Origin of the sequence: Paenibacillus pasadenensis, assembly GCF_002864175.1 — a bacterium.
GTDB lineage: Bacteria > Bacillota > Bacilli > Paenibacillales > Paenibacillaceae > Paenibacillus_O > Paenibacillus_O pasadenensis.
Genome location: NZ_NFEZ01000004.1, coordinates 3,288,859 through 3,346,529, shown reverse-complemented (window position 1 = coordinate 3,346,529; position 57,671 = coordinate 3,288,859). Strand labels below are relative to the sequence as shown.

The 57,671-nt window shown below is 63.8% G+C and carries 48 protein-coding genes (2 of these 48 only partly in view); all 48 read left to right on the top strand.

Annotation, left to right across the window (positions count from 1 at the left end; genetic code table 11):
* Positions 1-47, top strand: partial view of a DUF3397 domain-containing protein gene (locus tag B8V81_RS24085; protein ID WP_028597026.1) — the end only. Its footprint begins 346 nt before the window's first position; the window shows 47 of its 393 coding nt (coding positions 347-393); its start codon lies off the left edge, out of view; it ends in the stop codon at positions 45-47.
* 112 nt (positions 48-159) lie between these two features.
* Positions 160-1,809, top strand: coding sequence for a bacillithiol biosynthesis cysteine-adding enzyme BshC (gene bshC, locus B8V81_RS24080; RefSeq protein ID WP_101809358.1), 1,650 nt, complete (start codon positions 160-162; stop codon positions 1,807-1,809).
* A gap of 35 nt (positions 1,810-1,844) precedes the next feature.
* Positions 1,845-3,110 carry an adenosylhomocysteinase gene (locus B8V81_RS24075; protein WP_028597024.1) on the top strand — a complete coding sequence of 422 codons (1,266 nt, stop codon included), beginning with the start codon at positions 1,845-1,847 and terminating at the stop codon, positions 3,108-3,110.
* Between the two features lie 256 nt (positions 3,111-3,366).
* A complete protein-coding gene (mraZ, locus tag B8V81_RS24070) occupies positions 3,367-3,804 on the top strand; it encodes a division/cell wall cluster transcriptional repressor MraZ (RefSeq protein WP_028597023.1) in 438 nt (145 codons plus the stop codon).
* A gap of 75 nt (positions 3,805-3,879) precedes the next feature.
* On the top strand, positions 3,880-4,839 hold the full coding sequence (gene rsmH / locus B8V81_RS24065; protein ID WP_101809357.1) for a 16S rRNA (cytosine(1402)-N(4))-methyltransferase RsmH: 960 nt from the start codon (positions 3,880-3,882) through the stop codon (positions 4,837-4,839).
* 106 nt (positions 4,840-4,945) lie between these two features.
* Complete coding sequence (locus B8V81_RS24060) at positions 4,946-5,323, top strand: septum formation initiator family protein (RefSeq protein WP_164820119.1); 378 nt, start codon at positions 4,946-4,948, stop codon at positions 5,321-5,323.
* 45 nt (positions 5,324-5,368) lie between these two features.
* On the top strand, positions 5,369-7,627 hold the full coding sequence (locus B8V81_RS24055) for a penicillin-binding transpeptidase domain-containing protein (protein ID WP_244912809.1): 2,259 nt from the start codon (positions 5,369-5,371) through the stop codon (positions 7,625-7,627).
* A 144-nt stretch (positions 7,628-7,771) separates the two neighbouring features.
* Positions 7,772-9,727, top strand: a complete 1,956-nt coding sequence (locus B8V81_RS24050) for a stage V sporulation protein D (protein ID WP_028597020.1) — start codon at positions 7,772-7,774, stop codon at positions 9,725-9,727.
* Positions 9,728-9,752: 25 nt separating this feature from the next.
* Entirely contained in the window at positions 9,753-11,234 is a 1,482-nt protein-coding gene (locus B8V81_RS24045) for a UDP-N-acetylmuramoyl-L-alanyl-D-glutamate--2,6-diaminopimelate ligase (protein ID WP_028597019.1), read from the top strand.
* Entirely contained in the window at positions 11,231-12,781 is a 1,551-nt protein-coding gene (locus tag B8V81_RS24040; protein WP_101809355.1) for a UDP-N-acetylmuramoyl-tripeptide--D-alanyl-D-alanine ligase, read from the top strand. Before B8V81_RS24045 ends, B8V81_RS24040 begins: the two co-directional genes overlap by 4 nt.
* 18 nt (positions 12,782-12,799) lie before the next feature.
* On the top strand, positions 12,800-13,768 hold the full coding sequence (mraY, locus tag B8V81_RS24035; RefSeq protein WP_028597018.1) for a phospho-N-acetylmuramoyl-pentapeptide-transferase: 969 nt from the start codon (positions 12,800-12,802) through the stop codon (positions 13,766-13,768).
* 74 nt (positions 13,769-13,842) lie between these two features.
* On the top strand, positions 13,843-15,279 hold the full coding sequence (gene murD, locus B8V81_RS24030) for a UDP-N-acetylmuramoyl-L-alanine--D-glutamate ligase (RefSeq protein WP_101809354.1): 1,437 nt from the start codon (positions 13,843-13,845) through the stop codon (positions 15,277-15,279).
* A gap of 44 nt (positions 15,280-15,323) precedes the next feature.
* A complete protein-coding gene (gene spoVE / locus B8V81_RS24025; protein WP_101809353.1) occupies positions 15,324-16,421 on the top strand; it encodes a stage V sporulation protein E in 1,098 nt (365 codons plus the stop codon).
* A 427-nt stretch (positions 16,422-16,848) separates the two neighbouring features.
* On the top strand, positions 16,849-17,760 hold the full coding sequence (gene murB / locus B8V81_RS25435) for a UDP-N-acetylmuramate dehydrogenase (RefSeq protein ID WP_180968518.1): 912 nt from the start codon (positions 16,849-16,851) through the stop codon (positions 17,758-17,760).
* A 15-nt stretch (positions 17,761-17,775) separates the two neighbouring features.
* Positions 17,776-19,059 carry a UDP-N-acetylglucosamine 1-carboxyvinyltransferase gene (gene murA / locus B8V81_RS25430; RefSeq protein WP_180968517.1) on the top strand — a complete coding sequence of 428 codons (1,284 nt, stop codon included), beginning with the start codon at positions 17,776-17,778 and terminating at the stop codon, positions 19,057-19,059.
* A 98-nt stretch (positions 19,060-19,157) separates the two neighbouring features.
* Positions 19,158-19,922, top strand: a complete 765-nt coding sequence (locus B8V81_RS24015) for a cell division protein FtsQ/DivIB (RefSeq protein WP_028597013.1) — start codon at positions 19,158-19,160, stop codon at positions 19,920-19,922.
* 237 nt (positions 19,923-20,159) lie between these two features.
* Positions 20,160-21,401 carry a cell division protein FtsA gene (gene ftsA / locus B8V81_RS24010; protein ID WP_028597012.1) on the top strand — a complete coding sequence of 414 codons (1,242 nt, stop codon included), beginning with the start codon at positions 20,160-20,162 and terminating at the stop codon, positions 21,399-21,401.
* 14 nt (positions 21,402-21,415) lie between these two features.
* A complete protein-coding gene (gene ftsZ / locus B8V81_RS24005; RefSeq protein ID WP_028597011.1) occupies positions 21,416-22,534 on the top strand; it encodes a cell division protein FtsZ in 1,119 nt (372 codons plus the stop codon).
* Positions 22,535-22,736: 202 nt separating this feature from the next.
* A complete protein-coding gene (gene spoIIGA, locus B8V81_RS24000; RefSeq protein ID WP_101809352.1) occupies positions 22,737-23,663 on the top strand; it encodes a sigma-E processing peptidase SpoIIGA in 927 nt (308 codons plus the stop codon).
* 35 nt (positions 23,664-23,698) lie between these two features.
* A complete protein-coding gene (sigE, locus tag B8V81_RS23995) occupies positions 23,699-24,421 on the top strand; it encodes an RNA polymerase sporulation sigma factor SigE (RefSeq protein WP_028597009.1) in 723 nt (240 codons plus the stop codon).
* 200 nt (positions 24,422-24,621) lie between these two features.
* Positions 24,622-26,340, top strand: a complete 1,719-nt coding sequence (locus B8V81_RS23990; protein WP_101809351.1) for an ABC transporter ATP-binding protein — start codon at positions 24,622-24,624, stop codon at positions 26,338-26,340.
* 311 nt (positions 26,341-26,651) lie between these two features.
* Positions 26,652-28,118: an extracellular solute-binding protein gene (locus tag B8V81_RS23985; protein WP_101809350.1), complete on the top strand. Its 1,467-nt coding sequence runs from the start codon at positions 26,652-26,654 to the stop codon at positions 28,116-28,118.
* A gap of 181 nt (positions 28,119-28,299) precedes the next feature.
* Positions 28,300-31,302, top strand: a complete 3,003-nt coding sequence (locus tag B8V81_RS23980) for an extracellular solute-binding protein (protein ID WP_101809349.1) — start codon at positions 28,300-28,302, stop codon at positions 31,300-31,302.
* A complete protein-coding gene (locus B8V81_RS23975; RefSeq protein ID WP_101809348.1) occupies positions 31,299-32,246 on the top strand; it encodes a carbohydrate ABC transporter permease in 948 nt (315 codons plus the stop codon). The genes B8V81_RS23980 and B8V81_RS23975 overlap by 4 nt, the downstream gene beginning before the upstream one ends.
* Before the next feature lie 3 nt (positions 32,247-32,249).
* The gene (locus B8V81_RS23970; protein ID WP_101809347.1) at positions 32,250-33,113 is read left to right on the top strand and encodes a carbohydrate ABC transporter permease; all 864 of its coding nucleotides are present in this window, start codon (positions 32,250-32,252) and stop codon (positions 33,111-33,113) included.
* 13 nt (positions 33,114-33,126) lie between these two features.
* Positions 33,127-34,647 (top strand): hypothetical protein, encoded by a 1,521-nt coding sequence (locus B8V81_RS23965; RefSeq protein WP_101809346.1) that lies wholly within the window; start codon positions 33,127-33,129, stop codon positions 34,645-34,647.
* Entirely contained in the window at positions 34,644-35,258 is a 615-nt protein-coding gene (locus B8V81_RS23960; RefSeq protein WP_101809345.1) for a Yip1 family protein, read from the top strand. Before B8V81_RS23965 ends, B8V81_RS23960 begins: the two co-directional genes overlap by 4 nt.
* A 13-nt stretch (positions 35,259-35,271) precedes the next feature.
* Positions 35,272-37,716 (top strand): DUF5696 domain-containing protein, encoded by a 2,445-nt coding sequence (locus B8V81_RS23955; RefSeq protein WP_101809344.1) that lies wholly within the window; start codon positions 35,272-35,274, stop codon positions 37,714-37,716.
* Positions 37,713-38,588, top strand: a complete 876-nt coding sequence (locus B8V81_RS23950) for a carbohydrate ABC transporter permease (RefSeq protein ID WP_101809343.1) — start codon at positions 37,713-37,715, stop codon at positions 38,586-38,588. The genes B8V81_RS23955 and B8V81_RS23950 overlap by 4 nt, the downstream gene beginning before the upstream one ends.
* Before the next feature lie 3 nt (positions 38,589-38,591).
* Positions 38,592-39,587 (top strand): carbohydrate ABC transporter permease, encoded by a 996-nt coding sequence (locus tag B8V81_RS23945; RefSeq protein WP_101809342.1) that lies wholly within the window; start codon positions 38,592-38,594, stop codon positions 39,585-39,587.
* A 71-nt stretch (positions 39,588-39,658) separates the two neighbouring features.
* On the top strand, positions 39,659-41,485 hold the full coding sequence (locus tag B8V81_RS23940) for a cache domain-containing sensor histidine kinase (RefSeq protein ID WP_101809341.1): 1,827 nt from the start codon (positions 39,659-39,661) through the stop codon (positions 41,483-41,485).
* A complete protein-coding gene (locus B8V81_RS23935; protein WP_101809340.1) occupies positions 41,478-43,070 on the top strand; it encodes a response regulator transcription factor in 1,593 nt (530 codons plus the stop codon). The genes B8V81_RS23940 and B8V81_RS23935 overlap by 8 nt, the downstream gene beginning before the upstream one ends.
* Positions 43,067-44,422 (top strand): ABC transporter substrate-binding protein, encoded by a 1,356-nt coding sequence (locus B8V81_RS23930; protein WP_101809339.1) that lies wholly within the window; start codon positions 43,067-43,069, stop codon positions 44,420-44,422. Before B8V81_RS23935 ends, B8V81_RS23930 begins: the two co-directional genes overlap by 4 nt.
* Positions 44,419-45,390, top strand: a complete 972-nt coding sequence (locus B8V81_RS23925) for a D-2-hydroxyacid dehydrogenase family protein (protein WP_101809338.1) — start codon at positions 44,419-44,421, stop codon at positions 45,388-45,390. Before B8V81_RS23930 ends, B8V81_RS23925 begins: the two co-directional genes overlap by 4 nt.
* A gap of 216 nt (positions 45,391-45,606) precedes the next feature.
* Positions 45,607-46,029, top strand: coding sequence for a GntR family transcriptional regulator (locus B8V81_RS23920; protein WP_028597007.1), 423 nt, complete (start codon positions 45,607-45,609; stop codon positions 46,027-46,029).
* A complete protein-coding gene (locus B8V81_RS23915) occupies positions 46,026-46,715 on the top strand; it encodes an ABC transporter ATP-binding protein (RefSeq protein WP_028597006.1) in 690 nt (229 codons plus the stop codon). Before B8V81_RS23920 ends, B8V81_RS23915 begins: the two co-directional genes overlap by 4 nt.
* Positions 46,712-47,557: a hypothetical protein gene (locus B8V81_RS23910; RefSeq protein WP_101809337.1), complete on the top strand. Its 846-nt coding sequence runs from the start codon at positions 46,712-46,714 to the stop codon at positions 47,555-47,557. Before B8V81_RS23915 ends, B8V81_RS23910 begins: the two co-directional genes overlap by 4 nt.
* A gap of 9 nt (positions 47,558-47,566) precedes the next feature.
* Entirely contained in the window at positions 47,567-48,769 is a 1,203-nt protein-coding gene (locus tag B8V81_RS23905) for a hypothetical protein (protein WP_101809336.1), read from the top strand.
* A gap of 201 nt (positions 48,770-48,970) precedes the next feature.
* Positions 48,971-49,753, top strand: coding sequence for an RNA polymerase sporulation sigma factor SigG (gene sigG, locus B8V81_RS23900; protein WP_028597003.1), 783 nt, complete (start codon positions 48,971-48,973; stop codon positions 49,751-49,753).
* A 133-nt stretch (positions 49,754-49,886) separates the two neighbouring features.
* Complete coding sequence (locus B8V81_RS23895; protein ID WP_028597002.1) at positions 49,887-50,186, top strand: YlmC/YmxH family sporulation protein; 300 nt, start codon at positions 49,887-49,889, stop codon at positions 50,184-50,186.
* Positions 50,187-50,235: 49 nt separating this feature from the next.
* Positions 50,236-51,099 carry a peptidoglycan editing factor PgeF gene (gene pgeF / locus B8V81_RS23890; protein WP_101809335.1) on the top strand — a complete coding sequence of 288 codons (864 nt, stop codon included), beginning with the start codon at positions 50,236-50,238 and terminating at the stop codon, positions 51,097-51,099.
* A gap of 5 nt (positions 51,100-51,104) precedes the next feature.
* A complete protein-coding gene (locus B8V81_RS23885; protein WP_101809493.1) occupies positions 51,105-51,827 on the top strand; it encodes a YggS family pyridoxal phosphate-dependent enzyme in 723 nt (240 codons plus the stop codon).
* A complete protein-coding gene (locus tag B8V81_RS23880) occupies positions 51,824-52,267 on the top strand; it encodes a cell division protein SepF (protein WP_028596999.1) in 444 nt (147 codons plus the stop codon). The genes B8V81_RS23885 and B8V81_RS23880 overlap by 4 nt, the downstream gene beginning before the upstream one ends.
* A 13-nt stretch (positions 52,268-52,280) precedes the next feature.
* Positions 52,281-52,556: a YggT family protein gene (locus B8V81_RS23875; RefSeq protein WP_101809334.1), complete on the top strand. Its 276-nt coding sequence runs from the start codon at positions 52,281-52,283 to the stop codon at positions 52,554-52,556.
* A 1-nt stretch (position 52,557) separates the two neighbouring features.
* Complete coding sequence (locus B8V81_RS23870) at positions 52,558-53,340, top strand: YlmH family RNA-binding protein (RefSeq protein WP_101809333.1); 783 nt, start codon at positions 52,558-52,560, stop codon at positions 53,338-53,340.
* A 252-nt stretch (positions 53,341-53,592) separates the two neighbouring features.
* Positions 53,593-54,090, top strand: coding sequence for a DivIVA domain-containing protein (locus B8V81_RS23865; RefSeq protein WP_101809332.1), 498 nt, complete (start codon positions 53,593-53,595; stop codon positions 54,088-54,090).
* A gap of 219 nt (positions 54,091-54,309) precedes the next feature.
* Positions 54,310-55,509: an S-layer homology domain-containing protein gene (locus tag B8V81_RS23860; RefSeq protein ID WP_180968516.1), complete on the top strand. Its 1,200-nt coding sequence runs from the start codon at positions 54,310-54,312 to the stop codon at positions 55,507-55,509.
* Positions 55,506-57,671 carry the beginning of a CARDB domain-containing protein gene (locus tag B8V81_RS23855; protein ID WP_101809330.1) on the top strand. 3,987 nt of this gene lie beyond the right edge of the window, so 2,166 of the gene's 6,153 nt are visible here — the first part of the coding sequence; its start codon is at positions 55,506-55,508; the stop codon falls past the right edge of the window. Before B8V81_RS23860 ends, B8V81_RS23855 begins: the two co-directional genes overlap by 4 nt.

The following is a 57,671-nucleotide window of genomic DNA, read 5'->3' as shown; positions in this document are numbered from 1 at the left end:
TGGTGCTGATGGCGACCGGCATCACGCAGCATCTGCTGAGGCTGTAGCCCGGCCGGCGCCAATCTGTTATACTTTCAGTTACGGTTTTGACGGTCGTACCGTCATTGTGTACAATCGTAGCGAAAGAATGGTAGGATCTCGGGGAGGCCGATTCGGGTCATGGACATCGTTCGAATGGAGCTGCCTTTCGGGCAGCCCCTTGCAGATGCATACATACAGCGCCGCGACCCTGCGCTGGAAGCGCTGTTCGGCCATCATCCGGCCGACGGCTCCTCCTGGCGCAGGCGGCTCGATTATTTGAACGGCTCGGCCGATCGGCGCGCCGGCAGCCGCGAGCTGGCCGGCGCGCTGCGCGCGTTCCAGCAGCCGCTCGGCATCTCGGAGGCGGCCGAGCGGAATTTGGAGCGGCTCGCGGACGGCGCTCCCGTCGTCGTCGGAGGCCAGCAGGCCGTCCTATGGACCGGGCCGCTCATGATCCTTTATAAGGCGGTGACGATCCTGCAGGCCGCCGATGCCGCATCCAAGCGGCTCGGGGTGCCGGTCGTGCCGGTATTCTGGATCGCGGGCGAGGACCATGACTGGGACGAGGCTTGCCTCGCCTGCCTGCCCTCGCCGGTGGACGCGCCGGAACTCCGGCGGCTCTCCATGCCGCGTCCGCCCGGCCCAGCGACGTCGGTCAGCCGCACCCGGCTCGGCGGCTCCGACCTAGAGGCGGCGCTGACCGAGCTGGAAGCGGGGCTCGCCGACACGCCGTTCAAGCCGGAGCTGCTGCGCTCGCTCCGCGCCCGGGCGGCCGGCTGCGCGACGCTGACCGAGCTGTTCGCGGCGTTGCTGACGGACTGGCTCGGAGAGTCCGGCTTGCTGCTTGCCGACGCCGACCATCCGGCGCTTCGCCGGCTGGAAGGGCCGATGTTCCGGCGGCTGGCGGAATCGTCCGGCGAGCTTGCCGCAGCGTACGCCGCCTCGACCCGCCGGGTCGAGGCGCTCGGCTACAAGGCGCAGGCCGAGGCGGCGGAGGACGCCGCCAACCTGTTCTTGTTCGCGGAGGAGCCGCGCGCCGGCGAGCGGCTGCTGCTGCAGCGCGCCGGCGGACGCTTCCGCGACCGCCGCGGCCTCGTGTCGCTGAGCGAGGCCGAGCTGCTGGAGCTGGCCGAGGCGCATCCGGAGCGGCTGAGCAACAACGTGCTTACCCGTCCGCTCATGCAGGATTATTTGTTCCCCGTCCTTTCCACCGTGCTCGGACCGGGCGAGATCGCCTACTGGGCGCAGACGGCCGAAGCGTTCGGACGGCTCGGCATGCAGATGCCGATCGTCACGCCGCGCCTGAGCTTCACGCTGCTGGAGCCGCATGCCGTCAAGACGATGGCGCGGCATTCGCTGCAGCTGGAGCAGGTGCTCGCCGGTCTCGGCGGCGTCAAGGCGGAGCTGCTCGACCGGCAGGGAGCGGCGGATATCCGCGGCGGCTTCGAGCAGGCGCTGCAGGCGATGCGCGAGGCGTATCGGCCCGCGCTGGCGCTGGCTGCCGGACAGGAGCGCGGCCTGGAGGAGCTCGGCCGGACGAATTGGGAGCGGATCGCGCGAGAAATCGGCTACATGCAGGCCAAAACGCTGCAGGCGCTCGAAAGCCGCGAGCGGACGGAGCTGGACCGGCTGGCCGGGCTCGAGCTGTCGGCCGTGCCGGAAGGCCGTCCGCAGGAGCGGGTGCTGGCGGCGGTCTATTTCATGAACCGCTATGGAAGAGGCTGGCTGGACCGGCTGCTGGCGGAGCCGTACGAGCCCTGCGCCAAGCACGGCGTCATGCGGCTCTGATCGAGGGAAACCAACTGAAGAAAAGAGGCAGATCAATGAGCGTGAAAGCGAAGGAAACGAGCATCGTGGCCGATAGGAGCCTCGCTGCGGAAGGCAAGCTGAAAATCGACTGGGTGCAGGCGCATATGCCGGTGCTGAACCAGATCCGCGAGCAGTTCGAGAAGGAGCAGCCGTTCAAGGGACTGAAGGTGTCGATCTGCCTTCATCTGGAGGCGAAGACGGCCTATCTGGCCAAGGTCGTACAGGCCGGCGGAGCGGAAGTGACGATCACCGGCAGCAACCCGCTGTCCACGCAGGACGACGTGTGCGCGGCTCTCGTCGAGGACGGCATCACGGTGTTCGCCAAGTACAACCCGGATCCGCAGGAGTTCAAGCAGCTCATGGTGCGCGCGCTGGAGAGCAAGCCGGACCTCATCATCGACGACGGCGGCGACTTCGCGACGATCCTGCATGCCGAGCGCCCGGATCTGATGGAGAATCTGCGCGGCGGCGCGGAGGAGACGACGACCGGCATCATCAAGCTCAAGGCGCTGCAAAAGGAAGGCGCGCTCAAATTCCCGATGGTCGCCGTCAACGACGCCTACTGCAAGCATCTGTTCGACAACCGCTACGGCACCGGACAGTCGGCCTGGGACGGCCTCATCCGCACGACGAACCTGATCGTGACCGGCAAGACGGTCGTCGTCGTCGGCTACGGCTGGTGCGGCAAAGGGGTCGCGATGCGGGCCAAAGGACTCGGCGCGAACGTCATCGTCACCGAGGTCGACGCGATCAAGGCCGTCGAAGCCCATATGGACGGCTTCCAGGTGATGCCGATGGCCGAGGCCGCCAAGCACGGCGACATGTTCATCACCGTGACCGGCAACAAGTACGTCATCAACGGCGAGCACTATCCGCAGATGAAAAACGGCGCGATCCTCGCCAATGCGGGCCATTTCGACGTCGAGTTCAGCAAGCCGGATCTGGCCGCGCTCACCAAGGAGATCCGCACGGTGCGCAAAAACATCGAGGAATACCGGCTGCATGACGGCCGCTCGATCTACGTGCTCGCCGAAGGCCGTCTCGTCAATCTCGCGGCCGGCGACGGCCATCCGGCCGAGATCATGGACATGACGTTCGCGCTCCAGGCGGTCGCGCTCAAGTATGTCAACGACAGCTACAAGGAGCTCGGCCCGGGCGTCGTCAGCGTCCCGTATGAGCTCGACGAGCGCGTGGCGCGCACGAAGCTGGAGGCGCTCGGCATCCACATCGACGCGCTCACCGAAGAGCAGAAGCAGTACCTGGACAGCTGGTCGTCGTAAGAGGAACCTGCCGAACGTGAAGCCAGACGGCTTAGCCGTCTGGCTTTTTCGCGCTTTTCCGACATTTGAATTTGCGATGCCGATAGACGACTCGCGGCCGCAGAAAGTTTTATCGGACCCGTGAAAAAAGGGACAAAAAGATTATGAAAAACGTCCTCATCTAGCAGGAAAAGGACGCGATACGCCGAATACCAATTCCCGAGTGGGAGAAAGTGGGGCAAAGTGGAGCGTTGGGGGAAGGGAGTGGGGCAAGCCTATGTTTCTGGGAGAGCATCAGCACAGCTTGGACGACAAAGGCCGCCTTACGATTCCTGCCAAGTTCCGCGAGCATCTCGGCCCGGCTTTCATCGCGACCCGCGGCTTGGACAACTGCCTGTTTGTGTATCCGATGGAAGAGTGGAAGCAGCTTGAGCAGAAAATTCGCCAGCTCCCCCTCATGAAGGCGGACGCGCGAGCGTTCAGCCGTTTTTTCTTTTCGGGAGCGGTCGAATTGGAGCTCGACAAACAGGGAAGGGTAAATTTGCCCAATCACTTGACGGAGTATGCGAAGCTGGAAAAGGATTGCATGGTGCTCGGCGTGTCGAGCCGGGTCGAAATCTGGAGCAAGCCGCTGTGGGAAGGCTACTACGAGCAGTCGGAGGAAACTTTCAACGAGATCGCGGAGAAGCTGGTGGATTTCGACATTCAATTCTGATTCACATCATTCAATTTGGATTAAGGATCGAACAGTCACCAAGGTCAGTCACCAAGGGATCAGGAGGAACAGACATTGTTTCATCACATTACGGTATTGAGAGAAGAAGCCGTGGACGGCTTGGCGATCAAGCCGGACGGCATCTATGTCGACTGCACGCTCGGCGGAGCCGGGCACAGCGAGCTGATCGCCTCGAGGCTCGGCCCGGGCGGCCGGCTGATCGCGTTCGACCAGGACGATTGGGCGCATGAAAATGCCCGCGTCCGGCTCGCTCCCTATCTCGATCGCGTGACGCTCGTGCGCAGCAACTTCCGCTACCTGCAGGAGCAGCTGATGCTGCTGCCCGAGGTGCCCAAGAAGAACGGCGTTCCGCAGGTCGACGGCATCCTGTTCGATCTCGGCGTGTCCAGCCCGCAGCTGGACGAGGCCGAGAGAGGCTTCAGCTACAACCATGACGCTCCGCTCGACATGCGGATGGACCGGGAGTCGGAGCTGACCGCGCATGAAGTCGTCAACACCTGGGACGAGAAGGAGCTTGCCCGCATTCTGTTCGTGTACGGCGAGGAAAAGTTCTCCCGGCAGATCGCGCGCGCTATCGTGAAGAAGCGCGCCGAGGGCGACATCTCGACGACAGGAGAGCTGGCGGAGCTGGTCAAGTCCGGCATCCCCGCGGCGGCGAGGCGCACGGGCGGCCATCCGGCCAAGCGCAGCTTCCAGGCGCTGCGGATCGCGGTCAACGACGAGCTCGGAGCTGAGGAGGAAGCGCTGGAGCAGGCCGTCGCCTGCACGGCGCCGGGCGGCAGGATATCGGTCATCACGTTCCATTCGCTCGAGGACCGGATCTGCAAGCAGCTGTTCGCCGGGCATCTCGCCCGCTGCACATGCCCGCCTGATTTTCCCCAATGCGTCTGCGGCAACAAAGGCGTGCTGAAGCTCGTGACGCGCAAGCCGGTGCTACCGTCGGAGGAGGAGCTGGAGGCGAATCCCCGCTCCCGCTCGGCGAAGCTGAGGGTGGCGGAGAAGCTTGACGCCTGAGGCTGCCCCAAGCAAGAAATCTCGAACCTGGAACCGACCCAATAAAAATTCGATGCCCGATCATCATGCCGGCAGATCAGATGAAACCGCAGGAGGGGAGCCCGCTTTGGCTTACACGAATGGCAATTTGGCTTTGCAGCCCAAACGAAAACCGCAGCAGCAGCCGGTAAAGGAAACGAAACGAGTCGTCAAGGTCCGGAGGACGATCCCGCCGAGGGAAATGCTGCGCTACATGGCGTCTGTGCTGGCGGTCGTCGGCGTGCTCGTGCTGATCCTGTTCCGCTACGCGCAGGATTACCGGATGGAGCTCCAGATCAAGGAGCTGAACTCCAGCTACAAGCAAGCGGCCGTCGAAGTCAAAGTGCTGCAGGGCGAAGTGGCCAAGCTGTCCGATCCCGCCGTCATCGCCAAAAAAGCGAAAGAGCTCGGCATGACTCCGGCCGGAGCGGACAAGGCGGACGAAGGCCAAGAAACAGGGCGGTAAGCGATGAAGGCGAACCATGCTTTTCAAACCGTAAAGCGGATCAAAATGCGTACCGTCGTTGTCGGAGGGCTTATTACCCTCCTTTTTCTTATTCTGCTGAGCCGGTTGTTCTGGGTCCAGGTCGTGAAAGCGGACTTCTGGCTGGACGAGGCGAAAAAGATCTGGACGGCCCAGGACACGATTCCGGCCGAGCGGGGCACGATCAGCGACCGCAACGGCACGCTGCTGGCGATGAACATCCCGGCCTATTCCGTCGTCGTCGATCCGAAGATGCTGGACAAGGTCGGACTGGCCGAGGAAGCGGCTCAAGGGCTGGCCAAGGTGCTCGGCAAGCCGGAGGCGGAGGTGCTGCAGCAAGCGACCTACCGCAATGACAAGGGCGAGCTCGTGCAGTACCGCATGCTCCGTCCGCAGGGCTATCAGATCGACAAGGCGAAGGCCGACGAGGTGCTGGCGCTGCGCAAGGCGCTCGCCGAGAGCTACAAGAAGCGCACGGGCAAGACGCTGCGCGAGGGCTCGGTCGGCATCGTGCTCGAGGAAAGCTCGAAGCGCTACTATCCGAACAATTTTCTCGCGGCGCATGTGCTCGGCTATATGAACAAGGAAGGCCAGCCGGTAACCGGCCTCGAGGCGGGCTTCAACGACCTGCTCAAGGGCCAGGACGGCAAGATCGTCTACGAGAAGGACGGCAACCGCGTCCAGGTGGCGAGCGGCAGGGCCGAGGTGCAGCCGGCGGTGAACGGCGGCAAGCTGAAGCTGACGCTCGATGCCGAGATCCAGAACTTCCTGCAGGACGCGATCCAGAAAGTGTACGACGAGTACAAGCCGGAGAGCGTCACGGCGATCGCCGCCGATCCGAACACGATGGAGATCCTCGGCATGGGCAGCCTGCCTTCCTACGATCCGAACGACTACTCCAAGTACAAGGTCGGCAATTTCTACAACCATGCGGTCAGCTCGCTGTACGAGCCGGGCTCGACGTTCAAGATCGTGACGCTGGCGAGCGCGGTGCAGGAAGGCGTGTTCAACCCGAACGCCACCTATAAGTCCGGCTCGATCAAAGTGCCGGGCAACACGGTGCGCGACATCCGCCGCGGCGGATGGGGCGAGATCAGCTATCTGGAAGGGCTCAAGCGCTCCTCCAACGTCGCCTTCGTCAAGCTCGGCTACGAGATGCTCGGCAAGGAGAAGCTCGTCGACTACATCGAGAACTTCGGCTTCGGCAAGCGCACCGGCGTCGAGCTCGGCAACGAGTCCAGGGGCGTGCTCAACATCATCTATCCGTCCGACGTCGCCCGCGCGACATTCGGCCAGGGACCGGTGGCGGTGACGCCGATCCAGCAGGTCACGGCCGTCGCGGCCGTCGCCAACGGCGGCAAGCTGATGAAGCCGCATATCGTCAAGTCGGTCGAGGATCCCAAGACCGGCAAGGTGACGGAGACGAAGCCGGAGGTCGTGCGGCAGGTCATCAGCGCCGAGACGTCGCGCAAGGTCGGCGAGTACCTCGAGCAGGTCGTCTCCGACAAGGAGATCGGCAGCGGCAAAAACGCCGCGATCGCCGGCTACCGCATCGCCGGCAAGACCGGCACCGCGCAAAAGGTCGTCGGCAAAGGCTACTCGTCGGATAAATACGTCGTCTCCTTCATCGGCTACGCGCCGGTCGAAAATCCGCGCATCGTCGTCTACGTGCTCGTCGACTCGCCGAACAACCCGATGGTCGGCGGCGGCACCGTCGCGGCGCCGGTGTTCAAGGAAATCGTCGGCAACAGCCTGCGCTACATGGGCGTCAAGCCGTCGGTCGAGACGACGGCCTCCTCCGGGCAGGCGGCGCTGACCGTGCCCGACCTGAAAGGGCTCGGAGCGGCCGAGGCGCAGGCGGAGCTGAAGAAGCGCGGCCTCGAGTCGAAGCTGGTCGGCAAAGGTGCGAAGGTGCTGCAGCAGATGCCGCCGGCCGGAGCGGTGCTGGCGGAAAAGCAGCGCGTCTACCTGCTCACCGAGAAGGAGAGCGAGCTGGCGCTGCCGTCGCTCGCCGGACTGTCGCTGCGGGACGCGCTGCAGCTCTGCTCCTCGGCCGGCAAGCGCTGCGTCACCGAGGGCGAAGGCTATGTCGTCGCTCAGAGCGATGCGCGCCTGAACGGCGAGCCGGTCGTCAAGCTGACGCTGAAGCCTCCGGGCGAGGCGGCGGCCGAGTCCGCCGACGGAAGCGCCGCAGACGCGGCAGCGGACGGCGAGAAGAAGCCGAAGGAAGGCTCCTCGGATACGGAAACAGCCGGCAGCGGGCCGGACCGGTCGCCAGGAGGCTGAGCGGCCGCGGCTCTGCGGCTCGCGAGGTCGGGCCGGGGCCCGGCCTCCGGGCTTGTTCTACAACCTCTCTTCATCGAATAGGGTAACGTGTACGGACAGACTCTGGCTGTCCTCCCAAGTTCGAACGGAGAGGGGAACGAGCGGATGAAGGTGTCCCACGTCACCTTGCGCCGGCGCCTGTTCCTGGCGCTGGTCATCGTCATCATCGGATTCGGCGCGCTCATCGCGCGCCTTGCCTATGTCCAGCTGGCGCGCGGAGGCGAGCTGTCGGCCAAGGCGGAGGACAACTGGCGCCGCGAGGTCGACTTCGCGCCGCGCCGCGGCGATATCCTCGACCGCAGCGGCGAGCAGCTCGCCTACAACGTCAGCTCGCCTACGATCGTGGCCATCCCGGTCCAGATCAAGGACAAGGAGGGCACCGCCCGCAAGCTGGCCCCCGTGCTCGGCATCGACGAGCAGAAGCTGCTCGGCTTGCTCAAGAAGCGGGCGAGCAGCGTGTTCATCAAGCCCGAGGGACGCAAGATCACGCTGGAGAAGGCGATGGAGGTGCGCAAGCTGGAGCTGCCGGGCATCGTCGTGGCGGAGGACAACAAGCGCTACTATCCGTTCGGCGAGCTGGCCGCCAGCGTGCTCGGCATCACCGGCATCGACGGCGGCCTGACCGGCGTCGAGAAGAAATACGATTCCTACCTCAAGGGAGTAAAGGGAAGCGTCTCCTACCTGTCGGACGCGAGCGGCCATCTCATGCCCGGCTCGACCGACAAGCTCGACGAGCCCCAGGACGGGCTGAACCTGCAGCTGACGATCGACCGGCAGATCCAGAGCATCATGGAGCGCGAGCTTGACCAGGCGATGGCCAAGTACAAGCCGAACAGCGCGATTGCGATCGCCATGGATCCGAACAACGGCGAGGTGCTCGGCATGGCCAGCCGTCCGACGTTCGAGCCGGGCAACTACAACGCCTATCCGGCGGAGGTGTACAACCGCATCCTGCCGATCTGGATGACGTACGAGCCGGGCTCGACGTTCAAGATCATCACCTTGTCGGCGGCGCTGGAGGAAGGCAAGGTCAACCTGAAGAACGAGCATTTCTACGACCCCGGAGCGGTCGAGATCGGCGGCGCGAGGCTGCGCTGCTGGAAAAAGGGCGGCCACGGCAGCCAGACGTTCCTCGAGGTCGTGCAGAACTCCTGCAACCCCGGCTTCGTCGCGCTCGGCAACCGGCTTGGCAAAGAGACGCTATTCAAGTATATTAAGGACTTCGGCTTCGGGAAGAAGACCGGCATCGACATCGGCGGCGAGGAGAACGGCATCCTGTTCAAGCCCAGTCAGGTCGGACCGGTGGAGCTGGCGACGACCGCGTTCGGGCAGGGCGTATCGGTGACGCCGATCCAGCAGATCGCGGCGGTGTCCGCGGCGGTCAACGGCGGCACGCTCTACAAGCCTCATCTGGCCAAGGCGTGGATCAAGCCCGAGACGGGCGAGGTGGTCGAGCGGATCGAGCCGGAGGCGGTGCGCAAGGTCATTTCCGAAAAGACCAGCGCGCAAGTGCGCGAGGCGCTCGAGAGCGTCGTCGCGCTCGGCACCGGCGGCAACGCCTTCCTCGACGGCTACCGCGTCGGCGGCAAGACGGGCACCGCGCAGAAGGTCATCAATGGCCGTTATTCGGCCAACGAGCACATCGTCTCGTTCATCGGCATCGCGCCGGCCGACAATCCGCGCATCGTCGTCTACGTCGCCGTCGACAATCCGCAGGGCATCCAGTTCGGCGGCGTCGTCGCCGCGCCGATCGTCAAGGGCATCCTCGAGGACTCGCTGCAGTACATGGGCGTGCCCAAGAGCGCCGATCAGATCGGCAAGAAGTACAAATACGGCGAGACGGCGACGGTCACCGTCCCGAATCTCGTCGGCAAGACCGTTTCGGACATCTACGAGGATATGAACATGAACTTCAATCTCGTCTCCGCCGGCAGCGGCAGCACCGTCATCCGGCAGGCGCCGGAGGCCGGGGCCCGCGTGGACAAAGGCTCGACGATCCGCATCTATCTCGGCAGCGACGCGGATCTGCCGCAGCCGACCGGGGACGGGCATAGCCATTGACGCATGACAGAGAGGAGAGAGAACGATGCGCTTGGAGCAACTGGCATCGCAGCTTAAGACCGCCCGCCTCGCAGGAGACGGAGCGACGGAGATCACAGGGGTGGAAAGGGACTCCCGGGCCGTAAAGCCCGGGGATCTGTTCCTCTGCCTGCCCGGACATACGGTGGACGGGCATGACTTCGCGCCGCAAGCGGTGTCGGCCGGAGCGGCGGCGCTCGTCGTCGAGCGCCCGCTGCCGCTGGCCGTGCCGCAGCTGATCGTGCGCAGCAGCCGCCACGCGATGGCGGTGCTGGCGGACGCTTTTTACGGCCATCCGAGCCGGGACCTGCGCGTCATCGGCGTGACCGGCACGAACGGCAAGACGACGACGACGTACCTGATCGAGCGCATCCTCGCCGACGCCGGCCGCGCGCCGGGCGTCATCGGCACGATCGAGATGCGCTACGGCGGACGCTCGTTCCCGATGAGCGGCACGACGCCGGAGGCGCTCGACCTGCACCGGGACCTCGCCGCGATGCGCGAGGCCGGCACGACGCATGTGGCGATGGAGGTTTCCTCCCATGCGCTGGAGCAGGGCCGCGTAAAGGGCGTCGAGTACCGCACGGCGGTGTTCACCAACCTGACGCAGGACCATCTGGACTATCACGGCACGATGGACGTGTACCGCGAGGCGAAAGGGCTGCTGTTCGCCCGCCTCGGCAACGGCTACGGCGACGGCGAGACGCGTTATGCCGTGCTCAATGCCGACGATCCGGCGGCGGAGCGGTTCCGCCAGCTGACCGCGGCGGAGGTCGTCACCTACGGCGTCGACGCCGAGGCGGACGTGCGCGCTTCGAACATCCGCATCGACGCAGGCGGCACCTCCTTCCATGTGAGCAGCTTCGCCGGCGAGGCCGATATCACGCTGCGGATGGTCGGCAAGTTCAACGTCTACAACGCGCTGGCGGCGCTGTGCGCCGGGCTGCTCGAGGGCGTCACGCTGGCGCAGGCCAAGGCAAGCCTCGAAGGCGTGCCGGGCGTGCCGGGCCGGGTCGAATCCGTCGACGCGGGCCAGGACTTCGCCGTCATCGTCGACTACGCCCATACGCCGGACGGACTGGAGAACGTGCTGCGGGCGGTCAAGGAATTCGCCGCGAAGCGGATCATCACCGTGTTCGGCTGCGGCGGCGACCGCGACCGCACGAAGCGGCCGATCATGGGCGAGATCGCCTCGCGCTACTCGGACTATACGATCGTCACCTCCGACAATCCGCGCACCGAGAATCCGGAGACGATCCTGCTCGACATCGAGGTCGGACTGCAGAAGGCGGATGTTCCCCAGGACCGCTACGAGCTGCTCGTCGACCGCCGCGAGGCCATTGAAAAAGCGGTTGAAATGGCAAGCCCGGGGGATGTAGTATTGATTGCGGGGAAGGGCCATGAGACCTATCAGATCATCGGAAAGACGTCGCATGACTTCGATGATCGGCTGGCCGCCCAAGACGCGATAAGGGGAATACGCAATTGATCAGACGCAAGCTCAGCACGATCGCTGAAATGAGCTCGGGCCGCCTGGGGCCCGGTTACATAGACGTTCCGGAGGGCGCGGAGCCCTCCAGCCTGGAGCTGCCCGCGGGCGGCTGGACCGACCTGCTCGTCCAGGGCGTGACGACGGATTCCCGCCGCATCGGCGAGGGCCAGCTGTTCGTGCCGCTGACGGGCGATTCGTTCGACGGCCACGATTACGTGGAGGCGGCGTTCCGCCAAGGAGCGGCCGCCGCGCTTTGGAGCCTCGACCGCGAGCTGCCGGCGTCGCTGGCCGGCAAGCCGCTCGTGCTCGTCGAGGATCCGCTGGAGGCGCTGCAAAACCTCGCCGCCGCCTACCGCGCCGAGCTGCGCACGCTCATCGTCGGCATCACCGGCAGCAACGGCAAGACGACGACGAAGGACATGACGGCGGCCGCGCTCGGCTCCGTCATGCGCGTGCACAAGACCGCCGGCAACCTCAACAACCACATCGGGCTGCCGCTGACCGTGCTGGAGCTGCCGGAGGACGCGGAGGCGGCCGTGCTCGAGATGGGCATGAGCGGCCTGCGCGAGATCGCGCTGCTCACGAATATCGCCCGTCCGGACATCGCCATCATCACGAACATCGGCGACGCCCATCTGCTCCAGCTCGGCTCGCGCGAGATGATCGCCCGCGCCAAGCTGGAGATCGTCGAGGGGCTGCGTCCGGGCGGACTGCTGCTCGTCAGCGCCGACGAGCCGCTCATCGCCGCCGAGCTGGGGCGGACGACGCTGCCGCGCGGCGCGCAGGTGCGCACGTTCGGCGCCTCGCCGCGCAGCGACTGGCGAGCGGCCGGCATCGAGGTCGGCGCGCAGTCCTGCGCCTTCACGGTCAAGGCCGGTCCGGCCGCCGGCTTCCGGCTGGCCGCGGCGCCCGGTCCGCGCCCTGCTGCGGACGAGACCGCTGCGCCTGCGGAAGAGGCTTGCGAAAGCTGCTTCCCGCAGGTGCGCATCGAAATTCCCGTGCCGGGCGTGCATAACGTGCACAACGCGCTGGCGGCGATCGCCGCGGCGACCGCCGTCGGCGTGCCGGCGGAGGCCGTCGCCTCCGGGCTGCGCGCGATGCAGCTGACCGGCATGCGCATCCAGCCGGTCGCGGCGGCATGCGGCGCGATGATCCTCAACGACGCCTACAATGCCAATCCGACCGCGGTGCGCGCCGCCGTCGACCTCGTCGCCGGCCTGACCGGCTATCGCCGCAAGTGGATCGTGCTGTCGGACATGCGCGAGCTCGGCGAGACGGAGCAGGAGCTGCATCGCGAGACCGGCGCCTACATTACGCCGGACAAGGCGGACGCCGTCCTGACGTGGGGAGAGCTGTCGGCCTACACGTCGGCCGGGGCCGCGGAGGCTTTCGGCGAGCGGGCCGCGGAGGCGGTGCGCCATTTCGACTCCCAGGAGTCTCTCATTCTAGCGATACGCGAGGAGCTCGATCCGCGGGATCTGGTGCTGGTCAAGGGCTCCCGCACGATGCATATGGAAAGGGTCGTCGAAGCGCTTCAGCGCTGAGGCGGCAGGGTGGAAGGCATGGACATGCTCGCGATACTCATGACAATCGGCGTCTCGTTCCTGCTCGCGGTCATTCTCGGACCGCTGTGCATCCCGCTGCTCCGGCGGCTCAAATTCGGGCAGCAGGTGCGCACGGACGGACCGCAGAGCCATCTCAAAAAATCCGGCACTCCGACGATGGGCGGCATCATCATCCTGCTGGCGGTCACTGTCGCGTTCCTCCGCTTCTCGGAGAAGACGACGGAGTTCTGGGTGCTGCTCGTCGGCGCGCTCGGCTTCGGGCTCGTCGGCTTCCTCGACGACTACATCAAGATCGCCCTCAAGCGCTCGCTCGGCCTGACGGCCAAGCAGAAGCTGTTCGGGCAGCTGCTGTTCAGCCTCATCGTCTGCGTCTTGCTCTACCAGATGGGACACAGCACGGCGGTGTCCGTCCCGGGCACGAGCTTCAGCCTGGACTTCGGCTGGTTCTACTATCCGTTCGTCATCATCATCTTTTTCGGCACGACCAACGCGGTCAACTTCACCGACGGCGTGGACGGCCTGCTGTCCGGCACGAGCGCGATCGCCGCGGGGGCGTTCACGATCATCGCCATGCAGGCGACCGAGCATGAGAGCGCGGTGTTCACGGCGGCGCTTGTCGGCGCGGTGCTCGGCTTCCTGATCTTCAACGCGCACCCGGCCAAGGTGTTCATGGGGGATTCCGGCTCGCTCGGCATCGGCGGCGGACTGGCCGCGGCGGCGATCCTCACCAAGACGGAAATTCTGCTCGTCCTGATCGGCGGCGTGTTCGTCGTCGAGATGATCTCCGTCATCCTGCAGGTCGGCTCGTTCAAGCTGCGCGGCAAGCGCATCTTCAAGATGAGTCCGATCCACCACCATTTCGAGCTGTCCGGCTGGTCGGAATGGAAGGTCGTCACGGTGTTCTGGGCGGTCGGCCTCGCGCTGGCGACCGCCGGCCTCGCGCTGTACCGGATCGGCGGAGGCTGATCGGCATATTCCACGCAAACGGCAGCCGTCCGAAGGGACGGCAAGCCGTTTTGCTGCATAAGGAGAGGATTTGGATGGATCATCCATCTGCATACCGCGATCGCAAGGTCGTCGTGCTTGGCCTGGCGCGCAGCGGCGTCGCCGTCGCCAAGCTGTTCCACCGGCTCGGAGCGGACGTCGTCGTGAACGACCGCAAGCCGCGGGAGGACAGTCCGGAGGCGGGAGAGCTCGAGGCGCTCGGCATCCCGGTCGTCTGCGGCAGCCATCCCCAGGAATTGGTTGGTTCAACAACGGCGCTGCTGGTGAAGAATCCGGGGATTCCGTATAGCGCGCCTCCGGTGGCGGCGGCGCTGGAGCTCGGCGTCGAGGTCGTCACCGAGGTCGAGGTCGCCGGGCATCTGTCGGCGGCGCCGATCATCGGCATCACCGGCTCCAACGGCAAGACGACGACGACGACCTGGATCGGCGAGATGCTGAAGGCGGCAGGGCGCAAGCCGGTCGTCGCCGGCAATATCGGCCGCCCGCTCTGCGAGGCGGCGCAGGAGGTATCCGCGGACGACGTGCTCGTCGCCGAGCTGAGCAGCTTCCAGCTCAAGGGCACGACCTCGTTCCGCCCGCGCGTCGCGCTGCTGCTCAATCTGGCCGAGACGCATCTGGACTACCACGGCTCGATGGACGACTACGCCGCCTCCAAGGCGAAGCTGTTCGCCCATCAGACGGAGGAGGACGTCGCGGTGCTGAACGCCGACGATCCGTTCTGCGCCGAGCTCGCTCCGCGCCTGCGCGCGCGGCTGCTGCCGTTCTCGCTGAAGCAGCGGCTGGAGCGGGGCGTCTGCGTCGAGCCGCCGTTCCCGGCTGACGGTCAGGCGGACGAGGCCGCGGCCGAGCCGCAGCGCATGATCGTCTACCGCGACGGCAGCGGGAGAGAGCTGCCGCTGCTGCCGGCAGCGGAAGTCATCCTCCCGGGCCGCCACAACCTGGCCAACGCGCTGGCCGCTGCGGCCGCCTGCATCGCCATCGGCGCCGAGCCGCAGGCGCTGGCGGAGCCGCTGCGCCGCTTCGGCGGCGTCGAGCACCGGCTGGAATTCGTGCGCGAGGCGGACGGCGTCCGCTATTACAACGACTCCAAGGCGACGAACCCGACGGCGACGACGACGGCGGTCGGGTCGCTCGACCGGCCGATCGTGCTGATCGCCGGCGGGCTCGACCGCGGCTCCGACTACATGGAGCTGCTGCCGCTGTTCCGCTCGCGGCTCAAGGGGCTCGTCGTGCTCGGCCAGACGAGAGGCAAGCTGGCCCGCGTCGCGGAGCTGGCGGGTATGCCGGACTCGCGCGTGGCCGATGCTGGGGAGGATGCCGAATCCTCGATCGCCCAGGCGGTGCGGCTCGCCGCCTCGCTGGCGGAGCCGGGCGACGCCGTGCTGCTGTCGCCGGCCTGCGCGAGCTGGGATATGTTCCCTTCGTACGAGGTGCGCGGGGACATGTTTAAGGATTCGGCGCATACCTTGTAAGTAGGGGGCTCGTCCCTACTTTCCCATGCCAGAGGTGTTGCGTCATGCCCAAAGCCCGGTCCGCTCCGGACGCATGGCTGATCGGTTCCATCGCCCTTATCCTCGCCATCGGTCTGATCATGGTCTACAGCGCGAGCGCGGTGCGGGCGTTCCAGGACTTCGGCGACAAGTTCTACTATGTGAAGCGCCAGTCGCTGTTCGCCGCGCTCGGCATCGGCGCGATGGTGTTCACGGCCAATACGGACTACCATGTATGGAAGAAATACGCCAAGCCGCTGCTGCTGGTCTGCTTCGCGCTGCTCGTGCTCGTGCTCGTGCCCGGCATCGGCGCGGTGCGCGGCGGCGCGCGCAGCTGGCTCGGCATCAGCTCGTTCGGCATCCAGCCGTCCGAGTTCATGAAGCTCGGCATGATCCTGTTCCTCGCCAAGATGCTCTCGGACAACCAGCAGCGGGTGACGCTGTTCGCCCGCGGGCTGCTGCCGCCGCTCGGCCTGATGGCCGCGGCGTTCGGCCTCATCATGCTGCAGCCCGACCTCGGGACGGGCTCCGTCATGATGGGCGCCTCGCTGCTCGTGCTGTTCGTCGCCGGAGCGAGGATGAAGCATCTCGGAGGCTTGGCCGCCGTCGGGGCGATCGGCCTCGTCGGCCTCATCCTGGCGGCTCCGTACCGGCTCGCGCGGATCACCTCGTTCATGGACCCGTGGTCCGATCCGCTCGGCGCGGGCTACCAGATCATCCAGTCGCTGTACGCGATCGCGCCCGGCGGACTGGTCGGGCTCGGCCTCGGCATGAGCCGGCAAAAGTACAGCTACCTGCCGGAGCCGCAGACCGACTTCATCTTTTCGATTCTGGCCGAGGAGCTCGGCTTCATCGGCGGCGCGCTGCTGATCCTGCTGTTCCTCATCCTGATCTGGAGAGGGATGCGCGCGGCGATCTACGCGCCGGACACGTTCGGCAGCCTGCTCGGCGCGGGCATCACCGGCATCGTCGCCGTCCAGGTGCTGATCAACATCGGCGTCGTCATCGGGCTCATGCCCGTGACGGGCATCACGCTCCCGCTCGTCAGCTACGGCGGCTCGTCGTTGACGCTGCTGCTCACCGCGCTCGGCATCCTGCTGAGCCTGTCCCGCTATTCAAGATAAGGCGGGCCGGGAATTCCCGGCCGCTGCGGGCGCGGCTGCGTGGCCTGGCGGCTTTCGGGCGGACTCCAATTCGAACACCGCGATCCGCTTCGGCCGAAGCGGATCGATGCGATAGGCAAGGCGGCGCGGCTGCGCCGCATGAATCAGGCCGCGCTCGAGCCCCGGCATGCCGAGGCTCGAGCGCGGCCTCATCGCCGGCGGGCTGCCAAGGCCCGCAGGCAAGCAGCAAGGGATTCGCGGCGCCGGGCGGCTGTCACCACGGCGTCCGGCTGGGCATAGGATACTGCATAATCGTGTCCGTCAGCTTGAGGGCGGCCGGTTACCTTTTCCGCAAGGGAGAGTGGCATTCGTCGGAGCCGGAAAGCGGCTCCGGGCTGCAGCTTGAGGATGGCTTGCCGCGAGCCCCGACACATGAGGAGGAACGACCATGGAGGCATGGATGGCAGAGCTGGAGGATGCCGCGATCGGCGGCATCCAGAAGCATGTGCCGCTTGCCAGGCATACCACCTGGAAAATCGGAGGCCCGGCGGACGTCCTGCTGTCTCCGGCCGGCAAGCCGGAGATGATCCGGGCGATGGCGATCCTGAACCGCCGCGGCGTGCCGTGGACGATCATCGGCAAAGGCTCCAACATGCTGGTGAGCGACAAAGGCATCCGGGGCGTCGTCATCAAGGCGGGAGAAGCGCTGGACTACGCGGAATTCGACGGCACGCTCGTGCGCGCCGGCGCCGCGTATTCGATCATCAAGCTGACAGTGATGGCCGGCAAGCAGGGACTGACCGGACTGGAGTTCGCCGGGGGAATTCCGGGCACGGTCGGAGGCGCCGTCTATATGAATGCGGGTGCCCACGGGTCTGACATGTCGCATATATTCAACTCCGCCGAAATCGTGCTGGAGACAGGGGAATTGGCCGTATGGGGGCCGGAGGAGATGGCGTTCCGCTATCGCCACTCGCGCCTGCAGGATCCGGGCAGCCGGGGCGTCGTGCTGGAAGCGACGCTGCAGCTCGCGCATGGCGACCGCAAGGAGATCGCCGCGGCGCTGGCGACGCACAAGGAGCGCCGCCGGCGCACCCAGCCGCTGCAGCAGCCTAGCTGCGGCAGCGTGTTCCGCAACCCGCCGGGCCATCATGCCGCCAAGCTGATCGAGGAGAGCGGCCTCAAGGGCTTCTCGATCGGCGGCGCGCAAGTATCGCCCATGCACGCCAATTTCATTGTCAACACCGGGCAGGCGACGGCAGAAGACGTCCTCACCCTGATCGCCCATATCCGCAGCACGGTCAAGAACCGCACGGGAATTGAACTGATGCCCGAAGTATTGGTGGTGGGTGAGCGGTAACTTGGAGGTGTAGGTTTGGACAAATTGGTGATTGAAGGCGGGCAACCTCTCTCAGGAACCATTGCTATCCAAGGGGCGAAAAACGCGGCCCTGCCGATTTTGGCAGCCAGCGTGCTCGCCTGCGGCACAGTGACGATCGAATCCGTGCCGCAGCTGCTCGATATCGAAGTCATGCTGCAAATTCTGCGCGAGCTCGGCTGCCGCGCCGAGCATGAGGGAGAAACGGTCACGCTGAATACGGCGACCGCCTATCATGTCCATATTCCGGAGAAGCTGATGAGCCAGATGCGCTCCTCGATCTTCCTGATGGGGCCGCTGCTTGCCCGTTTCGGCGAGGTGCATATCTACCAGCCGGGCGGCTGCGCCATCGGCGAGCGCAAATTCGATCTCCATCTGGAAGGGCTTCGCGCGCTCGGCGCCGAATTTGAAGAGAATGGAGACCGGATCTCCTGCCGGGCCGACAAGCTGATCGGAGCGGACATCCATCTGAGCTTCCCGAGCGTAGGCGCGACGGAGAACATCATGATGGCGGCCGCGCTGGCCGAAGGCCGCACGACGATCGTCGGCGCGGCGCGCGAGCCGGAGATCCAGGACCTGCAGAGCTTCCTGAACGCGATGGGAGCCCGCATCATGGGCGCCGGAACGGACACGATCACGATCGACGGCGTCGAGTCGCTGAGCCCGTGCTCCTACCGCGTCATCCCGGACCGCATCGTCGCGGGCACGCTGCTCGTGGCCGCCGCGGCGACGAAGGGCAAGGTGACGCTGACGAACACGCGTCCGGCGCATCTGTCCTCGCTCGTGCATGTGCTGCGGCGCGCCGGCACGAACGTCGCCATCGACGGCGACGTCATGACCGTCAGCGCCTCGTCTCGTCCGAAGGCGGTGGAGCGCATCGTCACGTCGCCTTATCCCGCTTTTCCGACGGACCTGCAGTCGCCGGTCATGGTGCTGCTCGCGCTGGCCGACGGCGTCAGCATCATGAAGGAGACGATCTTCGAAGGCCGCTTCAAGCATGTCGGCGAGCTGAGCCGGATGGGGGCGGATATCCGCGTCGATCTCGGAGCGGCGATCATCCGGGGCGTGCCGCGCCTGTACGGGGCGACGGTGGAGGCGACGGACCTGCGGGCCGGAGCCGCGCTCGTCATCGCGGGGCTCGCCGCCCAAGGACGGACGATCGTCGAGCAGGTGCATCATATCGACCGCGGCTACGACAGCATCGAATCGATGCTGAGCCGTCTCGGAGCCCGCATCGCGCGCAGCGCGCCGGTGCCGGACAACGGGGCGGTGCCGGGCTGAACCGGCCGCGGCCGGAAGCACCGGCAGGCGATTCATCGACGGTCCATCCGCCGCTTTTGCGGGGATGGGCCGGCTTTACAGCTTGAGGAGGGACAAGCGTGGCCGAACTCATACCGCTTCTGAAGGAGCCGCCGCCGAAAAAACGGGGCAGCCGCAAGCTGATCCTGATCCTGGTGCTTCTTTTCCTTATTCTATTGTCCATTCTTTTCTTTAATTCCGCGATCAGCAAGGTTTCCGCCGTCACCGTCTCGGGCGAGCAGTTCACGCCGGAGGCCGTCATCAAGGAGGCGGCGAGCGTGCGCCCCGGGGATGCGTTTTTCGGCACGGTGGCCGGCACGGTGGAGAAGCGCGTCGACGCGCTCGGCTCGATCAAGCGGACGACGGTCGAGAAGAAGTTTCCCGGCGAGGTGCGGATCATCGTGGAGGAGTACCCGCCCGTCGCGTTCGAGATGGACGACGCGGGCAAGCTGAGCGCCATTCTCGCCAGCGGCAAGATTCTGGAGGCCGACGCCGGCAGCGCCGTCGTGGACAAGCCCGTGCTGTCCGGCTGGCGCAAGGACGATCCCGTCAAGAAGAAGCTGTGCGAGGCGCTCGCCGACATCCGCGCCGAGGACCTGGACCATCTGTCGGAGATCAGTCCGAGCCCGACCGAGTCTTATCCGGACCGCATCCGCATCTATACCCGCTCCGGCTTCGAGATCGTCACCGCCGTCTCGCTGCTGAAGGACAAGCTGCCGACGATCAACTCGGTCGTCGAGGAGCGCTCGCCGGGGCGCGCGACGCTGCTGCTCGCCGATACGTACATGCCGTTCGGATCGGCCGAGGAGAGCGCGGACGAAGGGAGCGCGGGCGGCTCCCGCTGACGCTCGCCGAGCAAGCCCGCCCTTTTATTTCGCTTCAAAGAATGGTAGAATTTAAGATAGGCTTTTTTTCAAGTTGGAGAAGGCGCCTTTCATGCAAAATGCCAGCGCTGGGATGAATTTCCTCGTGAAAAAAATGTAGAAAAAAGAGGGAAAATATCAGAAGCGTGGAATATGTACGACAGATATATTCACGACAGGCGATAGAAACTAGCGACCCGGAACGGAGGTGCCGCGCAATTGAGCAGCAACGACATCATCGTCAGTTTGGACATCGGTACATCCAAGGTTCGAGTTATTATTGGCGAAGTGGCCAACGGAGCCATTAATATAATTGGAGTTGGATCCGCCGACTCGGAAGGCATCCGCAAAGGAGCGATCGTCGACATCGACCAGACGGTCAAGTCGATCCGCAGCGCGGTCGAGCATGCCGAGCGCATGGTCGATATCGAGATTTCCGAGATCTACGTAGGCGTGCAGGGCAACCATATCGCCCTCCAGAGCAACCACGGCGTCGTCGCGGTGTCGAACGAGGACCGCGAGATCGGCGACGAGGACATCGAGCGCGTGCTGCAGGCGGCCAAGGTCGTCGCGCTGCCGCCGGAGCGCGAGATCATCAATCTCGTGCCCAAGCAGTTTCTCGTCGACGGGCTAGAAGGCATCTCCGACCCTCGCGGGATGATCGGCGTCCGCCTCGAGGTGGAAGCGACGATCGTGACCGGCGCCAAGACGGCCATACATAATTTGATCCGCTGCGTCGAGAAGGCCGGCCTCCACATCTCGGGCATCATCCTCATGTCCCTCGCCTCCGGCATGATGTCGCTGAGCAAGGACGAGAAGACGATGGGCACCGTGCTGGTGGACATCGGAGCGGGCTCGACGACGCTCGCGATCTTCGAGCAGGGCGGGCTCGTCGCGACGTCGACGCTGCCGGTCGGCGGCGAGTTCGTCACGAACGACATCTCGTACGGCCTGCGGACGCAGACCGACCAGGCGGAGAAGATCAAGCTCAAGTACGGCTGCGCGTCCGTGACCGACTCCGCGGAGGATCAGCGCTTCAAGATCACGCGCCTCGGCTCCAACGTCGAGAAGGAATTCTCCCAGGTGGATCTCGCCAACATCGTCGAGCCGCGGATGGCGGAGATCTTCTATCTGATCCGGCAGGAAGTGCGCCGCCTCGGATACGGCGCCAAGGTCCAAGGCTATGTGTTGACGGGCGGATCCGTCAACATGCCGGGCACCCTCACGGTCGCCCAGCAGGAGCTGGAGTCCACGGTGCGCATCGCCGTGCCGGACTTCATCGGCGTGCGGGATCCGGCATTCGGCAGCGGTGTCGGCATGATCCAGTACGTCAGCAAGCACATGACGATTCGCAACTCGGGAGCGGTCAAGAAGCAGGCAAGCCGCAAGACGGGAACCGCCGCCCCCGCTAAACCCGGCATGATTGAACGAATCAAGAATATGTTCAGTGAATTCATCTGATCGGGGGAAATAGAATGTTGGAATTCGATATTGACCTGGAACAACTGGCTCAGATCAAAGTCATCGGTGTCGGAGGCGGCGGCAGCAACGCGGTCAACCGGATGATCGACAACGGCGTCAAGGGAGTGGAGTTCATCACTGTGAACACCGACGCCCAGGCGCTCCATCTGGCGAAGTCGGAGCATAAGCTGCAGATCGGCGAGAAGCTGACGCGCGGCCTCGGCGCCGGCGCCAATCCGGAGGTCGGCAAAAAAGCCGCCGAGGAGTCCCGCGACCTCGTCGCCGGCACGCTCAAGGGCTCCGACATGGTGTTCGTCACGGCGGGCATGGGCGGCGGCACCGGCACGGGCGCGGCTCCCGTCATCGCCGAGATCGCCCGCGAATGCGGCGCGCTGACCGTCGGCGTCGTGACGCGTCCGTTCACGTTCGAAGGACGCAAGCGCTCCAACCAGGCCGAGCTCGGCATCGAGGCGCTCAAGGAAAAGGTCGACACGCTGATCATCATCCCGAACGACCGCCTGCTCGAGATCGTCGACAAAAAGACGCCGATGCTCGAGGCGTTCCGCGAGGCCGACAACGTGCTGCGGCAGGCGGTGCAGGGCATCTCCGATCTGATCGCGGAGCCGGCGCTCATCAACCTTGACTTCGCCGACGTGAAGACGATCATGACCGAGCGCGGCTCCGCGCTGATGGGCATCGGCATCGCGACCGGCGAGAACCGCGCCGCCGAAGCGGCGCGCAAGGCGATCCAGAGCCCGCTGCTCGAGACGTCGATCGACGGCGCTCGCGGCGTCATCATGAACATCACCGGCGGCAACAACCTGTCGCTGTACGAGGTCAACGAAGCGGCCGAGATCGTCATCGAGGCATCCGATCCCGAGGTGAACATGATTTTCGGCGCGAGCATCAACGAGGACCTCAAGGACGAGATCAAGGTGACGGTCATCGCCACCGGCTTCGAGCACAAGGCGGCGAGTCCCGCTCCGGTACGCCGTCCCGTCAGCCATGCTCCGGCTCCGGAGGCTGCCGAGCCTCGTCAGACGTCTGCCTCGCCGAAGCCGTTCAACAACGCTTCCAGCGACCAGCTGGAAATTCCGGCCTTCCTGCGCAACCGCCCTCGCGGCGACCGCTAGGGCCATTCGAACCAGGCCGAACAGCCGCCCCTTCCAACCGGAAGGGGCGGTTTTTTGTCGTCGCGGCATCCGCCCGATCCGACAAAACTAGAGCGGCTGAAGCGGCAGGATTAGACAGACATCGAGAGGGGGGCTGGACTATACTGGGTTCATTCGTTCTCCGGGTTCAAGCTACGCCGCGGACCAAGGAAGGTGAGCTTCGCTGGCCGTTTACGTCGACGTCCTTTTTTTGAGAGAGCTGCTCGTAGACGGCTCGATGCTGCTGCTGACCGCCTGGATCCGGGGAGTGAAGGCGAGGCCGGTCCGCGTGCTGGCCGCGGCGTCGATCGGCGCGGCCTATGTCGTGCTGATGCTGTTTCCGCCGCTGTCCTTCCTCTATACGATCGCGATCAAGGCCGGCATCTCGCTTGCGATGCTGTACGTCGCCTTCGGGTTCCGCGATACGCGGAGCTTTCTGCGCTTCATCGGCGCGTTCTACGCTGTCAACTTCGTCGCGGCCGGAGCCGTGCTCGGCGTCCACTACATGCTGATGTCCGGATCGGACGAGGTGTGGCGGACGATGCGCTTCCTGCAGGACGGCATGGCGGTCGAGCTGCAGACGAGCCTATGGTTCGTCGTCAGCGTCGCGGCGATCGGCCTGTATCTCATGCGCTCGGTCGTCGCCGGCAGGCGGCAGAAGGAGCTGGTGCTTTCCCATCTGGCCGAGGTGACCGTCCGCATCGGGGAGTCGGAGCATCGCTGCACCGGCCTCGTCGATACGGGCAACCAGCTGTATGATCCGTTGTCGAGAACGCCGGTCATGGTCATGGAGGCGTCGCTCTGGGAGGACGAGATCCCGCCCGGATGGATGAAGGGCATCCGGGACGGCCAGGTCGACCGGCTGGTGGCCGAGCTGGGCGAGGAAGAATTCAAATGGCAGGACCGGATCCGGCTCGTTCCTTATCGCGGCATCAACAAGGGCACCCAGTTCATGCTCGCGCTCAAGCCCGACGGAGTCGTCATCGAACGGGAAGGCAGCCGGAGCGAGTCGAGCAAGGTGCTGATCGGGCTGGACGGAGGCAGGCTGGTCGCGGACGGCTCGTACCGCGCCATCATACATCCCTCCCTGGTCGAGAGCCAGGCGGGCTGAACGACGATCCCAGAATCGAAGGAGATGGAGACCCCATGATGGTGAAGCTGCGCTTGAACCTGCATCTGTACTACTACCGGCTGCTGTTCCTGCTCGGGCTGAAAAGCCAGGAGATCTACTACATCGGAGGCAGCGAGGCGCTGCCTCCCCCGCTCACCCGGGAAGAGGAGGAGTATTTGCTGGAGCGGCTGCCGTCCGGCGACAGCGCGATCCGGGCGATGCTCATCGAGCGCAATCTGCGGCTCGTCGTTTACATCGCGCGCAAATTCGAGAACACCGGCATCCACATCGAGGATCTCGTGTCAATCGGAGCGATCGGACTGATCAAGGCGGTCAATACGTTCGATCCCGAGAAGAAGATCAAGCTCGCGACGTACGCCTCCCGCTGCATCGAGAACGAGATCCTCATGTTCCTGCGGCGCAACAGCAAGACGCGGACGGAAGTCAGCTTCGACGAGCCGCTCAACATCGACTGGGACGGCAACGAGCTGCTGCTGTCGGACGTGCTCGGCACGGAGAACGACACGATCTACCGAAACATCGAGGAGCAGGTCGACCGCAAGCTGCTGCACAAGGCGCTTGACAAGCTCACCGAGCGCGAGCGCATCATCATGGAGCTGCGCTTCGGCCTTGCCGACGGGGAAGAGAAGACGCAGAAGGACGTCGCCGACCAGCTCGGCATCTCGCAGTCGTACATCTCGCGGTTGGAGAAGCGGATCATCAAGCGGCTGCGCAAGGAATTCAACAAGATGGTCTGAGCCCGGCCCGGCGCCAAGCGGCTCGAGGCGGAGGGCAGACGGAATGAGGACGGCCGGCATCGCTGCAGATGCCGGTTTTTTCGCGGCTTTTTCGGAAAAAACAACTTTAATGAAAAAAAGCTTTGATTTTGAGAACGAGTCTCACTACAATGTTTGTATAGGTTTTCCTTTCATAATTCAACGCAGAAATGAGTGAAGAAATGCTCCGCCGATTCTTCTCGTACTATCGTCCGTACAAAGGACTGTTCATCCTCGACTTCACCTGCGCCGTCATCGCCGGCCTGCTGGAGCTCGCGTTCCCGATCGCCGTCGGCCGCTTCACGGACGACCTGCTGCCTACCGGCAACTGGAGCCTCATCGTCTGGGCGTCGGTCGGCCTGCTGGCCGTCTATGGCGTCACGGCGCTGCTGAACTACATCGTCACCTACTGGGGCCATATGCTCGGCATCAACATCGAGACCGACATGCGGCGCAACCTGTTCGGCCATGTGCAGAAGCTCAGCTTCCGCTTTTTCGACAACAACAAGACCGGGCATCTGATCGGCCGCATGACCAACGACCTCAACGACATCGGCGAGCTCGCGCATCACGGTCCGGAGGATGCGTTCATCGCCGTCATGACGCTCGTCGGGGCGTTCGGCCTGATGGCGTACCTCAACCTGGAGCTGGCGATCATCAGCTTCATCATCGTGCCGGTGCTCGCCTGGATGATCATCTACTTCGGCAAGCGAATGGGGCAGACGTACGGCCGGATGTTCGGCAACGTCGGCAACTTCAACGCCCGTATCGAGGACAACGTCGGCGGCATCCGCGTCGTGCAGTCGTTCGCCAACGAGGAGCATGAGAACAAGCTGTTCGCGGTCGAGAACGCGAACTACCGCCAGACCAAGCTGATCGCCTACAAGACGCTGTCCGCCAGCATGACGCTCAACTACGTGATGATGCGGCTCATCACGGTGCTGATCCTGCTGTTCGGAGCCTGGTTCTATATCGATGGCCGCATCGAGATGGGCGAGTTCCTGGCGTTCCTGCTGCTCTCCAACGTGTTCTTCCGTCCGATCGAGAAGATCAACGCCATCATCGAGAGCTATCCCAAGGGCATCGCCGGCTTCGGCCGCTACTGCGAGATCATGGACACCGATCCAGACATCAAGGACAAGCCGGACGCCGCCGTTCTCGAGCGGGCGAAGGGCGCGATCGAGTTCAAGAACGTAAGCTTCAGCTACGAGCCGGGCCGCCCGATCCTGAAGGGCATCGACCTGACGATCCGGCCGGGCGAGACGGTCGCCTTCGTCGGTCCCTCCGGAGCCGGCAAGACGACGATCTGCAGCCTGCTGCCGCGCTTCTACGAGGTCGACGGCGGCTCGATCACCGTCGACGGCCATGACATCCGCGACGTGACGGTGGAGTCGCTGCGCCGCAACATCGGCATCGTGCAGCAGGACGTGTTCCTGTTCTCGGGCACGATCCGCGAGAACATCGCCTACGGCGACCTGGGCGCGACCGACGAGCAGGTATGGGACGCCGCGCGCCGGGCGTCGCTCGACGAGCTGATCCGCTCGCTGCCAGAGGGCATGGACACGGTCATCGGCGAGCGCGGCGTCAAGCTGTCCGGCGGGCAGAAGCAGCGGATGAGCATCGCCCGCATGTTCCTCAAAAACCCGCCGATCCTCATCCTCGACGAGGCGACCTCCGCGCTCGACACCGAGACGGAGGCGGCGATCCAGGCGGCGCTGGCGGAGCTGTCCGTCGGCCGCACGACGCTGGTCATCGCGCATCGCCTCAGCACGGTGCGGAGCGCCGACCGCATCCTCGTCGTCAACAGCAGCGGCATCGCCGAGGAAGGCCGGCATCAGGAGCTGGTCGCGGCCGGAGGCATCTACAGCCGCCTGCATGTCGCCCAGATGAGCCAGGCGTAAGCCGAATCCTGGACCGGCATCGCGCCCGCGTCCAGCGCGGCCGGAGCTCCCGGCCGGACAATCCATTCCATCAGGCAAGCAGCCTACGGCTGCTTGCCTTTTTCCTGTTCAGAGCGGCCGCATCCGCCTGCAGCTCGAAATCTTTTCATAATCGTGGAGCTTTTATTAAAATCGTTGATATTCAAGTCCAGGCGGGCAGCCCTAGAATGAAAGAGCGGAAGCCGTCAGGGCCGCTTGAGGCATGACGGAGTGGAAGCGGTTGCAGAGAGCTTCTCGGATCGGCGAGCCTATTCAGTTGAAGGAGGATCTGGATGAAGAGAAAAAGGATGAGGACGAGCGTCGTGCTGCTGACGTTGACGGCCCTGCTGGCGGGCTGCAGCTCGGGCGCAGGGACGGGGACGCAGGCTCCGGCCGCCAATGCCGGCGCGAACGCCGGCGCCAATGCGGAAGCGCCGCCGGCGGACAACGCGGCCGCGAACGCCGGAGGCGAAGCGGGCAGCGGGAATGAAGGCGGTGGCGGAGCGGCGGCCGAAGAGCCGATCTGGACCGAGACGGACATGACCGGCACGGTCACGTTCTGGACGTTTTCCACCTTTTACGGCGATATCGTCAAGGAGTTCAATAAAGTATTTCCGAACATCAAGGTCAATGTCAGCGCCATCGACTTCGGCGCGATGCATGACAAGCTGCAGACGACGCTTGCGGCCGGCAAGGGCGCTCCCGACGTTGCTCAGGTGGAGCAGGGCCAGTTCGTGCGCTATCTGAAGGGCGACGTGCTGGAGGACCTGCTGCAGCAGCCGTACGACGCGGGCAAGTACAAGGACGATACGACCGAATACAACTGGGTGCGGTGGATGAACCAGGACAACACCAAGCTGCTCGGCATGCCTTGGGACGTCACGCCGTCGGTGCTTTACTATCGCGCGGATATTTTCGAGGAGCTGGGGCTGCCGTCCGATCCGACGGAGCTCGGCGAATACATCCAGGATCCGGAAAACTGGCTCGCCGTCGAGGAGACGCTGGCGGCCAACGGCAAATTCGGCACGGAGTGGAGAGACGGACCGATCCACTGGGCGGGAGACGCGCTCGGCTACTTCGACAAGGATTACAACTGGCTGCGCAACAACGACGAGCTGGTCAAGATTCTGGACGTGACGAAGCGCCAGAACCAGCTCAAGGCGACTCCGCATATTTCCGGCTTGTTCGACGACAAAGGCAAGGCGCTGACCAAGTCGGGCAAGCTGGCGTCGATGGTGCTCGGCTCATGGGGCGCGAGGGATATCGCCAAGACGTTCCCCGACCAGAAGGGCAAATGGAGAGCGAGCCGGCTGCCGATGGGCATCAGCTTCGGCGGCGGCGGCTCCGCCTTCATCATCCCGAAGCAGGTCCCGGACGCGAACAAAAAGGCGGCCTGGAAGTTCGTCGAGTTCATGCAGCGCTCCGAGGACGCGTGGAAGCTGTTCATGAAACAGTCCGTCCAGCCGGGCTGGAAGAGCATCGCCGCCAAGGACTGGTACGCCGGCGTCACGAACGACTATTTTGGCGGACAGGCGGACTATGCGCTCTATACGGAGGTGGCGGAGAGCCTGCAGCCGAAAAAGCTGACGACGCTGGATGGCAAGGCATGGGACATCTGGCTGAAGGGCGTGCTGGAGGCGCTGGACAAAAACGTCGACTCCAAAACCGAGCTCAACAAGATCGAAAGCGAGATCAAGCGCAAGCTCGGTCCGGATATCGAAAAGCTCAAGAACGAGCAGGCAGCGGCTTCGGGCTCCTGACGAGGGCGGAGCAGCGGCATGAAGGCTTCCCGACCGGCGGCGCCAAAAGGCCGCTGGCGGCAGGAGCTTCTCCATAGGCGGGCGCGGCGCGAGGCGCCGGTCCGCGCGAACCGGGCCGGCCGCTTCCTTGAAGCGTCCGGCTCGTTCATGAAACCGACAATCGGAGGAACAGGAGGGCGGCATGATGCGGAAACGGCTGAAGCGGCACAAGGCGACGATCGCGGCCATTCTCGTCCTGGCTCTGTTTCTGTTCTGGTGGGACTCGTCCCGCGGATTCGACGATTCCGTCATGAAGACGGTGCCGGCGGTATCGGCCGCGGAGGAAACCTCGCTGCTGCAGGAGGAGGACATCAAGGCGAAGCTGGAGCCGTCCTATCTCAAGGTGCAGGAGGCGACGCGGCGGGAAGGCGCAGCGGATGCCAAGCCGTTCCGGCTGGCGATCGAATCGGCTGCTTATGCCGAGATCAGTCCCGCCGGCGCCGAGCTGAGGAAAGGGATGAACGAGGGCCGGGACGCCCTCGCTCTGCTGGACGAGGGCAGCTGGGCGGAATACCGCTTCGAGGTGCCGGAGGACGGCTACTACCAGATGGGCATGAGCTACTACGCGCTGCCGGGCAAGCGCGCCGCTGTCGTGCGCTCGGTCCGGATCGACGGCGAATATCCGTTCTTTCAGGCCAAAAAGCTGGATTTCCAGCGCATGTGGGCCGAGAGCGGAAAGCCGTGGCGCGACAACCAGGGCAATGAATTCAACGCCAAGCGGGAAGAGGTTCCCGGCTGGCAATACCGCGATTTTCGCGATACGGAGGGCAAGGCGGCCGAGGCGCTGCGCTTCTACCTGACCCGAGGCAGCCATACCTTGCGCGTCGAGGCGGTCCGCGAGCCTGCGGCCATCGGCGAGATCATCGTCAAATCGCCGGACGCGCCGCCTGCGTACGCGGAGGTCAGCGCGGACAACGAGCGGCAGGGCCGCGCGCCGACCGAGAACATCTCCCTGCATGTGCAGGCGGAGAACGTCTCGCTGGCGTCGGATCCGACCTTGAAGCGGATCGAGGACCGCGAGCCGAGCACCGAGCCGTTCGACAAGAGCGCGATCGTGCTGAACGCCTTCGGCGGAGCGGCTTGGCGCTCGGGCGGCCAGTGGGCGGAGTGGAAGGTCGACATTCCCGAGAGCGGCCTGTACGAGATCGGCGCCCGCTACGGGCAATGGTATCTGAACGGCTTTCCCGTCCAGCGCATCCTGACGATCGACGGCAAGCTGCCGTTCAAGGAAGCGGTCTCGCTCACGTTCCCTTACTCGGCCAAGTGGCAGATCGCCCGCTTCGGAGCCGGCAGCGGGGACGGCGAGGGGGAGCGGGACGAGCCTTACCGGTTCTATCTGGAGAAGGGCTCGCACACGATCCGGATGGAGGTGCAGATCGGCGATTTGGGCGGCATTCTCGAGCAGGTGACCGATACGACGCATCGGCTGTCGCTGCTCTCCCGCGAAGTGATCCGCGTGACGGGGACGAATCCCGATCCGAACGGCGACTGGGAGCTGGAGGAGAACATTCCGAACCTGAGCCAGCGGCTCTACCTGATGGCGCATGACTTCAACGAGGCGATCCAAAAGCTGTACGGCCTCGGCGTGCGCGAAGGCAGCTCCGACATCAGCACCTTGTACGACGCCAGGGACCAGATCATCGCGATGGCCAAGGACACCTCGACGATGCCGTCCCGGCTGCAGGCGATCACGGACCTGCAGTCCTCGCTCGGGCTGTGGGCGAACGGGCTGTCCAAGCAAAGCCTCATCCTCGACTATCTGATCGTCCAGTCGCCGGGCATGCCGTGGCCCAAGGGAGAGGCGCCCGCTTATGTGAGGGCCGGCACGATGGCCGGCGACTTCATCCGCTCGTTCACGAAGGATTACAGCGGAGTCGGCAACATCTACGATAAGGAAGAAGCGCTCGATGTCTGGGTCGCGCGCGGCCGGGACTGGGTCCAGATCATCAAGCAGATGATCGACGAGGACTTCACGCCGCAGACGGGCATCCGCGTCAACGTCAACGTCATCCCCGCGCAGCAGATGCAGGTGCTGCTGCTCGCCAATACGGCCGGACTCGCGCCGGATGTCGCGCTCGGCGTCGAGGGCGAGGTGCCGATCGACTTCGCCGTGCGCGGCGGCTTGGCCGATCTGAACGATTTTCCGGACTACGGAGAGGTCGCCTCGCGCTTCCGTCCGGGAGCGCTCATCCCGTACAAGTACGACGGAGGCGACTACGCCTTGCCGGAGAACCAGAATTTCTACATGCTGTTCTACCGCAAGGACATTCTCGAGCAGCTCGGCGTAGCCGAGGAAGACATCCCGCAAACCTGGGAGGAAGTGATGAACCTCATCCCGCTGCTGCAGCAGAACGGCATGGACTTCTACTATCCCCATGCTCCGAACAATCCGAACGCGGCGATCGGCGAATTCGCGCCGTTCCTGTTCCAGAACGGAGGCGACTTCTACAAGGACGACGGGATGAGATCCGATCTCGACTCGCCGGAATCGCTGAAGGCGATGAAGATGTGGACCGGCCTGTTCACGAACTACAAGATCCAGAAGCAGGCCGACTTCTACAACCGCTTCCGCTCCGGCGAGATGCCGATCGGCGTCGCCGACTACTCCACGTATATTCTGCTGTCTACGGCCGCGCCGGAGCTGACCGGCTGGTGGGCGATGAAGCCGATGCCGGGCATCCGGCAGGCGGACGGGCGCATCAACCGCTCGACCGGCGGCCTCGGCCAGACCGGGATGATCTTCAAGGATTCCGACAAGAAGGAGCAGGCGTGGCAATTTTTGAAATGGTGGACCAGCGCCGACTCCCAGGAGCGCTTCGGCACCGAGCTGGAGTCGCTGCTCGGCGTCGAGGCCCGCTGGAATACGGCCAACGTGGAGGCGCTCCAGCGGATGCCGTGGCAGAGCGCGGATATCGACGCGATCCTGCAGCAATGGGACTGGTTCCGCGAGCGCGAAATCGTGCTCGGCGGGTACTACACGACCCGTTATATCGCGAATATGTGGAACGAAATCGTGCTGAGCGGCAAGGTGGCCCGCGAGGCGGTCGAGGACGGGACGCGCGAGATCAACAAGGAGCTGCGCAAGAAACGGGAGGAATTCGGGCTTGAGACGGATTCCGCCGCAGGGACAGGAGGAAAGCCATGAGCGTGAACCTGTCGCCCCTGCCTCCGGCGAGGAGGGGCCGCCCCGGACGGCTGGCCCTTCTGTGGTCGGAGATGAAAAGGCATAAGGCGTCGTATCTGTTCCTCGCGCCGTTCCTGCTGCTGTTCACTTTCTTCACGATCGTCCCGATCCTCATGTCCGTCGGGATGAGCTTCACCTATTACAACATCCTCGAGAAGCCGAAGTTCATCGGCCTCTCCAACTACCGCCTGCTGTTCGTCGACGACGACATCTTCCTGAAGGCGATCGGCATCACGCTCAAGTTCGCCTTCATCACCGGGCCGATCGGGTACGCCATGGCGTTCCTGCTCGCCTGGCTGATCAGCCAGATTCCGGTCAAGTATCGGTTCTTCTATACGCTCTGCTTCTATACGCCGTCCATCACGAGCGCGGTGGCGATGTCGGTCGTCTGGCTGTACCTGTTCGCCGGCGACCGCAAGGGGCTGCTGAACTACTATGCGATCCAGATCGGCTTGATCGAGGAGCCGTATCTGTTCCTGCAGAACGTGAATTCGATCGTGCCGGTCATCATCATCGTCTCGCTCTGGATGAGCATGGGCGTCGGCTTCTTGGCCTTTTTGGCGGGGCTGCAGAACGTGCCGAAGGATCTGTACGAGGCCGGGGCGATCGACGGCGTCCGCTTCCGCTGGCAGGAGCTGATCTATATTACGATTCCGGCGGTGAAGCCGCAGCTGCTGTTCGGCGCCGTCCTGCAGGTGGTCAGCTCGCTGACGGTGTTCGACGTGAGCATCCAGCTGGTCGGCCTGCCGAGTCCGCTGTACGCCGGCCATACGATTTTGACGCATCTGTACGACTATGCCTTCATCAAGTTCGAGATGGGGTACGCCTCGGCGATTGCCGTCGTGCTGTTCGTCCTGATGATCGGGCTCAACCGGCTCATCTTCAAGCTGCTAGGGAGGGAGTAGACGATGCAGGGAATCGTGAAAGGCCGATTTGACTGGGGCGGACTGCTCCTATACGCGTTCTTGACCGTGCTCGGGGGCGCGATGCTCGTCCCGCTCGTCTACATGGCGACGACCGCGCTCAAGCCGGTGAGCGAGCTGTTCCTGTTTCCGCCCCGCTTTTTCGTGCAGCATCCGACGTGGATGAATTTCCGCGACCTGCTGCTCATCACCGGCACGTCGTTCGTGCCGTTCTCGAGGTACATCTTCAACTCCATGGTCGTGTCGGGCTGTATCGTCGTCTTCGGGACGCTGATCTCGGCGATGGCGGCCTACCCGCTGGCCAAGCATCGAAGCATGCCGTTCAACAGCGCGATCTTCAGCATGATCGTGCTGGCGCTCATGTTCTCTCCGATCGTCCTGCAGATTCCGCAGTACCTGCTCATCAGCCGCAGCGGCCTCATGAACACCTATCTGGCGCTCATCCTGCCCTATCTGGCCGCGCCCGTCGGCATGTTCCTGATGACCCAGTTCCTGCGGCAGATTCCCGACGCGCTGCTGGAGGCGGCGCGGATCGACGGAGCGTCGGAGTGGAAGGTGTTCCGGATCGTCATCCTGCCGCTGCTCAAGCCGGCGATCGCGACGTATGCGCTGCTGAGCTTCATCCAGGCGTGGAACGATCCGTATCCTTCGCAGGTGTACACGACTCAAGAGGATATGAAGGCGCTGCCGCTCGCCATCCAGACGATCAGCGGCGGAGCGGGCGTCATCGCCCGGGTCGGCACGCTCGCGGCCGCCAGCTTCCTGATGATCATTCCGACCATTCTGGTGTTCATCATCACCCAGCGGATGGTGCTGCAGACGATGGCCCATTCCGGGCTCAAAGAGTAGGAGGGGACCCGCGATGAAACGACGATTTCTCCGGCGCCGCCTCCTGCTCCTCGCCGCAGCCGCGGCGCTGCTGGCGGCCGGCCTGCCGGCCTCACCGGCCGCAGCCGCGATTCCTTACGAGGGCTATGCCCGCAGCGCGGGCTACGGCGACGTCCATTCCCAGAACGGGTACGTGTATGCCGAGTCGCTGGACGGCTACGAGCTGGAGTCCGGTCCGTTCAAGGAGCCGCAGGATCTGTTCGCGGCGCCGGACGGAACGCTGTATGTCGCCGATACCGGCAACAACCGCATCGTTCATCTGAGCCGCGAGGGCGAGCTGCTCGGCCAGTTCGGCGACGCGGAGGGCAAGGGCTCGTTGAACGAGCCGAAGGGCGTATTCGCGGCCAAGGACGGCCAAGAGGTGTATGTCGCCGATACGAAAAACCAACGGATCGCCGTCTTTGACGGCAAGGGCAAGTACAGGCGCGAGTTCCCCGCTCCGCAAAGCCCGCTGCTCGGAGCCGGCTTCACGTATTCGCCCTCCAAGCTCGTCCTCGACAAGCGGGGCTACCTGCTCGTCATCAGCGAAGGCAATACGCAGGGGCTGCTGCAGATCGACGGCAAGGGCGAGTTCAAGGGCTTTTTCGGCGCCAACCATGTCGGGTTCAGCTGGAGCCGGCTGTTCGTGCGCCTCGTCGCGAGCCAGGAGCAGCGCAGCCAGCTGGCGCTCGTCAAGCCGATGGAGTTTTCCAGCGTCGCGCAGGACGCCGACGGCTTCGTCTACACGACGACGCTCGGCACCGAGTCCAACCAGATCAAGCGGCTGTCGCCGGTCGGCATCGATACGCTCAATCCGGGTCGGAGCGTGAGCTACGGCATGCGGTTCGCCGACGGGCCGTTCGAGATGCCCTCGTTCATCGGCATCGCCGTCAGCCCGGAGGGCTTCATCACCGGCCTCGACCTGCAGTCGAGCAAGGTGTTCCAATACGACAAGCTGGGCAACCAGCTGTTCGCCTTCGGCGGCATGGGCGAGCAGAACGGCCTGTTCAAGACGCCGGCGAGCGTCGCGCAGCTGCCGGACGGGGACATCGCGGTCGTCGACCGAGGGCGCGGGCGGATCGACATCTTCCGCACGACGCCGTTCGCCGATCTCGTGCACCGGGCGTCGGCGCTGTACGTGGACGGACGCTACGAGGAGTCGGAGCAGATGTGGCAAGAGGCGCTCCGGCTGAACGCGAACTATGCGATGGCCTACCACGCGATCGGCAAGGCGCTGTACAAGGCGGAGAACTATGAGCAGGCGATGGCCTACTTCAAGCTCGCCAAGTCGAAGGCGGAATACTCGGAGGCGTTCCGCGAGCATCGCAAGCAGGTCGCGCGCGACCATTTCGGCTGGATCGCCCTGATCCTCCTCGCCGCGGCCGCGGCGCTGCGCTATGGACTGCCGGCGCTGTCGAGGCTGCTGAGCCGCGCGGAGCGGAGCCGGAGCCGTCGCGAGCCGCCTCCGCCGGCGCCTGGCCGAGCGCATTCCTCCGCGAAAGGAGAAGGTCTATGAACACGCTGCTGCTCATGAGGCATGTGCTCGTGCATCCGATCGATTTCTACTATGAGATCCAGAATCCGAAGCGCATCGCCTGGTTCCAGGCGATGCTGCTCATCGCCCTCGTCTTCGCGGTGCGGATGGCCTCGATCCTGGCGACCGGGTATGCGTTCGAGACGCGCGAGCCGTACGAGATCTCCTGGGTCTACGAGCTCGTCTGGATCGTCGTCCCTTGGCTGGCCTACTGCATCTGCAACTGGGCCGTCAGCACGATCATGGACGGGGAGGGGAAGTTCAAGGAGATCATCGTCGGCAGCGCGTTCGCGCTCGTGCCGTTCATCCTGTTCACGATCCCGGTCACGCTGCTCACGCAGATCCTGTCGCTGCAGGAGAGCGGCATCTTCACCGCGCTCACCCGGCTCATCCTCGTCTGGTGCGCCTGGCTGCTGCTGGTCAAGATCAAGGTGCTGCACGACTTCGAGCTCGGCAAGCTCGCGCTCATCTCGCTGCTCAGCTTCATCAGCATGGCGATCCTGCTGTTCGTCTGCATCCTGCTGTTCGGCTTGATCAACCAGTTCTTCAATTTCGTGGCTGACATCGCGCAGGAAATGCGGTTGAGGTCGTAAGGAGGGAACCCGAATGAAACGCAACCATCGCCGCGCCGCCGCCATCCTTTGTATCGCGGCGGCCGTCGCGGCCGTGAACGTAGGAGGGCTGCGCGCATTCGGCGGTCCGGACGGCTGGGAGCAGGCGTCGGCAGCCGGCAGCGGCGCCGCCGAGGCGGGAGAGGCCGCATCGGCGGAAGCGAGCGCGTCCCAGGCGGGAGAGGCCGAAGCGGCTGCAGCGGGGACGGACGAAGCCGGAGCTGAAGCCGAGGCCGAAGCGGCTGAAGCAGGCGTGGACGGATCAGACGCAGCCGCGGCTCCCGGCTCTCCGGAGCCGGCGCAGCCGGAAGCGTCCGGCCGGCCCAAGGCCGTCTACCCGGTCAGCGCCACGACGAAGGCCGCCGAGAACGAGCGCTACATCCTGTACGGCGATCCGAAGTCGGGCAATATCCGGATCGTCAGCAAAGCGTCCGGAGCCGAATGGCTCGGAACGCCGCAGGCGGATCGGACGACGACTCCTTCCAACAAGAAGTTCATGGATTCGCCCGTGCAGATCAACTATACCGAGGGCTCGGAGACGACCTCGACCTATCCGCTCAAGGAAAAAGGAGCGAAGATCGCCTTGAAGCCGCAGAAGGACGGCCTGCGCGCCGATTTCGACCTGCCGTCGCTCAAGCTGCGCCTGTCGGTCGTCTACACGCTGACGGAGGACGGCCTGACGGCGTCCATCCCGGACGACTCGATCGTCGAGGGGGGCTCCGCGCGCCTCGTCAGCGTCGAGCTGCTTCCGTTTTTCAACGCGGCCCGGGGCAGCGACGAAGGGGCGATCCTCATCCCGGACGGCTCGGGCGCGCTGATCGCCTTCAAGGAGAAGCATGCGCCTTATTACGCCGGCTACTCGGAGCCGATCTACGGCCCGGACCTGACGTTCAAGACGCAGTCGCATGACGTCGTCGAGGAGGAGTGGCTGCACCGCCAATCGAACCGCGAGCGGATCGCCCTGCCGGTGTTCGGCATCTACCGGAACGGCGTCGGCTCGCTAGGCATCGTCGCCGAGGGCGAGTTCGCCGCCTCCATCAACGCCACGCCGTCGGGCATCCGCAACATCCCGTTCTACCGGAGCGGCGCGGAGTTCGTCTACCGCAACGACGACGTCATCTTCGTCGGCTCCACGGGCCGCGTGCCGCTGTTCCAGGCCAAGCGGATCGAGGGAGACCGCAGCATCGCCTTCAAGCTGCTGGAGGGCGAGGAAGCCGGCTATCCCGGCATGGCCCGGGCGTATCGCGACTATCTCATCCGCGAAAAAGGCGTGCAGCCGATCCGGCGCGACGCCGCGCCGTTCAGCCTGAAGCTGTTCGGCGGCATCCTCCGTGACGAGGTCATCGGCGACTCGTTCGTGGCGATGACCTCCTTCGACGAGGCGCAGGCCATCCTGGACGCGCTTGCCGAGCGGGGCGTGCGCGGCATCGACGCGACGCTCAGCGGATGGAGCGCGGGCGGCCGCTACGGCGATCAGCCCCGGCACTTCCCGGCCAGCGGTCCGCTCGGCGGAGGCGACGGCTTGAAGCGGCTGACGGAGCATGCCGCCGCCGGAGGCAGCCGGATCTATCTCGAAGCCCATTATGCCCAGGTGTCCGCGCGAAGCGACGGGCTGAGGAAAAGCGATGCCGTGCGCGGGCTGAACCGCGACCGGCAGCCGCTGTACGAGTACTTCCTGGCGAGCGGCTGGAACGATGCGCGGCGAAAATTTTACATGACCAAGCCGCAGGCGGCCTACGATCGCTACTTGAAGCCGGAGCTCGCCAAGTACGCCGCCGCGGGAGCGGCGGGGGCGGCGTTCGCCGGCATCGGGGAGTCGCTCTACTCCGATCAGGCCCCGGACCGCTACCTGTCCCGCGGCGCGGCCGCGTCCGTGTGGCGGCAGATGCTGGAGGACAGCCGCAGCGAGCTCGGCGCGGCCTCGGTTTCGTACGGATTCGCGTATACGCTCGGCGCGGTCGACCGGATCGAGGGCGCGCCGATGGATTCGAGCCATTTCCTGTTCGCCGACGAGACGGTCCCGTTCTATCAGATGGCGCTGCATGGCCTGATTCCGTATACGGCCCCGCCTACCAACCTGCGGGACGACGCTGCGGCCGAACGGCTGAGGATGCTCGAATACGGCGCCATACCGTCCTACGAGCTGACCTTCAAGCCGACGAGCGCCTTGCAGCGCACGGACGAGGACCGGCTGTTCAGCTCGGGCTACGAGGACTGGCTGGACGAGGCGGCGCAGGAGTACAAGGACTATGCCGCGATCGCGAGCCGGACGATGGGCGAGGCGATCGTCGATCATGAGAAGCTGAGCCGCTATGTGTACCGCACGACCTACGAGGGCGGCACCCAAGTCTGGGTCAACTACGGCAGCGAGCCTGCCGCGCAGGACGGCGTCGCCGTCCCGCCGATGGACTATGTCGTGACGGAGGGGGCATCGCGATGAAACGACCGAACCTGTCGATCCGCAGCCGGCATGCCCTGGAAGGCTACGGCTTCGTGCTGCCGTGGATCATCGGCTTCCTGCTGTTCCTCGCCGTGCCGCTCGGACGCTCGTTCTATTACTCGCTCCATACGCTGGAGCCGAGCCCGGCAGGGCTGACCGCGACCTACGTCGGACTGCTGCACTTCCGGGAAGCGTTCACGACCGACATCAATTTCCTGCCGCTGCTGCAGTCGACGATGACGGCCATGCTCACCCAGGTGCCGCTCATCCTGATCTTCTCGATGCTGAGCGCGCTGCTGCTGAACCGCCCGGGGCGGCTGCGGGGAGCGTTCCGCGGCATCTTTTTCCTCCCGGTCATCATCGCCTCCGGGGCGATCCTGCGGGAGCTGCTCGAGCAGGGAGCCGCTCGGCTGCCGATTTTCGCGCAGCAGGACCTGTACGTCAAGCTCGGCCGCTTCATCCCGGAGCAGGTGCTGGAGCCGCTGCTCCTCTACGCCGACTCGCTCACGCTCGTCATGTGGGATTCCGGCGTGCAGATCCTCATCTTCCTCGCCGGACTGCAGACGATCTCGCCGAGCCTGTACGAAGCGGCCCATATGGACGGAGCGACGAAGTGGGAGGCGTTCTGGAAGATCACCTTCCCGATGATCGTGCCGATGATGTTCGTCAATACGCTGTTCAGCATCGTCAATACGTTCACCAAGGCGGACAACGGCATCATGAACCATCTGATGAACGTCGTGTTCCGGGACAACAACTATGGCTACGGCTCCGCGATCGGATGGCTGTACTTCATGTTCATCTTCATCGTGCTGGGCGTCGTCTTCGCGCTGTTCCGCAGAAGCATGTCCCAATCGGAAGGGAGGGGCTGACCGATGAAGGAGCAAGGACTCGCGCTCGCCGCGAGGCTCATGGGCCGCGACAGGACGGACGCGGCTGCCGCCACCCGGCGGATCGCCCTGCTGAAGAAAGGGCGGCGGGCGTCGGCCGCCGTCCTCTATTATGTCGTCCTGCTCAGCCTCTCGTTCGTCTTCCTGTACCCGCTGCTGTTCATGGCCTCGCGCTCGCTCATGCAGCCGCAGGACGTGGCCGACGCCACCGTGCAGTGGATTCCCCGCTCGCTGGACTTCTCCAACTACGGCCTGGTGCTCGAGGCGATCCATTACTTGCCCGGCTTCGCCAACAGCGCGATCATCTCGTTCGGCAGCGCGGCGCTGCAGATCGTCAGCTGCTCGTTCGTCGGCTACGGCTTCGCCCGCTTCCGCTTCCCGGGGCGCGGCATCTGGCTGGCGCTCGTCGTCTTCACCTTCCTCGTCCCGCCGCAGACGATCGTCGTGCCGCTGTTCATCTTTTTCAGCGACTTGAACTGGATCAATACGCATCTGCCGTTCGTCGTGCCGTCGCTGTTCGGGCACGGGCTCAAGGGAGCGCTGTTCGTCCTGATCTTCATCCAGTTCTATCGCCGGCTGCCGTCCGTGCTGGAGGAGGCGGCGCGGATCGACGGCGCAGGCGCGTTCCGCACCTACGCGCAGATCATGTTCCCGCTCGCCCGTCCGGCGATGCTCGTCGTCTTCCTGTTCTCCGTCGTCTGGCACTGGAACGACACGTTCGAGCCCAATACGTATCTGCTCGTGCCGGAATTTTTCAATCTGTCGCAAAATCTGACCGCGTTCAACGGCCTGGCGACGCAGAACATGAACCAGTCGGCGCAATCGGCGATCTCGACCGGCGCGATCGGCGCGGCGCCGACGCTGATGAACCAGATCATGGCCGGCGTCATGCTGACGATCGCGCCGATCCTGCTGCTGTATCTGTTCGTCCAGAAGTACTTCGTCGAGAGCATCGAGAGGGCCGGCATCGCCGGCGAATAAAGTAGTTGTCCCTCCCAAATGGAAGCGTTACACTCAAATGGAGCTTCTTTCCGCTTGGAGGAGGATTCATCTTGAGGCGGTATCTATGGCGGATCTTCGATATCCGAAGCAGCATCCAATCCAAGTTCTTCATCTCGTTCTTCCTGATTACGCTGCTGGCGCTCGGCTCCATCACCTGGATCTGGTATGCGAACTCGACGGCCCTGCTGAAGCGCAACGCGTCCCAGTACAGGATGGACAACATCAAGGATGCGAACCACCGGCTCGATCTGATGATGACCGATTACGTCAGCCTGACGACGCTCGTCTCCATGAACAAGGAGAACGTCATCGGCATGATCGGGCCGAGGCCGGCCCAGTCTGAGTACGAGCGCTTCATGAGCCGGCAGCAGGTGGAGCGGTTTCTCGCCTCCATTTATACGTTCAGCAGCGGCATCATGGCCATCGAGGTGACGGACGGCAGCGGCGAGGTGTTTTCGGCCGGCGACGTCAAGCCCTATTACCGCCATCTGGAAGAGATCATGATGCCGGACGTCAAAGCTTCCGCGGGCAAGGCGGCGTTCCTGCGGGTCAGCCTGGAGGACGGACTGGACACGTACAGCGAGGAGACGCATTTGATCGTCATGGGCCAGTCCATCTACAAGGGCGGCGGCCACGCCGGAGCCGTCTTCCTGTACTTGCGCTACAGCGCGGTGAGCAGCCTGTTCGAGACGGAGCGTCCGTCCGGCACCCAGGAGCTCGTCATCGACGACGAGGGGAACATCATCTACGCCTCATCGTCGGAGATGGGCCGTCAGGACGGCCAGCTGCGCAAATACGGGGAGGCGATCGGACGGATCCGGCGAAACGGCGGCGAGGCCGCATTCCAGGACGGAGACAAGCTCGTCCTGCTCTACCGCTCCAACGATACCCAGTGGACGACGGTCGGCTTCATCCCGATCGACATGCTGATCCACGACTCGCGCGTCCTCCGCGACCGCATGCTCGTCATGCTCGGAGCGGTGCTGCTGGCGCTGATCGGCTTGTCGGCGCTGCTCTCGAGGCAGACGAGCCGGCATATCATCCGGCTCAGCCGGGCGATGAAGTCCGTCGAGGACGGAGAGCTCAAGGTGCCGGCGCTGCCGCGGACGAGCGACGAGATCGGCTTGCTGGCCAGACGGTTCAGCAGCATGATGCTGCGCATCCAGCAGCTGCTGGAGGAGACGAAGGAAAAGGAGCGGCGCAAGCGGGAAGTTGACTTGAAAGCGCTTCAATCGCAAATCCATCCTCATTTTCTCTACAATACGCTGAACACGATCCGGTATATGGCGAAGCTGCAGCATGCCGCGAACATCGAGGAGGTGACCGGCTCGCTGATCGAGCTGCTGCGAAGCTCGATCGGCAGAGGCAAGGAGCAGGTGACGCTGTCCGAGGAGATGGCGGCGGTCGCCCACTATGTCGCGATCCAGCGCTACAAGTTCGTGGAAGACTTCGAGGTGAGCTGCGACATCGACGCGGAGCTGCTGGAATGCCTGGTGTTCCCGCTGATGGTGCAGCCCCTCGTGGAGAACGCGCTGCTGCACGGACTGATGGGGCTGCAGGGGGACGGCGGAGGCGTGATCGCGATCACGGCCCGCTTGCAGGAGGACGATACGTTCCTGCTCGAGGTGAGCGACAACGGGCCTGGTATGGCGGCATCGAAGCTGGAGGAGCTGCTCGGCCACGCCCGCGGGCCGGACGAGCAGAAGATGTTCGGCATCGGGCTCTGCAACGTGCACGAAAGAATCCGCCTTGCCTACGGAGAGCCGTTCGGACTGCATATCCGCAGCGCTCCGGGGGCGGGCATGGCCGCGCAGCTGCATTTGCCGGTCCGGAAGGCGGCGGCGGTCGAATCGGAAGGAGGCCTGCGGCATGCATAAGGTCGTCATTGTCGATGACGAGGTTCTGGCCCGAAACCATCTGATGGAGCTGATTCCGTGGGAGCAGCACGGCTACCGCCTGTGCGGAGTATTCGACAGCGGGTCGGCGGCGATCGAGCGGCTTGGCGACATCCGGCCGGACATCATCATATCGGACGTGTACATGCCGGGAGTCGACGGGATCGGGCTGAGCGACTATGTCCGCCGCGCTCGGCTGACGGCTCGGATGATCATGCTGAGCAGCTATGACCGCTACGAATATGTGCGCGCGACGTTCAAGAACGGCGCCAGCGATTATTTGCTCAAGGACCGCCTCACCTCCGCGATGCTGCTGTCCGTGCTGGAGAAGTCGATGGAGGGGCGGGCGGACGCCTCTGCCGCCGCGGCGGAGCGGGACGGTCCGCCCCGCCAGGAGCGGGGAGCCGCCAGCCGCAGCCGGATGGCCGAGGTCCGCCGCCGCGTGCGGGACGCGCTGCTCGGCATCGGCGCGGGCGACGAGGACGGAGCGGACCTGCCCGAGGAAATCGGGATCGGCCGTCCGCTGGCGGTCTTCGGAGTCCGCCTGCTGAACGGAGAGCTGCTGACCGGCCGGCTGGGCGATCGGGAGAAGCGGGAATGGCTCGAGTCGCTGCTGGCCTTGCACGAAAAGCAGATGAAGGGGATCATGGTCCATATTGAAGGGCCGCGCTTCGCGATCCTGCTCCCGCTCGACCGGGCGCCAGCCGGAGGCGAGCAGGCGGACGAGCTGGCCCGCTACGTCTCGCGGCTCACCTCGCTGCTCGCCAAATTCATGAATGTCCGCCTGGACAGCCGCGCCAGCGCGCTATGCCTCGATGTACGCGATCTCCCCGGCGCGTTCGCCGCCGCGATGGCAGGGCTGGCGGGAGACGGAGCGCCGAGCGCCGAGGCTGCCGGATCGCGGCAGCCGATCGTCGGCCTGCGCGAGGAGAGGGAGCTGCTGGGCGCGTTGGAGCGGCTTGATCCGGCCGCGGCCGAGGGCTGGATCCGCGAGCTCTACGCCGCCGCTGCGGCAAGGGCAGGCGGGCCGGCGGGAGCGGACGGGCTGCGGCAGCTGGGCGCCGAGCTGCTCGCTCTAGCCGGCCGGGCGGCGCGGCAGCTGCAAGCGGAGCGCGCGCTGCCGCTCGCCTGCCCGCCCATCGAGGAGCCGCTGAGGGCGCTGCCGCCGGCTGGAGCGGATGATCCGGCCGACGCCGCGGTCCGCATCTACAAAGAGCTGATCCGGCGCGCTTCGTCCGCCCGCCGCCTCAGCCCCTATGTGCGCAAAGCGCTCGCGCATATGCAGGAAGCGTTCCGCGAGGACATCTCGCTGGCCGACAGCGCGGCCCGAGTCGGCATCCACCCCGCCTATCTGAGCCGGCTGTTCCGCCAGGAGCTGGGCGCATCCTTCGTCGAGCATCTGAACGGCATCCGCATCGAAGCGGCCAAGTCGCTGATCGCGGCCGGCGTCAAGATCAAGGATATTTACGAGAACGTCGGCTTCAACAACTACTCGTATTTCTTCAAGGTGTTCAAGCTCGTGTCGGGAATGACGCCGGCCGAGTACGAGAAGGGCAAGCGCGGATGAGGCGGCCCTTCCTCCGACTCAAGACGGGCGCGGCGCTGCGGCTCGCCGCGGCCGCGGCCGTCCTATTGGCGTCCTGCGCAGGCTGCGGCGGCCTGCTGCCGGCCTCGACGGAATTCAAGTCCGAACCGGAGCGCACGCAGCTGACCTTGTGGAAATGGGTTCCGACGCCTTCGCAGATGGTGGAGATCGAGCGCGAGTTCGAGCGCCAGCATCCGGATATCGATCTCGTCGTCAAGCATATCGGCAACGCCGATGCCTACCGGCAGAAGCTTGCGGTCGGCCTGGCCGGGGGCAAAGGGCCGGACATCCTCGCGGTGCAGGTCGGCGCTTCCGCCAACCGGTTCAAGCCCTTCCTGGAGCCGCTCGCGTCCTACGCGATGCGGGAGTGGGGGGCGGAGTGGCGCTCCCTGTTCTCCAAGCTGGCGCTGGATCAGTCCCGATTTTCCGGAGACGGCTTCGTCGTGCTGCCGGGAGGCTTGACCGTGACGCCGCTGATCTATTACGATCAGCAGCGGTTCCAGGATGCCGGGGTGAAGCCGCCGGCCACCTACGAGGAGCTGAAGGAAGCCGTGAAGCGGCTGCGAACGGCTTTTCCCGACTTGACCCCGGGCATCGGCATCGGCGGCAAGAACGGCTGGGCGCTGCGGGACGTTTTCCTCTCGATTGCCGGGCAGCTCGCGCCGGGCCAGCTCGAGGCGGCACAGGCGGGCGAGACGGCCTGGACGGACGAAGCGCTGGTCGACAGCTTCCGCTGGCTCAAGAAGATGTTCGACGACGGAGTATTCATCGAGAACTCGCTGGACTACAGCCTCGTGCCGGATCTGAGCGAGAAGTTTCTCGGCAACGAGCTGGCGATGCTGAGCTCCGGCTCGTGGGGGCTGTCGGGCATGACGCGGGAGGCGGCGGGAACGTACAATCCCCATCGCGTCGGCGTGTTCCCGCTGCCGGCGCTGGAGCCGGGGCGGGAGGCCAACGTCGCTGCCACGGTCGACGTCGCTTGGGCGATGAACCGGGACAGCGCCCATAAGGACGCGGCTTGGGCGTTCATCGCGTTCATGACGATGGGGACAGGCCAGCAGATCTGGGCGGACACGCTGCAGGTGCTTCCCGCCGCCCGCCATGTCGAGGTCGACTCGGGAGCGATGTACGGCCCGCTCGAGCAGGATGCGCTGCGCCTGACGCAGACGATGCTGGCCGGCCAGGTCGCGGGAGCGAGGGAGCTGGAGGACGATGACGTCCAGGAGAGGCTGTACCGCGTCCTCCAGGCGCTCGTCGCCGGCAGCCTCGCTCCGGAAGAAGCGGCAGCGCGCATGGAGGATCAGGAAGGACTCAAGGAGGGCAAAGGATCTTGAAGAGAAGATGCGCGATTTTGGACGATTATCAGGAGGCGGCCTTGCGCTGCGGGGAGTGGGACCGGCTGGCGGGGCGGATCGAGCTGACGGTGCTGACCGAGCATCATGACGACGTGGACGAGCTGGCGGAGCTGCTCCGCGACGAGGAGATCGTCGTGATCATGAGGGAGCGCACGCCGTTCCGCGAGGAGCTGCTGGCCCGCCTGCCGAAGCTGAGGCTGCTCGTCACGACCGGCATGCGCAACGCCTCGATCGACCTGGAGGCGGCCGCGCGGCGCGGCATCGCGGTCAGCGGCACGCGCGGCACGTCGGATGCGCCGATCGAGCTCACCTGGGCGCTGCTGCTCGGTCTGGCGCGGCATGTGCGCGCGGAGAACGATTCGCTGCGCGGCGGCGGTCCGTGGCAGAGCACGGTCGGCACCGACCTGCATGGGCGCACGCTCGGCCTGCTCGGACTCGGCAAGATCGGCTCGCGAGTCGCCGAGATCGGCCGCGCGTTCGGCATGCAGGTGCTGGCCTGGAGCCAGAACCTGACTGCCGAGCGCGCCGAGGAGGCAGGCGTCGAGCGGGCCGCGTCCAAGCAGGAGCTGCTGGAGCGGAGCGACTTCGTCTCCGTGCATCTCGTGCTGAGCGAGCGCACCCGCGGGCTGCTCGGAGCGGAGGAGCTGGCGCTCATGAAGCAGTCCGCCTTTTTGATCAATACGTCGCGCGGCCCGATCGTCGAGGAGCAGGCGCTGATCGAGGCGCTGCGGACGGGCCGCATCGCCGGCGCGGGGCTGGACGTGTTCGACGTCGAGCCGCTGCCGGCGGTCCATCCTTTCCGGACGCTGCCGAACGTGCTGGCCACGCCCCATATCGGCTATGTGACGGAGCGCAACTACCGGCTCTATTTCGAGGATGCGGTCGCAGACATCGAGGCATGGCTGGACGGCTCTCCGATCCGGCCGCTGCAGCCGTACGGCAACTGAGCCGGAAGGCAAGACGCTCTCGACGCTCTCGCCGAGCCGAAGCGCCGGTCTGCGCGAGCCGGCATTTACGCATCGGAAGCCGCTAAACGCCGCCTTTCCCATCGTGGAGGGCGGCTATTTTATTCTAGCCATTGACAGGATAGGTGTATGACGGGCATAATACACATAGATCGTGTATGAACCAAGTAGTACACACACTTAGAAGCGAGGTGTGAGATGGGCATCGACGAATGGCCGGAGCTGGCCATGAACAGCCGCGATCCGGTCTACCTGCAGGTCGTCCGGCACTTCAAGGAGCTGATCGCGACCGGCTGGCTGGAGGCGGGACAGCATGTGCCTTCCCGCAGGGAGCTCGCGGCGCGGATGAAGATCAACCCCAACACGGCCCAGAAGGCGTACAAGGAAATGGAGGAACAGCAATTGATCGTCACGGAAGGCAATTCTCCCAGCCGGATCACGAGCGATGCGGCCACGCTGAGAAGCATCCGCTCCGAGCTGCTCGGCGAGGCGGTTCAGGCATTCGTCGAGTCGGTGCGCCGTCTGGACGCTCCGGTCGAGGAGCTGGTCGAGCTCGTGCGCGAGAAATACGGGCGGGGCGAAGCAGCGGCTGAGCCGAGCGAGGGAGGGCCGCTGCCATGATCGAGGTAAGCGACATCCGCAAGAAATACCGGCGCAAGCAAGTGCTCGGCGGCGTCTCGTTCCAGGCGCAGAAGGGGCAGATCACCAGCCTGATCGGACTGAACGGCGCCGGCAAGTCGACGGTGCTGAAGGCGATCATGGGGCTGACGCCGATCGACGGCGGGAGCATCCGCATCGGCGGCCAGGCGATCTCGCCCGCCGCATACAATACGATCGCCTTCATCCCCGACCGGCTGACGATGCCGGGCTCGATGCGGCTGCGCGACGGCCTGCAGTTCATGGCCGACTTCTATCCGCGCTGGAATCCGGCGCGGGCCGAGGATCTGATGAGCTTTTTCCGCCTGGAGCGGGGAGAGAAGATCGGCCGCCTGTCCAAGGGCACGGCGATGAAGTTCAACCTCGTGCTCGGCATGGCGCAGGACGTCGACTACGTGCTCATGGACGAGCCCTTCTCCGGCATCGACCTGTTCAGCCGCGAGCTGATCGCCGAGGTGTTCACGAGCCAGCTCGTCGAGGACCGGGGCGTGCTCATCACGACGCATGAGATCGGCGACATCGAGCATCTGATCGACCATGCGGTGCTGCTGGATCAAGGCCGCGTCGTCCGCGACTTCGACTGCGAGCAGATGCGCGAGGAGCACGGCAAGTCGGTCATCGACGTCATGAGGGAGGTGTACCGGGGATGAAGACGAATCTGATTGCGCTGCTCAAGCTGGCGGATCTGGAAATCCGCCGGTTCCGCGGCATTCTCCTCGGCTTGATGGCGCTCGTCGCGCTGATCCAGCTTGGCGGGCTGTCGATGGTGACCCGAACCCGGCTCAGCCAGATCGAAAGCCAGATCGAGCGGAGCGGCATGACGCTCGCCGAATTCAAGCTCCAAAACAGCGGCCTTTCCCTGCTGGAGCTGCTTGGAGAGCTGGACGGCGTTACGGGCGTCGCGACTGCCTGCTGCATTGTCGTCGTCGCCGCCTACACGCTGATCATCTGGTACCGGGACTGGTTCGGCCGGGCGAGCTTCGCCTACCGGCTGCTCATGCTGCCTCATCCCCGTTTTCTCCTCTATCTGTCCAAGCTGGTCGCGATCCTGACGTTCGTCTTCAGCCTGTTCGCCTGGCAGATCGTCATCGTCGCCGGACAGATGCTGCTGTACCACGTCCAGATTCCGCACCAGCTGCGCATCGAACGAACGTTCATCGATACGATCCGAAGCACGGATCTCGTCATCTTCATTCCGGTGCGGCTGACGGAATTCCTGCTCGTGTACGGCCTCGGCCTCGTCATCGTGCTGCTGCTGTTCACGACGGCGCTGCTCGAGCGCAGCTACCGGCTCAAAGGACTGCTCGGAGGCTTGGCGCTCAGCGCGGCGGCGTTCGTGCTGCTCGTCTGGCTATGGGCAGGGGCGGAGGACAGGGGCAGCTTTCTTTACCCTACCGAGCTACTGGCGCTCTTCATCGGCGTGCTGCTCGTCAGCGCGGCAGCGGCCCTCTGGCTCGGCTGGCGTCTGCTGCGCGGCAAGGTCTCGGTCTAAGGAGGACTTATGAAAAAATACGGATACAGCATCGGACTGGCGGCGCTCAGCGCGCTCGTCCTGATCGGTTACGTCGCCGCCGCGGCAGCGGATCGCAAGCCTCCTTACCGGCTGGTGACGGAGGAGGGGGACGCAGCGGTCATGAACGGCTTCGTCCTGGACGGCCTCGGCTCCCGATTGACGGCTGACGGCGGCAGAGAGCGGACCGGCAGCCGGTTCCTTTCCGCGCCGTTCCATGACTTGATGGAGCCGAATCACTACTACTCGGAGCGGAACGAGCTCATCCTCGCCCATCGCTCGTTCATGAGGGGCCATCGGATGGATGATTCGTACTATCGGGATGACGCTACGGTCATCGGAGCCGATCTGGACGACGAGCGCTCGACGATCGACGTCCGCCTGCTTGACCGGGCGAGCGGCGGCGTCCGCGAGCTCGAGCTTCCGATCGAGCTTCCGGCAGGAACGAAGCAGTCTGATTTTCATTCTTACAACCGCAGCATCGTGGACGTGCAGTTGGAGAACGGACGGATCCATCTTTTGGTCCGCGGCGACTACTCGCCGTTGACGGAGGGGCAGCGTCTGTGGGTTTACGAGGACCACATTGTAGACAGCGCCTCCGGAGAGCGGGTCGGCACGGTCGAGGTTTTCCGTAATGTGCCTGAAACGGAGCTGCCTCGCGAAACGACTGTGGAGCTCATCGAGGAGGTGCGGCGGATGGACGCCTCCGGCATCGTCATGCTGAACGTGAAGCGGCTCAAGCATGGCATGGCGGAAGACGGACAAGCAGAGCCCAAGCAAGTGCTGCAGGAGTGGCGCCTCGTCGGCTACGATTATGCCAGCGGCGAGACATGGGATCTGCCCAAGGCGGGCATGGATCGGCTCAAGCAAGGGCTGGAGCCGCGCCTGCACGGCGGAATTCTCTATGCTTTCAAGGAGCATATTGAAAAGCCCGTCATCCACTTCCTCGACCCGCGCTCGGGAGAAGCGGCTGCGGAGCCGTTCGCGCTCGCTGAATCGGACACGACTCAGCGGAGCATCCGGCTGCAGGACGGCCGAATTTATGACAGCCTCGTTTCCGGCAAAAAACCGACCGTCGTCGTCTACGACGAAGCTTCGCGCCGCGTCCTGTACCGGGGCAGCGTGGAGCAGGCCGATCCGCGCGCGGAGCCGGTCGACTACAAGTATTTCTCCTTGAATTTCTATGGGAAATGAACCGTCTATGCCGGTCCAAGCCGGGGCAATCCTGCCCCGGTTTTTTTTATCTCGCGCTGGCGATTGGGAAACCCTTCCGGCGCCTGCCTGAAGGCGCTTACCGGATGCTCTCGGGGGATGCGGACGGAGCTTCCGGCAGGAATAAAAATGAAGCCCGAGGAGATAATGCTTATTAATGTTTCTCCTTGGGAGGTAGTCACGTTGACCCGAAATAAAGTCGAGATCTGTGGAGTGGATACCGCCAAACTCCCCGTCCTTACCAATGTTGAAATGAGAGAGCTGTTCACCGCTCTTCAGACGAAAAACGAGTGGTCGGCCAGAGAGAAGCTGGTGAATGGAAACCTGCGGCTGGTGCTCAGCGTCATCCAGCGGTTCAACAATCGCGGAGAGTTCGTGGACGATCTGTTCCAGGTCGGCTGCATCGGGCTGATGAAGGCCATCGATAACTTTGATCTCGGTCAGAACGTCAAGTTCTCGACCTACGCCGTGCCGATGATCATCGGCGAGATCCGGCGCTATTTGCGGGACAATAATCCGATCCGCGTCTCCCGCTCCCTGCGCGACATCGCCTACAAGGCGCTGCAGGTGCGCGACGCGCTGACGAACCAGAATTCCCGCGAGCCGACGATTTTCGAGATTTCCGAGGCGCTCGGCGTGCCCAAGGAGGATGTCGTGTTCGCGCTGGACGCGATCCAGGATCCGGTCTCGCTGTTCGAGCCGATCTACCACGACGGCGGCGATCCGATCTATGTCATGGACCAGATCAGCGACGACCGCAACAAAGATGTCGGCTGGATCGAGGAGATCGCGCTGCGCGAGGCGATGCACAAGCTTGCCCAGCGCGAGAAGATGATCCTCTCCATGAGGTTTTTCGAGGGCAAGACGCAGATGGAGGTCGCGGACGAGATCGGCATCAGCCAGGCTCAGGTGTCGCGCCTCGAGAAGTCGGCCATCCAGCAGCTGCAGAAGCATGTGAAGACCTGAATAGCGGATTCAGAACTCAAAGGGCGCCGATCGGCGCCTTTTTTTCCGCGTCCGGAGGGCTGTTCGCCTCGTCCGGAACATATACATGGAAGGGACCGAAACCATCCTAGGACGGGAAGTGCGCCTCATGATCATGAAAATCTCCGACTTTCAGACGAAGGATGTCATCAATATCATCGACGGCAAGCGTCTGGGCCAGATCACCGACATGGAGATCGACCTGCGGCAGGGGCGGATCGAATCGATCGTCGTGCCGCATTACACGAAGTTTTTCGGCATGTTCGGCAACGGCAGCGAGCTCGTCATCCCCTGGCGCAACATCGTCAAGATCGGAGCCGACGTCGTGCTCGTGCGCATGGAGAATGCCGGCGCGAAGACGTATCTGGAGGACGACGACATTCAGGTGAAGCCGCTGCAGCGGCGGGAGCCGTAGCGGGGACGCAGACGCCCGTGCTACACTAGACGGCGAGGTGAGGATTCGGATGGAGCCGTTCGTTCAGCGACATAGACGGGATGAGGCGAAGGAAGCTTCGCTTTTTTTGTTGGAATCATGGGTAAAGGAAAAGGACGGACTGACAGCCGGCTTCACGGGAAGAAGCGGCGGGGCGAGCGGCGAGCCGTGGGCGTCGCTCAATCTCGGGCTGCATGTCGGCGACCGCGACGAGGACGTCATCGAGAACCGCCGCCGGCTGACGGAAGCTCTCGGCTGGCCGGCGGGGGCGTTCGTCTGCGGCGAGCAGGTGCACGGCTGCGCGGTGCAGGCGGTCGGTGCGGCGGACGCGGGGCGGGGCTTGTCGAGCCGCGCGACGGCCGTGCCGGACACCGACGCGCTCATGACGGATGAGCCCGGCGTGCTGCTCGTCTCCTTGTATGCCGACTGCGTGCCGCTTTATTTCTGGGACCCCGTCCGAGAGGCGGTCGCGCTGGCCCATGCCGGCTGGAAAGGCACCGTGCTCGAGATCGCCCGCCGCACGGTCGGGGCGATGGCGGAGCGGTACGGCAGCGTGCCGGCGGACATCCGCGCGGCGATCGGTCCGTCCATCGGTCCGTGCTGCTACGACGTGGATGAGCCGGTGCTCGAGCGCGTCCGGCCGCTGCTCGCGGAGCTGGCGGAGGCGGGCATCGTCCGGCTGGCCGAGACGATCGAGCCGTCGTCGCCAGGGCACGGCCGCCTGAACTTGAAAGAGCTGAACCGACAGATTATGATAAAAGCAGGAATTTTGCCGACCCATATCGAATGTTCGGAGTGGTGCACCGGCTGCCGCCGCGACCTGTTCTTCTCCCACCGCATGGAGGGAGGGCGCACGGGAAGGATGGCGAGCTGGATCGGCATGAAGGGCAGGTGACGCCGATGTCGCTCTTGGAGCGCAAGGCGCAAGTAGACCGGAGGATCGCGGAGGCGTGCCGCCGTGCGGGGCGCGATCCCCGCGAGGTGAGCGTCATCGCGGTCACCAAGTATGTCTCGCTGGAGCGGACGCGCGAGGCGCTGGCGGCGGGCTGCCGCCAGCTCGGCGAGAACCGCTGGCAGGACGCCCGCGCCAAGTGGGAGGCGCTGGCGGAGGAGTACGGAGCGGAGCGGGCCGGGGAAGCGCCCGAGTGGCATTTCATCGGCTCGCTGCAGACCAACAAGGCCAAGGACGTCGTAGGCAAGTTTACATACATCCATTCGCTGGACAGGCTCCCGCTGGCGGAGGCGATACACCGCAAGGCGGCCGCGCTCGGCATCCAGGTGCCCTGCTTCATCCAGGTGAACGTCTCCGGCGAGCTGTCCAAGCACGGCCTGGAGCCAGCGGATCTGGAGGAGCTGGCGAGAGGGCTGCGGGATTATCCGTCCGTCCTCCCAGTCGGGCTGATGACGATGGCTCCGCATGAGGAGGACCCGGAGGCGACTCGGCCGGTATTCCGCCGGCTGCGCGAGCTGCGCGACGAGGCCAACGCCAAGGGCTGGTTCGCGGAGCCGCTGAGAGAGCTGTCGATGGGCATGTCCAACGATTTCGAGATCGCGATTGAGGAAGGCGCCACCCGGGTGAGGCTTGGAACCGTCCTGGTGGGCCATGAGGAGGAGCGTGTGTGAAGGTGATGAACCGGTTCATGAATTTCCTCGGCCTGCAGGACGAGGAGGAGATCATCGAGCGCGAGACCGTACAGGCGCATGACGAGCAGGAAGTTGAAACCTCTCCGGCCGAAACGCGTAAGCAATCCAAAGGCAGCAACATCGTCAGCATCCATTCCCAGAAGAACATGCGGGTCGTGCTGAACGAGCCGCGTTCCTACGACGAGGCTCAGGAAATCGCGGACCATCTGCGCAACCGGCGCTCGGTCATCGTGAATCTGCAGCGCGTCCGCACGGACCTCGCCGTCCGCATCGTCGATTTCCTGAGCGGCACGGTCTATGCGCTGAACGGGCATATTTCCAAGCTCGGTCCAAATATTTTCTTGTGCACGCCGGATTCAGTCGATGTTCAGGGCACCATAACGGAAATGCTGGCAGAAGAAGATTTCAGAAAAAGATGAGGTGACCTAACCGTTGGGATTCGACTACGTCCGTCTCATCGATACGCTTGAGACGATCTACAGCTTCATGATCATCGGCTATATTCTGCTCTCCTGGCTGCCCAACGCGCGCGAGAGCTTTATCGGCGAGTTTCTGGGCAAGCTGGTCGAGCCCTACCTGAGCATTTTCCGCCGCTTCATCCCGCCGATCGGCGGCATGCTCGACATCAGCCCGATCGTCGCCCTGTTCGCGCTTCGCTTCGTCGCGTACGGGCTGATCGGAGTTCTGGATTTTCTGATCGGACGCTAGGATGATGTCGGGGTTTTACGATCATTTCCTTCCGGAAGAGCGGCCCTTCGTGGATCGCGTGCTGGAATGGATCGAGCGGTCCGCGGAGCTCCATGAGCTCAAGCGGACCGATTTTTTAGATCCGCGCCAGCAGAGCATCCTGCTGTCTCTAGCCAATCGCGAGCCGGCGGTGACGGTTCGGCTCGATGGAGGCTACGAGGGCGCGGAGCGCCGGAGAGCGCTCATCGCGCCCGAGTACCGATACCTCGATGCGGAGGACATCGCCATCGTCGTGCTCGACATCGAAGCGCCGTCCGGCGGGCGGCTGGAGCTCGATCACGGCGATTATCTCGGCGCGGTGCTCGGCCTCGGCATCAAGCGCGACCGCATCGGCGACATCCACGTCGGCGACGAGGGCGCGCAGCTGCTCGTGGCGTCGGACATCGCCGATTTTCTCAACGTCCATCTGCGTCAAGTCCACCGGGTGAACGTGCTGACCTCCGCCAAGCCGCTGGAGGCGCTGCGCCCCGTCGCCGTGGAGATGGACGAGATGACGTTCACCGTCGCCTCGCTGCGGCTGGACGGCGTCGCCAGCGACGTCTACCGGATCAGCCGGACGAAGATCGTCGATCCGATCCGCGCCGGCCGCTGCCGCGTCAACTGGCGCACCGAGGAGGACCCGTCCAAGCCGCTGCGCGAAGGGGACGTCGTCTCCATCAAGGGGCTGGGGCGATTCAAGCTGCTTGAGGTCGACGGCGTCACCAAAAAAGGCCGTATCCGCGTTCGCGCGGGCAAATACGTCTAGCAAAGCAGGAAGCGTCGCCGGATGGCGCGCTGGATGACCCGCCGCCGCGAATGCAGGGCAGGCCGGGGTCATCCTTTTTTTTACAGGGCGAAGGATCTGTTGAGAGGGTCTGTTTTTGCCGATAGTAAAAAGGACGTCTTTTTTTTCGCGGCGTGTGGATTTTGCAGGAAAATGCCTTTACCTGTCGAAATCAATAAGCCACACCATGGACGGCCAAGACATCAGGAATCCAACCAAGCAGGAGGTGCCCCAATGCCGCTGACGCCATTGGACATACATAACAAGGAGTTCGGCCGGAGACTTCGCGGGTATGACGAGGATGAGGTCAACGAGTTCCTCGATCAGGTCATCAAGGATTACGAGGCGCTGATCCGGGAAAACAAGGACCTGCAAAACCAAATCCTCAACCTGCAGGAGAAGCTGAATCATTTCGCCAATATTGAGGAAACGCTCAGCAAGACGATCATCGTGGCGCAGGAAGCGGCCGACGAAGTCAAGGGCAACGCCAAGAAGGAAGCCCAGCTCATCATCAAGGAAGCGGAGAAGAATGCGGACCGCATCGTCAACGATTCGCTGATGAAGTCCCGCAAAGTGAGCCTCGAGGTCGAGGAGCTCAAGAAGCAGGCATCCATCTACCGCATGCGGTTCCGTACGCTCGTCGAGGCGCAGCTGGAGCTGCTGTCCCAGGACGGCTGGGACAAGCTTGAGAGCGCATCGAGCTCGCTGTCGATCGAGCATTCGAGCCGCTGAGTTCAACCGCATAGCAATCCGCTACGGGAAGCACCCGTTCGCACGAGCAACACGCGAACGGGTGCTTTTTGCCTTTTTTCTGGATTTTTATGGAGGTAATTCGTGTCGGGGAAGGTGGGGAATGCCGATAAATAGAGGAGTCATGGAGTGGAAAAGCGAGAATTTCGAATGCTGAATTTATCTTAAAGGAACGAACTTCATAGATGGAGGATGATTGGAATGCAGATGAAAAAAACATGGATGTCTTTAGCGGTAGCTGGATTATTGATGGGTACAGTTAGCGGAGGGGCGCTGATGTCGAAGACTGAAGCCGCTTCTGCAACTGCATTCTCGGATGTGAATTCTTCGGCTTGGTACTACGCCTCGGTGGCCAAATTGGCAGGCAAGGGGCTTGTCAATGGCTGCGGAGACAGCCTGTTCTGCCCCGACCGGTCGATTACTCGCGCCGAGTTCATCAAGATGACCGATTCCGCGCTGGGGCTTCCGGTAGGCGAAGCGGCGGCGGGCCAAGCTTGGCATGTTCCGTACATTCAAGCGGCGGTCAGCGCCGGCGTCCATAAAACGAGCGACTTCAACGGCAGCTGGTCCCAGCCGATCAGCCGTCAGGAAATGGCGCGGCTCGTCGTGCGGGCCGTGGACGAGAAGCTGCGGCAGGCCAAAACGACCGATCCTCAGCTCGTCTATGAAGCGACGAAGCGCGGCATTCTGTCCGGCTTATCCGGAGGCGAGCTGGGCCTGAAGGAAAGCTCGACGCGCGCACAGGCGACGGTCGTCATCGACCGCATGCTGACGCTGCTGGATGGCGGATCGCTGCCAGTGGACAAGCGAGCCGCGTCTTATGCGGAAGTGGCTTATACCGGCACGAACGTGGAAACGATGTGGGGCGGCAACTTCCGCCAGCTGCCGTTCAAGGCGAAGATCCGGAACTACGTCAACGGGGAGTTCAAGCAGATTCTCATCCTCGATATGGATGACAAGAACAGTCCGTATCGGAGCTGGCTGCCGAACGGGACGTTGGAGCAGTACGACTGGAGAAATCCACGCGGCATTGTAAAAACAACCAAAGACCTATGGAAAAATGAATATATGATGGCGATGCGGATCAAGCTCAGCAACACGCAAACGGTCAAGAAATTGAACTACCAATTTAGGGACATGATTGGAGCGCCTTATTTTGTAGCGGCACTTCCCGTAAGCGATTCTCGCAATGAAGGCCCGTTCGCAACAGAACTGGATTTCTCCATGAGTACGATCAACTCCAAGGAAGTTTGGGTGTTCTATGCGATTAAGAAAGAGATCGTCGAGCGAGCCAAAAAATTTAATGGTGAATACTTCTATTTCGAGACCTTCGGAAACGATCACTATTTGCTTTACTTAGGAAGCAAGAATGGAAGCATCTTTGGAGGAAATGATGCATGAAAAGCAAGCTAAGCGTTCTATTACTGCTTTCGTTTCTGGTCTCCTTGATCGATCCCGGCGTGTGGCTTCTTCCATCCGCAGCTGCAGCAAATCCTAATACGGCAACGTTCACCGGAAATGGCGGTGGATACCACAAGACGCCGATCGTCGAAGGCTTACAGACTCAAGTCGTTAAAGTGTCCGGGAAAAAGGTCAAGTCCTGGTCATTCACCATCAACGGAAACCTTAAAGGGCAGCTGGGCTCCTATAACGAGAGCACTGGGAAGATCGAGCTTCCGCCTGTTAACGGGAAGGAAATTCTGCTCTATGGTACGAGAGAGTCCAGAATGTACTATGACATCTGGCGGAACTCCAGCGGAAAGCAATGGACGATGGCAGGCGAAGGGACGGGAGCATATACCTTTACGGCGGATGCCTCCACCATTGCAAACGGCATCTCTCAATATCCGGGCGAAATTCCGGTTCGGGACAGCTCCGGCGCGACAATCGACGCCAGGTTGCGCTACTCGGATGGTTCCGCTGCCGCCTGGTCCGATGCGTTAGGTGCACCGGAAACATTCAAACGAGTGGACAAAGATGAAACGATCTCCTACGCCTTCATCGAGCCAAGCTCCGTCACAATTACCGGAGCGGTACCGCTCAGCGGCCAGACGATAACCGATACCGGCAAAGGAAAGCCCGGCTACGGGTATGTCAAGGTGAGCCTGATGCTTGGCAATGGCAATAACACACAAGGAATGGATTGGCAGCTGCTCGACGGCAGCTCCGGCAACGTCCAAGGCCGCCGCTACCCGCTCAACTCGACGACGACATGGGAGGCCAAGACATACAGCGTCGAATATACGCTGACCGTCACCTACGAGCCGATCGACGCCTCCAAACCCGATCTCGTCGCGGACAGCATCCGAGCATCCGGGATGATCGAGCTTGGAAAGGCCGCGACGTTCACGGCCGACTATCATAACGAGAACCTCGACATCAACAAGTCGTTTACCGTGAACGTGAAGGATGTTGGAACCGGAACGGTCTTGAAATCCGAATCCGTTCCCTCCATGAAGGCGGGGGCGAGCCGGTCGCTGACGTTCACCAGCACCTTCACCTCCAGCGCTGCCAAGACGTTCCGGCTGACGGTAGACTCGGCCAACACGATCGACGAGGCCAGCGAAACCAACAACACAGCAGACGGAACCTTTCGGCCGAACGAACAGCAGCCAACACCGACGCCAATCAAGAATTTCTCTGGTGATTTTGACGTCATAAAGCCTGTCATTGCCTATCGGGACACCTTCTCTTTAAAACCCAAAGATTTTGTCCTGAACCTGTGCACCTATGTTTCTCATACCTGGCAAATCAAGCAGGGGCCGTACACCTATACAAGCCCAGCTTATTCCAATTACTCGACGGAGACTTCTTATCCGTTCGACAAATGGCCGTCCCTGCTAGGAGTCGGCACATTCCAGGTCTACATGATTCTCAAGACAAACTGCGGAGAAGTACAGGTCGGCCCCAAGACGCTGACGATTACCGGCCCGTCCAAGAACAGCCCGCCGGTCATCAAAATCGGGTGGATCGATCCGTCCGGTGATCCGACGAAACCGGTCTCTTCAACGCCGCAGAATGAGCGCCTGACCTTGAACGTGCTCAGCATTTCGGATCCCGATCCAGGGGACAGCGTAACATTTGAAGGCTATGACTTCTCCGGGAGTTCCAGCGAATGGATTCGCAATCTTCCGAATCGATTCGGCGGCGAGACGATGATGTGGGAGTATCCAAACGTCACGATGGATCAGAATGGATTTTATTCTATCTGCGCCACCGTCCGGGACCAGTGGGGAGCCACCGGCAGCGGATGCACCAGCATCAATGTCGTGCCGCCCAACCCGATTCCGATCATCAATGGTCCATCTCAAATCCGGGAAGAACGGCCCTACTCCCCTAAATTTGACGCTAACAGCAGCTACAGTCCAATCAAAGGGCGGACCATTGACCACGCTCGCGACGAGTGGTCTGGCATCAGAGAAATCTACGACACGCCGGGCGAGTACAAGATCAAGCTGGATGTCTATGACAGTTTAGGCTTGAAGTCGCTCCAGCCGGCCGAAAAGATGCTTACTGTCCTCGAAGACATGCCGCCCGTTCCCAAGCTGGAGTTTCCGAGTCCA

Coding starts and splice junctions, on each gene's coding strand:
- bshC (WP_101809358.1), top strand. CDS start 160: ATGGACATCGTTCGAATGGAGCTGCCTTTCGGGCAGCCCCTTGCAGAT.
- B8V81_RS24075 (WP_028597024.1), top strand. CDS start 1,845: ATGAGCGTGAAAGCGAAGGAAACGAGCATCGTGGCCGATAGGAGCCTC.
- mraZ (WP_028597023.1), top strand. CDS start 3,367: ATGTTTCTGGGAGAGCATCAGCACAGCTTGGACGACAAAGGCCGCCTT.
- B8V81_RS24055 (WP_244912809.1), top strand. CDS start 5,369: ATGCGTACCGTCGTTGTCGGAGGGCTTATTACCCTCCTTTTTCTTATT.
- B8V81_RS24050 (WP_028597020.1), top strand. CDS start 7,772: ATGAAGGTGTCCCACGTCACCTTGCGCCGGCGCCTGTTCCTGGCGCTG.
- B8V81_RS24045 (WP_028597019.1), top strand. CDS start 9,753: ATGCGCTTGGAGCAACTGGCATCGCAGCTTAAGACCGCCCGCCTCGCA.
- mraY (WP_028597018.1), top strand. CDS start 12,800: ATGGACATGCTCGCGATACTCATGACAATCGGCGTCTCGTTCCTGCTC.
- murD (WP_101809354.1), top strand. CDS start 13,843: ATGGATCATCCATCTGCATACCGCGATCGCAAGGTCGTCGTGCTTGGC.
- spoVE (WP_101809353.1), top strand. CDS start 15,324: ATGCCCAAAGCCCGGTCCGCTCCGGACGCATGGCTGATCGGTTCCATC.
- murB (WP_180968518.1), top strand. CDS start 16,849: ATGGAGGCATGGATGGCAGAGCTGGAGGATGCCGCGATCGGCGGCATC.
- ftsZ (WP_028597011.1), top strand. CDS start 21,416: ATGTTGGAATTCGATATTGACCTGGAACAACTGGCTCAGATCAAAGTC.
- sigE (WP_028597009.1), top strand. CDS start 23,699: ATGATGGTGAAGCTGCGCTTGAACCTGCATCTGTACTACTACCGGCTG.
- B8V81_RS23990 (WP_101809351.1), top strand. CDS start 24,622: ATGCTCCGCCGATTCTTCTCGTACTATCGTCCGTACAAAGGACTGTTC.
- B8V81_RS23985 (WP_101809350.1), top strand. CDS start 26,652: ATGAAGAGAAAAAGGATGAGGACGAGCGTCGTGCTGCTGACGTTGACG.
- B8V81_RS23980 (WP_101809349.1), top strand. CDS start 28,300: ATGATGCGGAAACGGCTGAAGCGGCACAAGGCGACGATCGCGGCCATT.
- B8V81_RS23975 (WP_101809348.1), top strand. CDS start 31,299: ATGAGCGTGAACCTGTCGCCCCTGCCTCCGGCGAGGAGGGGCCGCCCC.
- B8V81_RS23970 (WP_101809347.1), top strand. CDS start 32,250: ATGCAGGGAATCGTGAAAGGCCGATTTGACTGGGGCGGACTGCTCCTA.
- B8V81_RS23965 (WP_101809346.1), top strand. CDS start 33,127: ATGAAACGACGATTTCTCCGGCGCCGCCTCCTGCTCCTCGCCGCAGCC.
- B8V81_RS23960 (WP_101809345.1), top strand. CDS start 34,644: ATGAACACGCTGCTGCTCATGAGGCATGTGCTCGTGCATCCGATCGAT.
- B8V81_RS23955 (WP_101809344.1), top strand. CDS start 35,272: ATGAAACGCAACCATCGCCGCGCCGCCGCCATCCTTTGTATCGCGGCG.
- B8V81_RS23950 (WP_101809343.1), top strand. CDS start 37,713: ATGAAACGACCGAACCTGTCGATCCGCAGCCGGCATGCCCTGGAAGGC.
- B8V81_RS23945 (WP_101809342.1), top strand. CDS start 38,592: ATGAAGGAGCAAGGACTCGCGCTCGCCGCGAGGCTCATGGGCCGCGAC.
- B8V81_RS23935 (WP_101809340.1), top strand. CDS start 41,478: ATGCATAAGGTCGTCATTGTCGATGACGAGGTTCTGGCCCGAAACCAT.
- B8V81_RS23930 (WP_101809339.1), top strand. CDS start 43,067: ATGAGGCGGCCCTTCCTCCGACTCAAGACGGGCGCGGCGCTGCGGCTC.
- B8V81_RS23920 (WP_028597007.1), top strand. CDS start 45,607: ATGGGCATCGACGAATGGCCGGAGCTGGCCATGAACAGCCGCGATCCG.
- B8V81_RS23915 (WP_028597006.1), top strand. CDS start 46,026: ATGATCGAGGTAAGCGACATCCGCAAGAAATACCGGCGCAAGCAAGTG.
- B8V81_RS23910 (WP_101809337.1), top strand. CDS start 46,712: ATGAAGACGAATCTGATTGCGCTGCTCAAGCTGGCGGATCTGGAAATC.
- B8V81_RS23905 (WP_101809336.1), top strand. CDS start 47,567: ATGAAAAAATACGGATACAGCATCGGACTGGCGGCGCTCAGCGCGCTC.
- B8V81_RS23895 (WP_028597002.1), top strand. CDS start 49,887: ATGAAAATCTCCGACTTTCAGACGAAGGATGTCATCAATATCATCGAC.
- pgeF (WP_101809335.1), top strand. CDS start 50,236: ATGGAGCCGTTCGTTCAGCGACATAGACGGGATGAGGCGAAGGAAGCT.
- B8V81_RS23885 (WP_101809493.1), top strand. CDS start 51,105: ATGTCGCTCTTGGAGCGCAAGGCGCAAGTAGACCGGAGGATCGCGGAG.
- B8V81_RS23870 (WP_101809333.1), top strand. CDS start 52,558: ATGATGTCGGGGTTTTACGATCATTTCCTTCCGGAAGAGCGGCCCTTC.
- B8V81_RS23865 (WP_101809332.1), top strand. CDS start 53,593: ATGCCGCTGACGCCATTGGACATACATAACAAGGAGTTCGGCCGGAGA.
- B8V81_RS23860 (WP_180968516.1), top strand. CDS start 54,310: ATGCAGATGAAAAAAACATGGATGTCTTTAGCGGTAGCTGGATTATTG.